Annotated in this window: 42 protein-coding genes, 1 pseudogene and 1 riboswitch; of the genes and pseudogenes, 26 read left to right on the top strand and 17 right to left on the bottom strand. The window is 55.2% G+C overall.

What is annotated here, in order from left to right:
* The first annotated feature begins 392 nt into the window (after nt 1-392).
* Nucleotides 393-4,361: an S-layer homology domain-containing protein gene (locus B5D52_RS14390; RefSeq protein WP_051113187.1), complete on the top strand. Its 3,969-nt coding sequence runs from the start codon at nt 393-395 to the stop codon at nt 4,359-4,361.
* 166 nt (nt 4,362-4,527) lie between these two features.
* Entirely contained in the window at nt 4,528-6,078 is a 1,551-nt protein-coding gene (locus B5D52_RS14385) for a zinc-ribbon domain-containing protein (RefSeq protein WP_016148521.1), read from the top strand.
* A gap of 257 nt (nt 6,079-6,335) precedes the next feature.
* Here B5D52_RS14385 and B5D52_RS14380 read toward each other — a convergent pair whose 3' ends face one another.
* Complete coding sequence (locus B5D52_RS14380; RefSeq protein ID WP_016148520.1) at nt 6,336-7,712, bottom strand: sodium-dependent transporter; 1,377 nt, start codon at nt 7,710-7,712, stop codon at nt 6,336-6,338.
* A gap of 394 nt (nt 7,713-8,106) precedes the next feature.
* On the opposite strand from B5D52_RS14380, the gene B5D52_RS14375 reads away from it, so the two are divergent.
* From B5D52_RS14375 to B5D52_RS14365, 3 genes are all read left to right on the top strand, one after another.
* Nucleotides 8,107-8,826, top strand: coding sequence for a hypothetical protein (locus B5D52_RS14375; RefSeq protein ID WP_016148519.1), 720 nt, complete (start codon nt 8,107-8,109; stop codon nt 8,824-8,826).
* The gene (locus tag B5D52_RS14370) at nt 8,823-9,539 is read left to right on the top strand and encodes a queuosine precursor transporter (protein ID WP_016148518.1); all 717 of its coding nucleotides are present in this window, start codon (nt 8,823-8,825) and stop codon (nt 9,537-9,539) included. Before B5D52_RS14375 ends, B5D52_RS14370 begins: the two co-directional genes overlap by 4 nt.
* A 248-nt stretch (nt 9,540-9,787) precedes the next feature.
* On the top strand, nt 9,788-10,762 hold the full coding sequence (locus B5D52_RS14365) for a LacI family DNA-binding transcriptional regulator (RefSeq protein WP_016148517.1): 975 nt from the start codon (nt 9,788-9,790) through the stop codon (nt 10,760-10,762).
* 44 nt (nt 10,763-10,806) lie between these two features.
* On the opposite strand, the gene B5D52_RS14360 is transcribed toward B5D52_RS14365, so the two are convergent.
* The 3 genes from B5D52_RS14360 to B5D52_RS14350 all read right to left on the bottom strand — a co-directional run bounded on the left by B5D52_RS14360 (nt 10,807) and on the right by B5D52_RS14350 (nt 13,968).
* Nucleotides 10,807-11,565, bottom strand: coding sequence for an acyl-CoA dehydratase activase (locus tag B5D52_RS14360; protein WP_016148516.1), 759 nt, complete (start codon nt 11,563-11,565; stop codon nt 10,807-10,809).
* Nucleotide 11,566: 1 nt separating this feature from the next.
* Nucleotides 11,567-12,718 (bottom strand): double-cubane-cluster-containing anaerobic reductase, encoded by a 1,152-nt coding sequence (locus tag B5D52_RS14355; protein WP_016148515.1) that lies wholly within the window; start codon nt 12,716-12,718, stop codon nt 11,567-11,569.
* 242 nt (nt 12,719-12,960) lie between these two features.
* Entirely contained in the window at nt 12,961-13,968 is a 1,008-nt protein-coding gene (locus tag B5D52_RS14350) for a LacI family DNA-binding transcriptional regulator (protein WP_016148514.1), read from the bottom strand.
* A gap of 153 nt (nt 13,969-14,121) precedes the next feature.
* On the opposite strand from B5D52_RS14350, the gene B5D52_RS14345 reads away from it, so the two are divergent.
* Nucleotides 14,122-15,006, top strand: coding sequence for a fumarylacetoacetate hydrolase family protein (locus tag B5D52_RS14345; protein ID WP_016148513.1), 885 nt, complete (start codon nt 14,122-14,124; stop codon nt 15,004-15,006).
* A 69-nt stretch (nt 15,007-15,075) separates the two neighbouring features.
* Here B5D52_RS14345 and B5D52_RS14340 read toward each other — a convergent pair whose 3' ends face one another.
* The 5 genes from B5D52_RS14340 to B5D52_RS14320 form a co-directional block, all read right to left on the bottom strand.
* Nucleotides 15,076-17,034: an alginate lyase family protein gene (locus tag B5D52_RS14340; protein WP_016148512.1), complete on the bottom strand. Its 1,959-nt coding sequence runs from the start codon at nt 17,032-17,034 to the stop codon at nt 15,076-15,078.
* Between the two features lie 69 nt (nt 17,035-17,103).
* Complete coding sequence (locus tag B5D52_RS14335; protein ID WP_016148511.1) at nt 17,104-17,934, bottom strand: PTS system mannose/fructose/sorbose family transporter subunit IID; 831 nt, start codon at nt 17,932-17,934, stop codon at nt 17,104-17,106.
* On the bottom strand, nt 17,921-18,715 hold the full coding sequence (locus tag B5D52_RS14330) for a PTS mannose/fructose/sorbose/N-acetylgalactosamine transporter subunit IIC (RefSeq protein ID WP_016148510.1): 795 nt from the start codon (nt 18,713-18,715) through the stop codon (nt 17,921-17,923). Before B5D52_RS14330 ends, B5D52_RS14335 begins: the two co-directional genes overlap by 14 nt.
* Before the next feature lie 78 nt (nt 18,716-18,793).
* On the bottom strand, nt 18,794-19,285 hold the full coding sequence (locus tag B5D52_RS14325; RefSeq protein ID WP_016148509.1) for a PTS sugar transporter subunit IIB: 492 nt from the start codon (nt 19,283-19,285) through the stop codon (nt 18,794-18,796).
* 61 nt (nt 19,286-19,346) lie between these two features.
* Nucleotides 19,347-20,537, bottom strand: coding sequence for a glycoside hydrolase family 88 protein (locus B5D52_RS14320; protein WP_016148508.1), 1,191 nt, complete (start codon nt 20,535-20,537; stop codon nt 19,347-19,349).
* A 326-nt stretch (nt 20,538-20,863) separates the two neighbouring features.
* Here B5D52_RS14320 and eda point away from each other — a divergent pair, with 326 nt between their 5' ends.
* From eda to B5D52_RS14290, 6 genes are all read left to right on the top strand, one after another.
* Nucleotides 20,864-21,841, top strand: a complete 978-nt coding sequence (gene eda, locus B5D52_RS14315) for a bifunctional 4-hydroxy-2-oxoglutarate aldolase/2-dehydro-3-deoxy-phosphogluconate aldolase (protein WP_016148507.1) — start codon at nt 20,864-20,866, stop codon at nt 21,839-21,841.
* 51 nt (nt 21,842-21,892) lie between these two features.
* Entirely contained in the window at nt 21,893-22,693 is an 801-nt protein-coding gene (locus B5D52_RS14310; protein ID WP_016148506.1) for a gluconate 5-dehydrogenase, read from the top strand.
* Nucleotides 22,694-22,724: 31 nt separating this feature from the next.
* Nucleotides 22,725-23,357 carry an RpiB/LacA/LacB family sugar-phosphate isomerase gene (locus tag B5D52_RS14305; protein WP_016148505.1) on the top strand — a complete coding sequence of 211 codons (633 nt, stop codon included), beginning with the start codon at nt 22,725-22,727 and terminating at the stop codon, nt 23,355-23,357.
* Nucleotides 23,358-23,780: 423 nt separating this feature from the next.
* Complete coding sequence (locus B5D52_RS14300; protein ID WP_016148504.1) at nt 23,781-24,038, top strand: HPr family phosphocarrier protein; 258 nt, start codon at nt 23,781-23,783, stop codon at nt 24,036-24,038.
* The gene (gene licT / locus B5D52_RS14295; RefSeq protein WP_016148503.1) at nt 24,035-24,922 is read left to right on the top strand and encodes a BglG family transcription antiterminator LicT; all 888 of its coding nucleotides are present in this window, start codon (nt 24,035-24,037) and stop codon (nt 24,920-24,922) included. The genes B5D52_RS14300 and licT overlap by 4 nt, the downstream gene beginning before the upstream one ends.
* Before the next feature lie 4 nt (nt 24,923-24,926).
* Nucleotides 24,927-27,017 (top strand): PTS sugar transporter subunit IIABC, encoded by a 2,091-nt coding sequence (locus B5D52_RS14290; RefSeq protein ID WP_016148502.1) that lies wholly within the window; start codon nt 24,927-24,929, stop codon nt 27,015-27,017.
* A 134-nt stretch (nt 27,018-27,151) separates the two neighbouring features.
* Here B5D52_RS14290 and B5D52_RS14285 read toward each other — a convergent pair whose 3' ends face one another.
* The 8 genes from B5D52_RS14285 to B5D52_RS14250 all read right to left on the bottom strand — a co-directional run bounded on the left by B5D52_RS14285 (nt 27,152) and on the right by B5D52_RS14250 (nt 33,964).
* Nucleotides 27,152-28,138, bottom strand: a complete 987-nt coding sequence (locus B5D52_RS14285; RefSeq protein WP_016148501.1) for a Gfo/Idh/MocA family protein — start codon at nt 28,136-28,138, stop codon at nt 27,152-27,154.
* Between the two features lie 111 nt (nt 28,139-28,249).
* Nucleotides 28,250-29,101 carry an energy-coupling factor ABC transporter ATP-binding protein gene (locus tag B5D52_RS14280; protein ID WP_016148500.1) on the bottom strand — a complete coding sequence of 284 codons (852 nt, stop codon included), beginning with the start codon at nt 29,099-29,101 and terminating at the stop codon, nt 28,250-28,252.
* The gene (gene cbiQ / locus B5D52_RS14275) at nt 29,098-29,874 is read right to left on the bottom strand and encodes a cobalt ECF transporter T component CbiQ (protein ID WP_016148499.1); all 777 of its coding nucleotides are present in this window, start codon (nt 29,872-29,874) and stop codon (nt 29,098-29,100) included. The genes B5D52_RS14280 and cbiQ overlap by 4 nt, the downstream gene beginning before the upstream one ends.
* A gap of 23 nt (nt 29,875-29,897) precedes the next feature.
* Entirely contained in the window at nt 29,898-30,209 is a 312-nt protein-coding gene (locus B5D52_RS14270; RefSeq protein ID WP_370814889.1) for an energy-coupling factor ABC transporter substrate-binding protein, read from the bottom strand.
* Nucleotides 30,202-30,963 (bottom strand): energy-coupling factor ABC transporter permease, encoded by a 762-nt coding sequence (locus B5D52_RS14265; protein WP_016148497.1) that lies wholly within the window; start codon nt 30,961-30,963, stop codon nt 30,202-30,204. The genes B5D52_RS14270 and B5D52_RS14265 overlap by 8 nt, the downstream gene beginning before the upstream one ends.
* A gap of 176 nt (nt 30,964-31,139) precedes the next feature.
* Nucleotides 31,140-31,322: riboswitch (cobalamin riboswitch) on the bottom strand.
* 135 nt (nt 31,323-31,457) lie between these two features.
* Nucleotides 31,458-32,036 carry a cytidylate kinase-like family protein gene (locus tag B5D52_RS14260; RefSeq protein ID WP_016148496.1) on the bottom strand — a complete coding sequence of 193 codons (579 nt, stop codon included), beginning with the start codon at nt 32,034-32,036 and terminating at the stop codon, nt 31,458-31,460.
* A 35-nt stretch (nt 32,037-32,071) separates the two neighbouring features.
* Complete coding sequence (locus tag B5D52_RS14255) at nt 32,072-33,445, bottom strand: MATE family efflux transporter (RefSeq protein ID WP_016148495.1); 1,374 nt, start codon at nt 33,443-33,445, stop codon at nt 32,072-32,074.
* 135 nt (nt 33,446-33,580) lie between these two features.
* Nucleotides 33,581-33,964, bottom strand: a complete 384-nt coding sequence (locus B5D52_RS14250; RefSeq protein WP_242825655.1) for a MarR family winged helix-turn-helix transcriptional regulator — start codon at nt 33,962-33,964, stop codon at nt 33,581-33,583.
* Between the two features lie 258 nt (nt 33,965-34,222).
* Between B5D52_RS14250 and B5D52_RS14245 the strand changes: the two genes are divergently transcribed.
* From B5D52_RS14245 to B5D52_RS14180, 14 genes and pseudogenes are all read left to right on the top strand, one after another.
* Nucleotides 34,223-34,618, top strand: coding sequence for a Fur family transcriptional regulator (locus tag B5D52_RS14245; protein WP_040332877.1), 396 nt, complete (start codon nt 34,223-34,225; stop codon nt 34,616-34,618).
* A 20-nt stretch (nt 34,619-34,638) separates the two neighbouring features.
* Nucleotides 34,639-34,935 carry a hypothetical protein gene (locus B5D52_RS14240; RefSeq protein ID WP_016148492.1) on the top strand — a complete coding sequence of 99 codons (297 nt, stop codon included), beginning with the start codon at nt 34,639-34,641 and terminating at the stop codon, nt 34,933-34,935.
* A 124-nt stretch (nt 34,936-35,059) separates the two neighbouring features.
* On the top strand, nt 35,060-36,121 hold the full coding sequence (locus tag B5D52_RS14235; RefSeq protein WP_016148491.1) for a metal ABC transporter substrate-binding protein: 1,062 nt from the start codon (nt 35,060-35,062) through the stop codon (nt 36,119-36,121).
* Between the two features lie 12 nt (nt 36,122-36,133).
* Nucleotides 36,134-36,835, top strand: a complete 702-nt coding sequence (locus B5D52_RS14230) for a metal ABC transporter ATP-binding protein (RefSeq protein ID WP_016148490.1) — start codon at nt 36,134-36,136, stop codon at nt 36,833-36,835.
* Nucleotides 36,828-37,682, top strand: coding sequence for a metal ABC transporter permease (locus B5D52_RS14225; RefSeq protein WP_016148489.1), 855 nt, complete (start codon nt 36,828-36,830; stop codon nt 37,680-37,682). Before B5D52_RS14230 ends, B5D52_RS14225 begins: the two co-directional genes overlap by 8 nt.
* Nucleotides 37,679-38,287 carry a hypothetical protein gene (locus B5D52_RS14220; RefSeq protein WP_016148488.1) on the top strand — a complete coding sequence of 203 codons (609 nt, stop codon included), beginning with the start codon at nt 37,679-37,681 and terminating at the stop codon, nt 38,285-38,287. The genes B5D52_RS14225 and B5D52_RS14220 overlap by 4 nt, the downstream gene beginning before the upstream one ends.
* A 239-nt stretch (nt 38,288-38,526) precedes the next feature.
* Nucleotides 38,527-39,285, top strand: a complete 759-nt coding sequence (locus B5D52_RS14215) for a DeoR/GlpR family DNA-binding transcription regulator (RefSeq protein WP_016148487.1) — start codon at nt 38,527-38,529, stop codon at nt 39,283-39,285.
* 428 nt (nt 39,286-39,713) lie between these two features.
* Nucleotides 39,714-40,517 (top strand): phosphonoacetaldehyde hydrolase, encoded by an 804-nt coding sequence (gene phnX, locus B5D52_RS14210; protein WP_040332975.1) that lies wholly within the window; start codon nt 39,714-39,716, stop codon nt 40,515-40,517.
* Nucleotides 40,514-41,659: a phosphonoacetaldehyde reductase gene (locus tag B5D52_RS14205; protein ID WP_016148485.1), complete on the top strand. Its 1,146-nt coding sequence runs from the start codon at nt 40,514-40,516 to the stop codon at nt 41,657-41,659. Before phnX ends, B5D52_RS14205 begins: the two co-directional genes overlap by 4 nt.
* Nucleotides 41,660-41,661: 2 nt before the next feature.
* Complete coding sequence (locus B5D52_RS14200) at nt 41,662-42,606, top strand: phosphate/phosphite/phosphonate ABC transporter substrate-binding protein (RefSeq protein WP_016148484.1); 945 nt, start codon at nt 41,662-41,664, stop codon at nt 42,604-42,606.
* A gap of 29 nt (nt 42,607-42,635) precedes the next feature.
* Nucleotides 42,636-43,442, top strand: coding sequence for a phosphonate ABC transporter ATP-binding protein (phnC, locus tag B5D52_RS14195; protein WP_016148483.1), 807 nt, complete (start codon nt 42,636-42,638; stop codon nt 43,440-43,442).
* Nucleotides 43,439-44,212, top strand: coding sequence for a phosphonate ABC transporter, permease protein PhnE (gene phnE / locus B5D52_RS14190; RefSeq protein WP_016148482.1), 774 nt, complete (start codon nt 43,439-43,441; stop codon nt 44,210-44,212). Before phnC ends, phnE begins: the two co-directional genes overlap by 4 nt.
* Complete coding sequence (locus tag B5D52_RS14185) at nt 44,209-45,042, top strand: PhnE/PtxC family ABC transporter permease (protein WP_016148481.1); 834 nt, start codon at nt 44,209-44,211, stop codon at nt 45,040-45,042. The genes phnE and B5D52_RS14185 overlap by 4 nt, the downstream gene beginning before the upstream one ends.
* A 502-nt stretch (nt 45,043-45,544) precedes the next feature.
* A pseudogene (locus B5D52_RS14180) lies at nt 45,545-45,996 on the top strand (pyruvate:ferredoxin (flavodoxin) oxidoreductase); the annotation flags it as partial.

Here is a 45,996-nt window from a genome sequence, read left to right as displayed (position 1 = left end):
CAGAGGCAACCACGCCGGAACCCGAATGCACTTGCGAGATCCAGTGCACCGAGGGAACGGTTGCCGATTGCCCGGTATGCAGCGCAGATGGTGCAGACCTTGAAGCGTGCAAGGGTACAGAGCCGACTCTGCCGGCACCTGAATGTATCTGCGATACCAAGTGTGTAGAGGGCACGGTCAATACTGACTGCCCTGTTTGTAGTAGAGATAGTGCAGACCTGAGCAAGTGCACGGGCGAGGAGGTTATTCCTGAGCCTGAGTGTAGCTGCAGCACTCTTTGCATCGAAGGAAATGTCAATGCAGACTGCCCTGTTTGCAGCGCGGATGGTGCAGACCTTGAAGCGTGCAAAGGCGCAGAGCAGACTCAAGAGCCAGTGCTCTTGGGAGACCCAATGGCAGAGATCGGCTCTTATGGTAGCTTGACGCAGGCAATTGCAGAGGCTCCAGATGGTCAAGATACAACGATTCAGCTCACTGGTGATATTAGGGAGTTTACCCAAACCATTGAAATCCCTGCGAATAAAATCATCACCCTGGATCTGAATGGTTATACGATTGCATGCGTCCCTGACGCAGAAATCAGTGCGATTACAGTTGAGGGCACCTTGACGCTGATTGATACCAGTACGGATGGAAACGGAACCATTACAGGCGGTCAGGGTGGCGGCGATGATTCACGGGACAAACCCAACTTTGGCGGCAGTGTTTATGTCTCGTCCGATGCCATATTCAACATGAAAGGCGGCCATATCAGCGGGAACAACTACTCTGACCTCATAGGTGGTTGCGGCGTGTATGTGCATTGGAATGGCACCTTCAATCTGTCTGGCGGCTATATTGAGAACAACATATTAAACAAGCCTTCATCTTCCTATAATTTCGGCGGTGCAGGAGTTTTGGTCCAGGGTGGAACCTTTAACATGACCGACGGAACCATTCAGGAAAATGCAATTGAAAGAACTGGTACTTCTCTGCAGGCATCTGAATTCGGCGCTGGCGTGCTTATTAAGAGTGTAAAAATTGGTGGTACTACATACAGCGCTACATTCAATATGAGCGGCGGTGAAATTACAAATAACCGAGTCAACAATTCAACAGGTGCCGGTGCCGGTGTAGCTGTAGGTTGCATGTATAATGAAGCAGACTCCTCCACATTCACCATGACCGGAGGCCGAATTTCCAATAATACGATTGATGCATTTGGACTGAGTACAAGCGGCGGCGGTGTTTTTTGCGGCGGAAACATGAATATTTCCGATTCTGCTGTGATCAGCGAGAATACCGCAACATCCACCAATTCAGAAGGTTATGGCGGTGGTGTGTATTGTACTCCTTTTGCCGTCCTCAACATGTCAGGCGGCGAAATCACACAGAACACTGCCACACGCAAAAATAGTCCTACGAGTGGAGATGGTGGCGGTATATACATTAGCGGCGACAATAGTAGTTCAACTGGTGGGGCAGAACAATACGCTTTCTTTACCATGACTGATGGAGAAATAACAGAAAACAGCGCCGGCGGATTCGGCGGCGGCGTGTGTTTTGTGAGTCGTGCGAGAAATAATAGTTATTCTGAACCACCAAAACCATATAATTTTATCATATCTGGCGGTGACATCACTGGCAATACCGCGGGTAAAATGGCCGGCGGTATTTATTACAACGGCGACCTGTTCCAACGCACCGGCGGAAAACTTTGTAACAACACGGCTGGTAACGATGGGGACGATATTATAATTGATACAGATGCCTATCCACATTGCATAGAACTTGGGGAGGTCGGAGATGATTGGACTTTAGGCTGTGGTCATTCTGTTGACGGCTGGTATATTGATGGAGACGCAATTCATGGTACCTCCGATATTCAGAGATGGAACGCCACGGTAACAGACGGAACCAACACATCTTATTGCAGACCGAAATCCTCCACCGGATATGTGAAGGGATTCACCAGATTTGCTCAACGTGAAGCCTATGCAATCAAGGCAGCCCATGGCAATCTCGCGGTCAGCTATTTCCCTTTGAAATATGACCAGGCCGGCGAAGGCGAAACCTATCCGATGACCGCAACAAGCCAGAGCTTCAAAGAAAATACCAAAGTTCTTTTGCAATTGGACGGCGGAACATTGGCTTCGCAAACCGGCGGTTCTTATAATAGTGCGGACAACACCTGGACCATTACCATGTCTCAGGCCATTACGGTCGGGCATCCCACAAAGGATGGATACTATTTTACCGGCTGGCAGGTGGTGACAGGTTCTGGTTCTTCAGAGTATGAGCTTGTTTTGGCTCCCCGCTGGATCAGCAAAGATTCACTGGGCACCATTACTGTTCGATTCGATTTGGACGGCGGAACAACAACAGATGGAAAAGAGTTTTTTGAAATCCAAGTTACCCTACCGTATGAAAATACAAGATTGGACAACATCGAAGCCATCGACACTGCAAAGGACACACCGATAACCAAAGCGGAGTTCATTTTTGATGGTTGGCGGCAAGTAACAACCGGAGATGACGTTTATACACAACCCAGTATCAGTATTGAGACGCCTCCAGACGCTGTGGTCGTCTATCAGGCGATTTGGGAAGCAGATACGAAGTATACCATTAACTTTGACAGTCAGGGCGGCACGCCTGTCACTGACAAAATAGGGTTTTATCAGTCGGAGTTAGATGGCGACGAGAATCAAATTGCACTGTACAAAGAACTGCAAGCGTTCAACCGACCCGTACCTACTCGTCCGGGATATAAACTGGACTATTGGTATTTCGACCTGCTGGAGTATTGTGTTGACAACAACTTGATAGAGGAAGACGATAACATCGTAGTTAAAGCCCAGGCTGCACGCACTCAGGCCAAACAGAAGTATGCCGCCGGTCAAATTACGGAAGCCCAGTATTGGGTAGAAATGGAAAAAGCATATTACTACAACATTGATGCCTGGATCGACGCAAATGAACCCCTCCTTAGCGAGGGTTTACAAAACCTGGGTTTAGGCTCGGAGCTTGGATATGGTCTGGGATGTTATTTGGCGTTGCGGAATTTCTTCGAAACAATCCCATCGATTACACTCACCGCAAAATGGACGATCGTTGAGTATACTTTGAGCTATAATCTTATGGACGGAGTTGGTGCAGAAGGAGTAGACTATGCATCTAAGGAATATACTGTAGAAGATGAAGTCGAAGTATTAGCAGCGCCGACAAAGCAAGACTACGTCTTTACTGAATGGAATACAGCCGAAAATGGCTCAGGTACACAGTATCATCCGGGAGATCCGATCGTTGTCTCTGCGGATATTACGCTGTATGCACAATGGAAAAAGGAACAATATCAGCTCACTTATGTATCCAACGGCGGCACAGAATATCCGGCTGAGAACTATGATAAGAATACAGAGGTTACGCTGGATAAGATTCCGACCCGAGATGGATATACATTTCAAGGATGGTACGTGGATGAAAGTTTACAAATAGTGATTAAGGAAATCTATATGGATGATGACAAGACTGTTTACGCCAAGTGGAAGAAAAATTCAAGTGGCGGTGCCCAGCACCCCGAGTACAAGCCAGAAGATAAGCCGGAAGAAGAATCGGAAGAGGAGATCGTCGAAGAAGATGTGCCTCTGGCAGAAACCCCGTGGCTGAACACGGAAGATCACTATGCGTACATCATCGGCTATGCTGAGGATGGAACCGTTCGTCCGCAGTCCAATATCACCCGCGCAGAGGTTGCAACTATCTTCTTCCGTCTGCTGACCGACGAAGCGCGTGACCAGTTCTGGTCGACTTCCAACAACTTCTCGGATGTTACTGCGGATGCCTGGTACAATAATGCTGTGTCGACTATGGTCAATGCTGGCATCATTCAGGGCTACGAGGACGGTACCTTCCGTCCGAACAATAACATCACTCGTGCGGAGTTTGCAGCAATCGCATCGCGCTTCATGTCGTCGGGATACGATGTGGAGAAGGATCTGTTCTCGGATATCGCCAGCCACTGGGCTCGCGAGAGCATCAACGATGCAGCCATGACGCAGTGGATTCACGGATATCCGGACGGCACCTTCCTGCCGAATAAGGCAATCACTCGCGCTGAAGCTGTGACCTTGGTCAACAACGTACTCCAGCGCAAGCCAGACGCAGATCACATGCTGGACAGCATGATTAAGTGGCCGGACAACATGGACACTTCTGCTTGGTACTATGAGGCCATTCAGGAGGCGACCAACTCGCACGACTACGACCTGTTCGAGGGGGCTGAGTACGAGACTTGGACAGCACTTCAGGAGAACCGTGACTGGGCCGCGCTGGAAAAGGATTGGCTTAACGCGCACCGTACCGGTGGCGAAGTCATGTAAAACTAAATGGGGGAACGGAAGCATTATATCATGCTTTGGCGTTCTTAACTTGGAGAGAGGTTGACCTTCGGGTCAGCCTTTTCCTATAACAGCCAAGCATCTCCTAATAACTGGAAAAAGAAAAGAATAGAATAAGTCAAATACTTTTTCCGATGGAGATGATTGTATGAATGATGCACCAAGAGCACCCAGCCGATATCTTACGGACAAGCAGAAGCAGTGGCGGAAAATGCACCCAAAGGAGAAAACCTTGCTGTCCGAATTTCCCGAGTTGGCTGCGCAGTGGAACTATGAGAAAAACGAAGGATTAACCCCAGAAGATGTGGCCCCACACTCCGGTAAAAAGGTTTGGTGGAAATGCAAAGAGGGGCATGAATGGCAGGCAACCGTCAACAGTCGAGCCAATGGGACTGGATGTCCATATTGCGCTGGGAGACAGGTGATTTCGGGCTATAATGATTTGGCAACAAAGGCTCCGGATCTTGCATCTGAATGGCACCCGTCAAAAAACGGTGCGCTGACACCAGAAGATGTGACGTTGTACGCCAACAAGAAGGTTTGGTGGCAGTGTAAAAAAGGACACGAATGGCAGGCAAAGGTAAATAATAGAGCCAACGGAACAGGGTGCCCGTATTGCTCTGGCCAGCGAGTCTTGGTTGGGTATAATGATCTGGAGACAAAAGCCCCTGAGCTTGCGGCACAGTGGGACTGTGAAAAGAACGGTAAGCTGACACCAAGAGATGTAACGCTACATTCCGGTAAGAGAGTTTGGTGGAAATGTTCGAAGTGTGGCTGTGAATGGAAAGCAGCTGTCAGTGATCGTGTGATCGGGACGCAGTGCCCGGTATGCAGTGGGAAAATGATTTTGCCGGAAGCTAATAGTTGGCAGGCGCTTCGACCGGAATTGGCAGAAGAGTGGCACCCAACCTTAAACAGAGATCTTACACCGGATCAGGTAACCATCGGTTCCAAGAAAAAAGTCTGGTGGAAATGCAAAGGGGGGCACGAGTGGCAAGCGTCTATTTGCAATCGTAAAAAGGGATCTGGTTGTCCGTATTGTGCGGGAGAGCGTGTCATTCCGGGAAAAACGGACTTGGCAACATTGTATCCAGATATCGCTGCGGAATGGCATCCAACCAAAAACGGAGCACTGACACCAGATCAGGTCATGCCGGGAGCCAAGCAAAAAGTCTGGTGGCGCTGTGTGAAGGGACATGAATGGGAGGCTGCGGTGTATAGCCGAACAAATGGAGTAGGGTGCCCTTATTGCAGCAGGAAAAAAGTAATGCCTGGGGAAACGGATTTGGCCACCACACATCCGGATTTGAGTTCCGAATGGCATCCGACTAAAAACAGGCCACTGGCTCCGCAGGATGTTTCGGCAGGATCGCACAAACTGGTCTGGTGGCAGTGCGAGCAAGGGCACGAGTGGCAAGCGCAAGTAAAGAGTCGAGTCCGAGGAAATGGATGTCCATACTGTGCTGGGCGGCGTGCCATTCCGGGAGAGACCGATTTGCAGACGCTGTGTCCCGAAGTTGCCAAAAAGTGGAACATGACTAAAAACGCTCCCTTGACCTCGGACAAGGTTAGCCGTTACAGCAATCAGAAAGTGTGGTGGCAGTGTCCGGTATGTGGGCACGAATGGATTGGGCAGATCAATAAGCAGAGTACATCTTACTGTCCGCACTGTGAAGGCTGGGAACAGCGGCCAGTCTGATTAGTGGTAAAAGAAAAGAGCATCTTCTATCCGACTGGGAAAGAAGATGCTCTTGATTTTTATGCAAGCATGTGCATGATAATAAGAGAACAACAAGCTCAAAAGCGAGAAAATCAGCGATTTTCGTTTTTTAGTTCTTCGGAAAACCTATCGTTAAAAATCGAGAAAATCAAGTATTTTTCACTTTGGTTTTGCGGGAAAATATTCTCGTTTCCGAGGAAAAGAGCGTTTTTGATACTTGAGTTCAGATTTGTGCATTATACGGTAATAACGCCGAAGAACTTCAGAATCTCGGTTGCCAGAATCATGAGCAGCATGACCGGAGCGATCCAGCGCACCATGACAACGAACAGCTTCTTGCGGCGGAAGGTACCCGAAGTTTCAACCTCGTCGATGACCATCTTCGGCCCAACGATGTGACCGACCAGAATACAGGTCAGGAATGCAACAATGGGCATCATGATGGAGTTGGAGATAAAGTCGAAGAAGTCCAGGAACGCCATGCCGAGCGGAGCGATTGCTGCGAGCGGGCCGTAACCCAGGCAGGACAGCATACCGAGCAGCAGAACGCCGATGGTAACCAGAATCGCTGCGGGCTTGCGTCCGATCTTGGCCTTGTCGACGATGATGGAAACGATGGTCTCCATCAGGGAGATGGACGAGGTCAGCGCTGCAAGCAGTACGAGCAGGAAGAAGACCGTGCCGATGACGTTGCCGAAGAGCATGGACTCGAAGACCTTGGGCAGAACGCCGAACATCAGACCTGCGCCAGCCGACTCACGGACGAGCGAGGTGTCGCCGCCGCTGAATGCGACCATTGCGGGAATAATCATCATACCGGCGATAATTGCGAAGCCGGTGTCAAAGACCTCGATCTGGGTGACCGAGTGCTCAAGCATGTTGTCCTTCTGCATGTACGAGCCGTAGGTGATCATAATACCCATTGCCAGAGACATGGAGTAGAACAGCTGACCCATTGCAGCCAGAACGGTGTAGATGGAGAAGTCCTCCATGCGGGGCAGCAGGTAGTACTTGAGGCCGTCGATTGCGCCCGGGATGGTCAGCGAGTAGCCTGCGATGATGATGGACAGGATGACCAGAACGGGCATCATAACACGGCTGACCTTCTCGATGCCCTTTTCAACGCCGAACAGAACAACGGTTGCGTTGATGAGCACGTAGATGACAAACCAGGTGACCGGAGTGCCCAGGATACCGGGCAGAGAAACCGCAGTGAAGCTGCCGAAGTAGGAGTCGGAAGCGGTTTCCAGACCGTTGCCGGTCAAAAACTCAGCCAGATACTTCATAACCCAGCCGCCGATGACACAGTAGTACGGCGTGATGATGACCGGGACGAGCGAAGCCAGCCAGCCGAGGAAGCCAAAGCGCTTGTCGAGCGAGCGGTAAGCGCCGATGCAGGACAGACGGGTCTTGCGTCCGATGGCGATCTCAGCGATCATCAGCGTGAAGCCGAAGGTGATGGCCAGAATGATATAGACCAGAAGGAAGGTACCGCCGCCGTACTTTGCGGCGAGGTACGGGAAACGCCACAGGTTTCCGAGACCAACGGCCGAGCCAGCCGCCGCAAGGACAAAGCCGATGCGGCTGGTAAAGCTGCTGCGTTCTTTTTTCATTTACAAACCCCCATACAAAAGAATTCCATAGATCGGTAATGTACTCTATTATTCCATAAAACCTGAAGAATTTCAATCGCTTTTCGCGAAAATTTTAGGTTTTTTAGCGTTTTTACCGAAAAAATTACTTTTATTTATCAAATCCACCGTTCAGACCGCAAAAATTCCATCATTGACAGGAGGTGCGTGCATACGGTATACTGTGAAAGTTCAAAACCACATAAGACAGTTCGTAACCATCCTGTCTCTAAACAAAACTAGGACGTCCATGCGCTGCGGGTACAAAACCTGCGGAGGTCATGGTTTTTTGCTGTCGCGCAGCGGGAGCAAAAAGGGGATGGTGCGCTCTCTTTTGGGGAACGCACTTTTTTATTTCAGGGAGGAAAGCGTAAACATGGAGGACATGATTCGCTACTCGGTCATCACCGAGAAAAACCCGCGCGAGATCGTGCTGCTGCGCGGCTTTGGCTGCGCGTGGAAGAAGTGCACGTTCTGCGACTATCATCTGGACTGCTCGCCCGATGCAGCCGAGAATTTTGCGCTCAACCGTTCGGTGCTGTCCGAGGTCACCGGTCAGTATGCCCGTCTGGAGGTCATCAATTCCGGCTCGTTCTGCGACCTCGACCAGGACACCATGCGCGAGATCGAGCAGGTCTGCGCACAGAAGGGCATCCGCGACCTGCACTTTGAGTGCCACTGGATGCACCGCAAGGAAATTCCGGCGCTGCGCGCACGCTTTGCCGCACTGGGTATTCAAACCCATATTAAGATCGGTGTCGAGACCTTTGACCGCGCTTACCGCGAGGACATTCTGCACAAGGGCATCGGCGTGAGTGACCCGGCTGTGATTTCCGAGCTGTTCGACGAGTGCTGCCTGCTGTTCGGTCTGAACGGTCAGACCGCAGCGTCCATGCGCAACGACGTCGAGACCGGTCTTGCGCACTTTGACCGCGTGTGCATCAATATTATGGTAGAGAATACCACGCCCATTCATCCCGACCCGCAGGTCATCGCGGAATTCTGCCGGGAGATTGCGCCGCTGTATCAGGACAACCCGCGTGTAGATATCCTGATGGAAAACACCGACTTTGGCGTAGGAGGCAGTGCACAATGACGAATGAAATTTTGCTGATCGTATCGCTGGTCGTACTGTACGGCAGCGTATTGCTGTTTTACCGTCTGTTTGGCCGTACCGGCCTGTACTGCGTGACCGTCTTTGCCACTATCGCGGCCAACATCGAGGTTTTGCTGCTGGTCAAGGCGTTCGGCATGGAAATGACGCTGGGCAACATTCTGTTTGCCATGACCTTCCTTGTCACCGATATTTTGTCCGAGAACGACGGCAAGAAGGCGGCCAACCGTGCGGTTGCCGTGGGTGTCGCGACCAGTCTGCTGTTTTTGCTGGTGTCGCAGTCCTGGCTGCTGTACATGCCGAGCACGAGCGACTGGGCAAGACCGGCATTTGAGCAGATTTTCTCCAACACGCCGCGCATGCTGCTGGCGTCTCTGGTCGTTTACGCCATCGCGCAGGTATTCGACGTGTGGCTGTACCACGCATGGTGGAAGCTCAGCACGCGCAAGAGCGGCGACAGCCACCGTTTCCTGTGGCTGCGCAACAACGGTTCGACCTTAGTCTCCCAGCTGCTCAACTCGGTGCTGTACACCGCATTGGCATTCTGGGGCACCTACGACGTGCCCACGCTCATCAGCATCGTGCTGTCGAGCTATGTCATCTTCATCGTCACCTCGCTGGCAGACACGCCAATCGTCTACCTTGCGAGACGGATGAAGGAGCAGGGACAGATTCCCGAATCTCCCGTACTTTGAGACCGGTTTTGTTTCTCGAACCGCATCGAACATGCAAAACAAAGCAAGATCGACCGAAGGCAGGGTGCAAACCCTGCCTTTTTCCTTGGAATCGCCCGGCAGGGGATGAAATTTTTTGTAATAGCGGATGGCAAAATATGGTATAAAAGGCATTGACAGCCAAAAGATGAAACAGTACAATGGAAAAAAGAGCACTTTCCGGTTGGAACAGAGGGAAAAAGAGAGATTTCAAGGAAGGTGGAGAGAGTATGGCGGCTACGATTGCTGATGTGGCGAATTTGGCGGGATGTTCGATCACGACGGTGTCCCGTGCGTTCAGCGTGCCCGAAAAAGTGCGTCCGCAGACCCGGGAACGGATTTTGCAGGCGGCCGAGACGCTGCGCTATTCTCCCAATGCGATCGCCCGAGCGATGGTGCATCAGCGCAATCATAACCTTGCTTTTGTGGTAGACCCTTGGCAGTATCCGATCATGGATGCGTTTTACGCCGAGATCGCCGGAGCGGTGCAGCTCGAGGCCGAGCAGCGGGGATATTGCGTCTATACGACCGCGTCCGACCGCCGCGAACTGTTTATGAAAAAACGGGTGGACGGGGTCATTCTGGCCGGACGCGCGGACGAGGGATTGCTGTCCGACTTGCGCGGACAAGGCATCCCGGCTGTGCAGATCAACGACCGACCGGTCAGTGACGACGTGCCGTCGATCACGACAGACCATTATCAGGGTGCGTGTCAGGCGCTCGAGCACCTGATTGCACAGGGACATACCCGGGTGGGCTTGGTGACCGATCGCCGCCTGGCGCGGCTGACCGACAGCCGCAGGGCATACGAGGACGTGCTGCATCGCCACGGCCTGCCGTTTCATCCCGCGTATATCTGTCCGGTCGAACCGCACATCGAGACCGCACGGCAGGCGGTCGATCGCATGTTGGCGCAGTCCGACGCACCGACCGCATTGTTCTGTATGAATGACTGTCTGGCAGTGGGCGCCATGAAAGCCGCGGTGAGGCGCGGACTGCGCGTGCCCGATGAGCTGGCCATCATCGGTTATGACGGCAGCAGCCTGTGCCGTGCGACCGAACCCGAGCTGTCCAGCGTCCGGGTGGACGGCAGCGGCATGGGGCGGCGCGGTGCGCACATGCTGATCGATTTGATCGAGGGTCGGCTGCTGTCCGAAAGCCGCGTGGTCATGCAGCCCGAACTGACCTTGCGCGGAACGACCTAAAAAGAAAAGCCATCCAGGTGCGATGCCCGGATGGCTTTTTTGCGTTATTTCATGCGCTCGGCGAGCAGGGACGCGCCCAGCGCACCGGCGAAATGACCGTCGGGGAGTGCCCGAACGGTGCGGCCTAACTTGTCTGACAGACGGGAGATAAAGTAGGGACTGTGACACAGACCGCCGGTCAGATAGATGTCGGGCAGGAGCGCCTGACGGGAGCACAGAGTCGCGACCTTGGACGCGACCGAGTCGACCACACCGGCTGCAATGTCAGCGCGGGGCTTGCCCTCACCGATGCAGCTGATGACCTCGGACTCGGCAAACACCGTACACAGCGCACTGATGGCCAGCGGCGTGCCCTGCGCCGCCAGTGCAAACAGCTCTTCCAGACCGACGCACAGACGGTTTGCCATGATCTCCAAAAATTTGCCCGTACCGGCTGCACACTTGTCGTTCATCAGGAAATCCGAGACCATACCGCCCTCGATGCGGATGACCTTGGTGTCCTGACCGCCCACATCAATGATCGTGCAGTCCGGGCTGCCGTGCGCCGCACCCGCGCGTGCGTGGCAGGTGATCTCGGTGACCATCTTGTCGGCAAAGGGCACGTTGCCGCGTCCGTAGCCGGTGGCGACCGTGCGGCTGTGATCGGGAGACAGACACACCCCGCCTGCGGTCAGCCGCTCACGGATGTTGTCCGCAGTCTCGCGGCTGCTCCAGCCGGTCGGCAGGATGAACTGCTGCGGATGCGCACCGCGCACGACCACCTTGGCCGCGGTCGAGCCGATGTCAATGCCAATGTAGTCCATATCAGCCCAGCATCTCCAGGAATGCGCCCAGACGGGTGGCGATCTGTCCCTTGTCCGCCTGCGAGTAGTCGGTTTCCAGACACAGATATGCCTTGCCCTTCTGCTCGGTCACATAGCGCTTGACCTCGTACGCCTCAATATTATAGGTATGGCAGGCCTGCAGGATGATCTCGATGACGCCGTCGACCTCGTACTGGTCGATCATGTCGCCAATGTCGGTCAGACGCTGCGGGTTGGGGCTCATGACCGAACAGGTGATATCCAGATACTTTTCAGCCAGCGCGTCCATGACCGGCTTGGTCTCGTCGACCTTGCGCAGCTTGTCGCGCAGACCGTTGCACGCGTCGAAGCAGACCACGTCTGCACCCATCTCCTCGACCGCCTTGATGATCTTGTCACGCACACCGGTGTTGGGGCAGCCGGTGACCAGCAGACGGGGACGGCGGCTCTCGGTGCCCTTGACGTTCTTTTCCCAGCTTTCCAGTACCTCGCGGGTGCGGGCTTCGATCTCATTGCAGCGCTCTTCCAGATCGAAGGAGAAGGCCGAAGCGTCCAGACGGGTGCCGATCTCGTAGCCCGACAGTGCAGCCGGGTTGAGCTTGCCCAGCTCCATAAAGCGCAGCATCACGTCGCGCTCGTGATTCTTGCGGCGGATGGCCTCACGGATGGCCTCGTCGGTGATCTCGATGCCGTAAAATTCTTCGAGCTGACGGCGCAGACGTACCATTTCGGCCTTCCAGCTCTCCAGCGCATGCGGTGCAACCTTGCTCGGCGGCAGCTGCATGACATAGGTCGGCTTGATCTCGTCGAGCAGCTCGAACATCTTGCGCTTGCCGTCGCAGGTGGTCTCACCGATGATGAAGTCGGAGAAATAGAAGTACGGACAGGTGTCGGTCAGCGCAAAGCCATAGCTCGCCTTGATGAGCGGACACAGATTGCGGGGCAGATGGGCCTCGGCTGCCGGGATGGGCTCCTCGGTGAACGCGCACAGACCGATCGGAATGGCGCCGGCTGCGTAGATGAGCTCGGTCGGGACGAACGAGCAGAACACGCCGACGACGCGCTGCCCCTGATCTTTGAGCGCCTTCATGCGCAGAAAGCCCGCCTTGCGTGCTTCGGGATAGGTTTCAAAATTTTTCGGTAAAGCAATCATGGATAAACCCCTCTCGCTCACGGATGGTGTGAGCCTTCTCGTTATTCTTTTAACAGTATAACGTATAGAACGGAGACTTGTAAATACGATTTTTCCATTTGACCAAATTCCGGCTTTTTTCACAAAATAGCCGTGCGATTTCTTACCAGTCTCACAAAGACCGGGGAGAATGGGGAAAATTGCATAAAAAATGCACCGACATTGCCTTTGTCGGTGCGTTTTTGCAGGTGATAGAGAAATTTTTATACCCGTCCGGTCGAGCCGCGCCACACGGCTTCACAGGACAGGGTGGTCTTGGGCGGGGTGTCAAACCGTCCGCGAATGTGGTCGATGAGCAGCGCGGCTGCGGTTGCACCTTCCTGGAAGGCGGGCTGGACGATGGTGGACACGGTCGGAACGGTCAGGTCGGCCCAATCGTCGTTGTCAAAGCCCAGAATGCCCAGCTTGTGCGGCACAAGACCGTGCAGCGGCTTGAGTGCGGTGAACACATTGGGCAGCAGCCAGCAGTTGGGGACGAAGATCAGCGTGCGCGGGGTCAGATCGTGGGCGTTGACCGCGGCGAGGATGTCCTCGGTTGGGGTCTGGGTGTCGATGATGTGCACATGGCAGGGGATGTTCTTTTGCGCGAGCGCATCCAGACAGCCCTGATAGCGTTCCTGACGGGAGGTCAGTACGTGCGGCGTGGCCGAGAACATAATGACCTGCTCGTAACCCTGATCGACACAGGACGAGATTGCGTCAAAGGTGGCCTGATAGTTGTTGGTGACGACCCACAGGGGCAGACCTTCGGGATTACTGTCGATGCAGACGACCGGGATACCGGCGCGCTTGAGTTTTTCGATGGATTCCTGCGGGTTGCCGTTGGGCTGCAGGATCAGACCGTCGACGTGCATGTCGATCATGCGGTCGATGTGCAGGCGTTCGGCATCCTCGTCGTAGTCGCTCGTGCCAATGAGGATTTGGTAGCCGCCGGTGCGGCAGACCTGGGCGATGCCCTTGACCAGACGATTGGAAAAATGGTGGGTGATATCGCCGATGAGCACACCGAGCAGACAGGAATGCTTGGCGGTCATCAGGCGTGCGGTGGTACTGGGACGGTAGTCGTATTTTTCAACGACCGCGGCGATGCGATTCCAAGTGCTTGCGGACATTTTTTCGCGTTTTCCGTTGAGAAAAAACGAAACGGTGGTCTTGGAGACCTGCGCTTCGTCCGCGACTTCCTGTATGGTCATTTTATGTTTAGATGACATAGAAATGCTCCTCTTCCCCATGGTTAAGTTCAGTATAACATATTCCGGACGGAAATACAAATTTTACAAATAAAATCGGTTGACAAGTTTAAAAAAGTTGTTATGATGAATATATAAACCGTTTTGCTAACACTGTTAAGGAGGTCTGCGATTATGAGACTGTATACCTATCGGGAACGCCCGGATGGAGATGACCGCATCGGCGTGGGTTTTGGCTCGGACAGCCTGTATGCCCTCGAAGATTTTGGCCTGACGTTTGCCGATATGAACGACCTGATCTGCAACATTACACCCGAGCAGATGGGCAAGCTGCGCAAGGCACCCGAGGGTGCAAAACCCATCGCGCTCGACAGCCTGGTACGCCGTGCGCCCATTCCGTACCCCATGCAGGACGTTATCTGCCTGGGCATCAACTACGACGCACATCACGAGGAGGCTGGACGCTTCAATCAGGAAGCTTTCGGTGATCGTCCCAAGGCGATTTACTTCTCCAAGCGCGTCAGCGAGGCCAACTGCGACGGCGGTAAGATTCCGCGCTACGAAGGTCTGGTGAACAGCCTGGACTACGAGGTCGAGCTGGGTGTGATTCTGGGTAAGGATGCCTTTCAGGTTCCGGCTGAGCATGCTCAGGACTACATTTTCGGTTATACCATCATCAATGACGTGTCGGCGCGTGACCTGCAGACCGGTCACAAGCAGTGGTACTTCGGCAAGTCGCTCGATGGCTTTACGCCCATGGGCCCGTGCATCGTGACCGCAGACGAGATCGCATATCCGCCGGTACTGGGCATTCGCTGCTCGGTCAACGGAGAGATGCGCCAGAACGGTTCGACCGGCGACTTCATCACGACGATTGCACAGGTGCTTGCCGAGCTGACGCGCGGCATGACGCTCAAGGCTGGTACGATCATTGCGACCGGTACCCCGGCTGGCGTCGGTATGGGCATGCAGCCGCCCTGCTTCTTAAAGTCGGGCGATGTTGTGACCTGCGAGATCGACGGCATTGGTACGCTGACCAACGTGGTAGACGATCACTAAGTCAATAGGGATAAAAAATCCTGTGAGCGGATTGCCGCTCACAGGATTTTTTTGCGCGCAGACAGGGGATTATGCTTTGAGAATGGTCAGCTGCTTGTGGCCGTCCTTTTCGTGGATGACCACGCACTTTGCGTGGTAGGGCATGTCCTCGCAGGACAGTACCTTTTTGCCGCGGTAGATTTCCTTGCTGTACACCGCGACCGTGTAGCTCTCGGTCGGGGACAGGATGAACTTACGCGCCTGCGCAAAGTCGGGTGCAGTCGGCTCGGTCAGGTTCTGGAAGACCGGTGCGTCCTGTACCGTGATGCCGTCACCGCACAGTGTGGTAATCAGGGTTGCGCTGTCGGTGAATGCGGTCTTGCTGTGCACGACCATGTGCGGCTGCTGCTCATTGTAGCGCAGCGAGCACGGCTCACTCGTGTACGACACCGTACCCGGACAGGTCAGGGTGAGTGCAGTGTGCGGGGTGGTGACCCGGTGGTGATCGCCTGCCGGGGATACGGTCACGGCAGGGTCAAAGTGCAGGCGGCTGTGTGCCTCGTGCGCACCGTCGCACTTGACCTCGTCCACGATCATCCAGATGGCCGGGTCGATGACGATGACCTTGCGCACCCACACCTGCAAGGGGTCGTGTCCGAGCATAGCACCCTCGAAATAGTGCAGGTTACCTGCGTGACGGACGTAGTTTTTGAGCGGCAGGCCGAAATCGGCATAGCCCCAGCTGTCCGACGGCACACAGTACGCCTTGTCGTCGATCATCACGCCGTTGTGCGCCGCCATGCCCTTGAGCTGGACACGCAGCGGATGGTCTTCGCGGTAGGTGAAACGACCGCTGTCGATCAGTACCGGGTCGCCCTGATAGCAGGCCGATAGGTGCAGGTTGTCGCTGTGACCGTGACCGCTGCCCAGCGAACCGTTGGTGAACATGGTGAAGCTTGCGTCCTTGTCCCAGCTGCTGCGCAGCGTGTACATACCGCTGTCCTCGCCGTCGTAGTGCAGGGACTGCGGTGCGGAGGCGGGCAAAGTTGCGTAGCGCTGCGCGGCGGGTACGCCGAGGACATACAGACTCTCGGGGTCAAGCTCGTCCAGACCGACAAAGCGGAAGGTCGGATCGTCAAACAGCAGGGAGGCACGGCTGAGAACATCGCGTGCGCACACGCGGTCGCTGTCGCCAAAGGTTTCGATCTCGCCCGAGGGCATGAGCTGTCCGGCCAGTGCCTTTGCCAGCGCGTACACTTGTTGCTTGACCGCAGACGGGCAAGGCTGGAGATGCAGACCCATGTAGTGTACCGCCTTCATGCCGTAGTTGAGTACCTCGATATGGTACATGGTGGACTGCTCCCAGTGCATGCCGTCGGGATAGACCTGAATGGAGAATTGCAGGGTCATTTCATTGAGCGCCCACTGATAGAGCGGGTCGGTCTGGAAGTCCGCACGCAGGAAGGGCAGAACGGATACGATGGCACAGGTCTGGATGCTGCCCCAGTTGCTGGTCTTGTACTTGGGCAGGTAATTTTCCTTGAGATACTGCATCTGCGCAAGCATGCTGTCTGTGATGCGGGTCAGCTCGTCCTCGGTCAGCGCGTGCAGCATGGACAGGTAGGGCAGCGCCTCCATCCAGTTCATCACGCGGATGCCGGTGTCCAGCGTGCGGGTGGACGGCTCGGACACGATGGTCGGATGGGCTGCAATCCAGTTTAAGATGTATTCCTTGGCCTTGTCTGCATAGCCGATCTCACCGGTCAGCAGGGAGGCGAGCAGCAGATGGTCGAGGTAGTCCATGCGGTTGAGCATAAAGCACCACTCGGGGTCATCGTTCTGATGGTTGTTCCAGTCGATGACCGGCAGGGTGTAGGGCGTCAGGCAGCGCTCCATGTCCCAGGTCTTATTGAAGGTGAAGGTCTGGTGCATGAGCTCATCGGCGTGCGCGATGATTTCCTTTGCCGCGTCCGGACGGATGAAGCGTGCGGTCTGTGCGAGCTTTTTGTGCTCTGCGAGGAAGTTCAGGGACTGTTGTACGAAATTCATGGAATATCGCTCCTTCTGATAGGGGGTAAGCAAAAGGGAGTTGCGCTTTGGCAACTCCCTTGATTTTGTTTAGGCCAGAATGCCCAGTACGCTCAGCAGAACGCCGAGAACGACGGTGATCAGAACCAGCCAGTAGGTGGTAATGTGCTTTTTCTTAATTAAGTAGTACATCAGCATGGTGTACAGGATGGGGAGCAGAGCGGGAGCGATCTTGTCCAGCATGCCCTGGATATCCATGACCGACTGTTTGACACCTTCCTGCACTTCACCGGCGGCGAAGGTCAGGCCAACCTTGATCTTAACGAAGGTCGCGGCCAGACCGGCGATAACGGTAACACCGATCATGCCGGCTGCGTCGGAGATTGCGCCCATCTTTTCGCTGAGCTTATCGATCATGCTGGTACCGAGCTTCTTACCGTAGCTGCCCATGATGAGCTTGATGCCGACGAGAACGAAGTTCATCGCGAACAGGAAGCCGAGGGGTGCGAAGCCCAGGCCGTCCATTGCCATGGAAGCGAAGATGGTGGAGAACAGCGGAGCCAGGCAGAACTGGGAGAGCGAGTCACCGATGCCGGCGAGCGGGCCCATCAGCGCCATCTTGATGCCGCGGATCTCGCTGTACTTCATGCCGCTCTCAGCCATCGCCAGATGGATGGAGGTGATGAAGGGCAGCAGGTTGGGGTTGGTGTTGTAGAACTCAGAGTTGTCCTTGAGTTCCTCGGCCAGACGCTCGGGGTCGTCGCCGTACAGCTTCTTGAAGGCCGGGAACATGGTCAGCGCGTAGCCCAGACCCTGATAGTTACTGTAGTTAAAACCGTTCTGCAGGAAATATGCACGCAGAGTGGTTTTGGTATAGTCCTTGTTTGTCAGCTTCTTCTCGGTATTGTTAGATCCAGTCATCGTGTTCTACCTCCTGCGCCTCGCCAGCCGATGCGGCTACGGCAGCGGTCTTGCTAGCTTCGTTATAGTGCTTGATTGCGAATACTGCGCCAACCAGTGCGATACCGATGATCGGCATGGAGAAATAAGCTGCGCAGATGTATCCCAGCAGAGCGAAGGGAATGAATTCCTTCTTGAGCATAACGCTCATGATCATGGCAAAGCCGATTGCGGGCAGCATACCGCCGGCAACGGTCAGACCGTCGAGCAGCCACTGCGGGATCATTTCGACCAGCTTGCTCAGGGTGTCCATGCTGAACGCGCCGAGGAAGCCGAGTGCGAAGCCGGCAACGCCGAACAGGATGATGGTCATGTTGGCACTGCGGCGGAAGCCGTTGAAGTCATGCTTTTCCAGTGCATGTGCGGCACTTTCCGGAGCGCCGGCACGAACGGTGTAGATCGCAGTCTGCAGGAACTGGATTGCAACCGCGAAGGGGATGGAGATGGGGAGTGCACTCTCGGGAGTGACGGTGGACATGGTAATAGCCATCAGGGTGCCGATGATGCCAGGGCCGATCGGGTTCGGAGGCACGGTGCCGCCGGCGCCAACGCCGAAGCCCATGAATGCCAGCTCACCGATTGCACCGCACTGCAGCGCAGTCGGGATGTCGCCCAGGATGACGCCGACGCCAAAGCTCAGGACGATACATCTGTTGGTGTAGATGCCCCACAAGTTACCCATGTAACAGAACGCAGTCCACAGACCGATCAGCACGGCCTGCAAGATGGAAATCTCAACCATAGTGGTAAATCCTTTCTATCGATCGGACTTCGAAAGAAATCCTTTCATCTTTCTACTTTTTGTTTCTTCTTTTGATCCTTAGAGGTAATCCTTGATGTTGACCTGTACCGCGCCATCGGTGCCGCTCGGAGTGGTCTGGGTGTCAAACTCGATGCCGTACTTCTCGACCATCTCGCGCAGAGCAGCCTTGTCCTCAGCGCCCAGGAAGATGGAGCGGGTGACCTTTTCCTTGCCCTCAGCATTGTGGATGTTGCCGATGTTGATCTTCTTGATCGGTACGTTGCCCTGAACCAGACGCAGTGCATCGGCGCAGTCCTTGACGATCAGGAAGATGGTCTGTGCGGGATTTGCCTTGTAGATGATGTCGATGACCTTCTGGACGGGATAGAAGCGGATGGCCAGATCCTTGGGCAGGACAGCCTTCATCAGCGACTGTGCCATCGGGTCCTGTGCCGCCTGATCGTTTGCCACGATGACGGTGTTCATGCCAAGGGACTTAATCCACATCTGGCCCTGACCGTGAATCAGGCGCTCGTCGATGCGCGTCATAACAATGTTGGGAGTGCTCATAGTAAATCCTCTCTTTCTAATGTTTCCTTCACACTATATCAGCTTGAAAAGCAAGCTTTATTTACCAGTAAGGATGCCAGTCCTTAATGCAGCGCATCAGCGCTTCCATGTAGAAGTAGTCGCCCCAGATGTTGCCCTCGTCAACACCCTTGCCCGAATGCCAGCTGTAAACGCCGTGATACAGGATGGGGGAACCGGGCTCACAGGTCTCGGAAGTGTAGCCCTTAATGAGTGCGCGCAGGATGTTGGCAGCAGCGCCGCGGTAGACTGCCTTGTCGGCAGCGTCCTCGGGCAGCTGACGATCCATCTCCATCATACCACAAACTGCAATCGCTGCGGCACTGGAATCGCGCGGCTGCTTGTCCGCGTCGGTGAAGATGAGATCCCAGTAGCATACGTGATCTTCGGGCAGACGGTTGAGGAAATAGTTGGTCATGCCGCGGTACAGATCAGCGTACTCGAGCTGATGGGTGTAGCGCACGTTGAGCGGGATGCCGTAGATGCCCCACGCCTGACCGCGTGCCCACGCGCTGTCATCGTTGTAGCCCTGACGGGTTGCACCGTGATCGGGGCCGCCGGTCTCGGGATTCATATAGAAGGTATGGAATGCGCTTGCGTCGTCACGGATGACGTACTTGCAGCTGGTCTCGAAGTGCTTCTGCGCGATCTCAGCATAATGCGGGTCGCCGGTGATCTGGCTGACGCGGTAGAGCAGGGGGATGTTCAGCATGCAGTCGATGATGAAGCGGTAATGCTCGGGACTGTTGAACGGGCCCCATGCCTGAAGGAACTGACCCTTTTCCTGCCAGCGAGTGAGCAGCTGGTCAGCAGCCAGGATAGCGGCACGCTTTGCCTTTTCGCTTCCGGTCAGCTGGTAGCCGCCGACGCAGGAGAGCGAGTAGAGGAAGCCGAGGTCGTGGTGGTCGAGTTCGATCTTGTTCTCGACACGGTGCAGGAAGCTGTCCACATTGCGCTCAGCCAGCGCACGGAACTTTTCGTCGCCGGTGTACTCGTAGCACAGCCACAGCATGCCGGTCCAGAAACCATCGGTCCATTCGATGTTTTCAATAATCGGATACTTCAGTTCCTTGGTTGCCGACCACGGAAACTTATCCTGAAAGTAATCCATGTTTGCTTCTACCTGTTTCACACACGCTTCAAACGCGGCGATGGCTTCGTCTCTTGTAATCGGAGGGGTTTCAAGGAAGTCCTGGCGCAGGTCGATCGGTTCAATATTCACCTGTCGAATCATAGATATAACACCTTTCTCCAAAGATCATAGGCTTCATGGCGGCGGGTGGAACCGCTCAGGAAGTAAACCGCTTTACTAGATGAACATAATTATAGCGGCTGATGGGGGCAAAGTCAATTGTTACTATTGCAAAAAACCGAGGGTGAAATTTTGTGCACTAGTTTGAAAACGGGGTTTAAAAGCGGGAAAATAAAAAAATTTTTAAAAAGATAGAAGTTTTTTATTGACAAAACCGGTTTACTACACTATACTCATGGTGAACCGATTTACTAGCAGCAAAAGAGCCAAACCAAAAGGCAAGCATATCAAAGAAAGAAGCGAGCGCTATGAATACGTTCATCTCAGAAATTTCCGGCATCGGCATGGTGCCGATCCTCAAGGCCGGCGAACCGGCGGACGCAGTTTCCCTCGCGTGTGTATTAAGGAAGCGCGGCGTTGATGCCATGCTCCTGACTGGCGAAACCGCGTGCGACGCCATCCGGGAAATCCATAAGGAATATCCCGATTTCCTGGTCGGTGCAGGAAATATTACAGAAAAAGAACAGGTGAAACAAGTGGTACAAGCGGGCGCCAAATGGATTGCATGCGCGGGCATCCAGGAAAATTTGGTGCGCTGGTGCCGGGACAACGGGGTCGAGATCGTGCCGGGCGTGAGCACGGCCAGCGAGATCGAGACCGCGATCGCGTGCGGACTGACCTGCGTGCAGTTCTTCCCCGCACAGGCATCGGGCGGTACTGCAGCGCTGCGCGCCTTTGCCCAGGCGTATCCCCAGATGCGCTTTCTCGTATCGGGTGGAATTGACCGCGATAACCTGCATGAATTCCTCGGCGAGCCCAACGTGCTGGCCGCTGTGGGTGACTTCATCGTATCCGAGAGCAGCCTGAGCGACAAAAACTGGGAGCAGGCAGAGACCGAGATTGCATCTGCGGTCAAGCATCTGCTTGGTTTTGAGCTGATTCACTTGGGTGTCAACCAGGATTCCTGCGAAGAAGCAGTGCAGACCGCGCAGACCCTGTGCAATCTGTTCCATTTTACCTACTACAAAAAGCCCAAGTCTCATTTTGCCGGCCGTGGATTTGAGATTCTCAACCAGAAAGGCCGCGGTAAAAACGGTCACATCGGCATTTACACTCCGTACCCGGAAAAGGCCATGCGCTATCTGGGCAAGCAGGGCGTGCGATTTGTCGAGGAGAGCATTACGCGCAATAAAAAGACAAAAGCCATCAACTTCGTCTATCTGGATTTGGAGATCGCCGGTTTCGGTGTACACCTGATCAATCCGGATGTCAAGATGAAGGTCTGATTTTGACAAGGCTGTTCACCCGATCATTTTGGAAAAAAGGAGAAAACGATTATGTTTGAAATGTCTAAGTTTTCGCTCGAAGGCAAGATCGCGCTGATCACCGGCGCATCGTACGGCATCGGCTTTGCAATCGCAACCGCATACGCAAAGGCCGGCGCTACGATCGTCTTTAATGATATCAACGAAGCTCTGGTCGAGAAGGGCATGGAAGCTTACAAGGCTGAGGGCATCGAGGCACACGGCTACGTATGCGACGTCACCAACGAGGACGCAGTAAACGAGCTGGTTGCAAAGGTTGAGAAGGAAGTCGGCACCATCGACATCCTGGTCAACAACGCTGGTATCATCAAGCGTATCCCCATGCTCGAGATGAGCGCGAAGGACTTCCGTCAGGTCATCGACATCGACCTCAACGGTCCCTTCATCGTCTCCAAGGCTGTTATCCCGGGCATGATCAAGAAGGGTCATGGTAAGATCATCAACATCTGCTCCATGATGTCCGAGCTCGGCCGTGAGACCGTCAGCGCATACGCAGCAGCAAAGGGCGGCCTGAAGATGCTGACCCGCAACATCTGCAGCGAGTTCGGTGAGCATAACATCCAGTGCAACGGCATTGGCCCCGGCTACATCGCAACTCCTCAGACCGCTCCGCTGCGTGAGATCCAGCCCGACGGTTCCCGCCATCCGTTTGACCAGTTCATTATCGCTAAGACTCCGGCTGCTCGCTGGGGCACTCCGGACGACCTGATGGGCCCGGCTGTCTTCCTCGCAAGCGACGCGAGCGACTTTGTCAACGGTCATGTTCTGTACGTTGACGGCGGTATCCTGGCTTACATCGGCAAGCAGCCGTAAGCAAAACGACAACAGAAAGGGAAATACAGTCATGAAGATTGCACTGATTAACGAGAATTCTCAGGCTGCGAAGAACGCGCAGATCTATGAGATCCTGAAGGAAGAGGCCGAGAAGGCTGGCCACACCGTAGACAACTACGGTATGTATGCAGCAGACGACGAGACCCAGCTGACCTACGTTAAGAACGGCCTGCTGGCAAGCATCCTGCTGTCGAGCGGCGCGGCTGACTTTGTTGTCACCGGCTGCGGCACCGGCCAAGGCGCAATGCTGGCTTGCAACTCCTTCCCGAACGTACTGTGCGGCCACGTGACGGGCCCGCTGGACGCATACCTGTTCGGTCAGGTAAACGACGGCAACTGCATCGCAATGCCGTTTGCACAGGGCTTCGGCTGGGGCGCAGAGATCAACCTGCGTGACACCTTCGCTAAGCTGTTCTCCGAGCCGTTCGGCGGCGGTTACCCCAAGGAGCGCCGCGAGCCCGAGCAGAGAAATAAGAAGATCCTCGACGAGGTCAAGAAGGTTACCCATAAGCCCATCATGACCATCCTCAAGGAGATCGACCAGCAGTTCCTCAAGGAGACCATCTCCGGCGCACACTTCGCAGAGTACTTCTACCCGAACTGCAAGGACGAGGAGATTGCATCTTACCTCAAGTCGCTCTAAGTCATTTTTTGCGTCAATCAACAAAAAACCATCATAAAAACCACCCAAACCCGCTTTATCGGCACATCATCACCTGTGCGGAGAAGCACTTCTCACACCAAAAGGCACCCGGCTTTCCCCTTTGCCGGGTGTCTTTTTGTCTGCCTGTTTCGGTAAAAATGTCGAAACACGTCCGGGGTTTCCTCAACAAACTGTCTAAAATTTAACGAATTGGATTGGTTAAGTTCACAAAAAAATTCAAAATTACAAAAAATCGATTGACAACGGCATACGAGTCAAGTATGCTAAGTACAGAAATTAAACATCGGCTTGTGACTGGTGATGCAGGCAAGACCAAACGACTGGATATGTGGCAATTTTATATCCGGATGTTTGGTCTTTTTTATTTTTCTGCACAAAATGCAGTGAGAAAGGAAGATGCACATGAAAAAGTTGGAGCACCAGATCGCCGATCCGATCGGCATTCATGCCCGACCTGCCGAGCGTTTGGCACAGGCAGCAGGTGCTTTTCAGAGTAAAATCGTGATTGCAGCCCACGGGGACGAGACCGAAGCCATTTACCCGCTGAGTGTGCTGGGCATGAACATCCGGCACGGGGACACGGTCACGGTGACGATTGAAGGGCCGGATGAAGTGCAGGCCGCACAGGCCATCGCCGATGTGCTGAAGGAGTGCTTATGACAATACCTGGTCGTCCCGACGGACAGCCCTATCGCATCTGTCGGGTCATCGGCAATAACTACGTGCTGGCGCACGACGATGGGGGACGGGAGATCATCCTGCGGGGACTTGGCATCGGGTTTAAAAAACACCCGGGCGACCTGGTTCCGGCGCGCAATGTGGAGCGTATTTACGCCATGCGCAGCCCGGAACACTCCAGCCGTCTGAGCAAATTGTTATCCGATGTCCCGCCCGAGTTTCTCGATGTCAGTACCGAGATCATCGAGACTGCGGAAAAACAGCTGGGCCGTCGCCTGAGTGAAAACGTTTATATTACCCTGACCGATCATATCTGTTTTGCCGTCGAGCGCATGCGCAACGGCATCACCTATCCCAATCAGCTTTTGTGGGAGATTACCAATTTCTATCCCGCAGAGTATGCCCTGGGAGAGCAGGCGCTTGATATCATCGAGCGTCGACTGGGCTTCCGGCTGGCGCGGGACGAGGCGGGATTTATCGCCCTGCACCTGGTCAATGCCGAGATTGACGGCAGAATGTCCGATATGGTTCGGATCACCCAATTCATTCGCACGATCATCGAGATCGTCGAGTCTTATTATGATTGCAAGCTGGACGAGCAGTCGCTCGATTATGGACGGTTCATCACCCACCTGAAATTCCTCGGTCAGCGCATGACCCAAAACCGCTACACACCCGAGGATGACAACGAGTTCCAGTCCATGGTCGCACGGCGCTACCGGAGTGATTACGAGTGTGCCTTGCAGATTCGAGAGCATCTTCAAGAGAGCTTCGACATCTGCCTGCCGCCCGAGGAGATCACCTTCCTGACCGTCCATCTGCACCGACTTGGTTTATCCATGGGGTTTACAAAAAAGGAGGAGTAAGCAAATGAAAGACAAGATCTTTGGCGTATTGCAGCGTGTTGGACGCTCGTTCATGCTGCCCATCGCCATTCTGCCGGTTGCCGGTCTGTTTTTAGGCATCGGCGGATCGTTCACCAATGAGACCATGCTCGAAGCCTACGGGCTGATGGGCATCATGGGCCCGGGTACCTTCATCAATGCCATCTTGCAGGTACTCAACGCGGCAGGCTCGATCGTATTCAGCAACCTGCCCATTATCTTCGCCATGGGCGCGGCCATCGGTATGGCCAAGCAGGAGAAGGAAGTCGCAGCACTGTCGGCAGCGATTGCATTCTTCGTCATGCATGCGACCATCGGCGCGATGATTACCGACTTCGGCGCACCTGACTTGTCCGGTGCAACTGCAAGCGTCGTCGGCATCAACTCGCTGCAGATGGGCGTGTTCGGCGGTATTCTGGTCGGTCTCGGCGTTGCCGCCCTGCACAATAAGTATTACAAGATTCAGCTGCCGCAGGTACTGTCCTTCTTCAGCGGCACCCGCTTTGTCCCGATTATCTCGGCTGCGGTTTATCTGGTTGTCGGTATCGCGATGTACTACATCTGGCCGGTTATCCAGACCGGTATCAACGCTCTGGGCGGTTTCGTTCTGGCATCGGGCTACGCAGGCACCTGGCTGTACGGCTTCATCGAGCGTGCGCTCATCCCGTTCGGCCTGCACCATGTATTCTACATCCCGTTCTGGCAGACCGCGCTCGGCGGCACGGCAATGGTCGGCGGCCAGCTGGTCGAGGGTGCACAGAACATCTTCTTTGCCGAGCTGGCAACCCCGGGCATCCAGCACTTCTCGGTTGAGGCAACTCGCTTCATGGCTGGTAAGTTCCCGCTCATGATCTTCGGCCTGCCCGGTGCAGCGCTGGCGCTCTACCGCTGCGCAAAGCCGGAAAACCGTAAGGTTGTCGGCGGCCTGCTGCTGTCGGCTGCACTGACCTCCATGCTGACCGGTATTACCGAGCCGCTGGAGTTTACCTTCCTGTTCGTCGCTCCCGCAATGTACGTTGTACACTGTGTCTTCGCAGGCGCATCCTATATGATCATGCACATCCTGAACGTCGGCGTTGGCCTGACTTTCTCGGGCGGCCTGATCGACCTGACTCTGTTCGGCATCATGCAGGGCAATGAGAAGACCAGCTGGCTGTGGATTCCGGTCGTCGGTGTCGTCTACTTCGTTCTGTACTACTTCGTATTCTCGTTCATGATCAAGAAGTTCAACTATATGACCCCGGGTCGCGACGACAGCGAGATCAAGCTGTACACCCGTAAGGACGTCAACGCACGCAAGGAGGCCGAGGGTCAGAACGGCGGCGACGATGAACTGTCCCGTCAGATCATGCTGGGTCTGGGCGGCAAGGCCAACATCTCGGACGTTGACTGCTGCATCACCCGCTTGCGCTGCACCGTACACGAAGCAGCCAAGGTCGATCAGCAGATGCTCAAGGATACCGGCGCATCGGGTGTCATCTGCAAGGGCACCGGCGTGCAGGTCGTCTACGGCCCGCGCGTATCGGTCATCAAGTCCGATCTCGAGGCTTATCTGGCATCGCCCGCAAGCAACCTCGCAGAGTCCGCTCCGGCAGCACCGGCGGCAGAGACCGCACAGACCGGCGCTGCAACCATCGTCGCATCCCCGCTGACCGGTAACGTCATTCCGCTCGAGCAGATCGAGGACGGCGTATTCTCCGAGAAGATGGTCGGCGAGGGCTTCGCAGTGGAGCCGACCGACAATAAGGTCTACGCACCGGCAGACTGCACGGTCAGCACGGTATTTGGCACCAAGCATGCGGTCGGTCTGGTACTGGACGGCGGCGTTGAGCTGCTCATCCACATGGGCATCGACACCGTACAGCTGGGCGGCGCACCGTTTGAAATCGCCATCAAGGACGGCGACAAGCTCAAGAAGGGCGACCTGATCGGCTCGTTTGACGCACAGGCGATCATCGATGCAGGTTACCGCACGGTCACCCCGGTCATCGTCACCAACTCCGACTCTTACCAGTCCTTCGATCTTCTCAAGACCGGTACGGTCGAGGCTGGCGAGGCAGTTCTGGAAGTTAAGTAACGCCCAAATCATAAGATTTCCCCAATCTTCATTTTTCGAGCCAGGGATGCACGCTGTGTGTCCCTGGCTCCTTGTTATTTGGGGAGAAAACAAAAAGAGGACAGACCAAACGGTCTGTCCTCTCTGTTTTTGGATTAAAACGAGTCACAGGGGAAGCGCACTCCGGCGCACCGGCGTGCATCCTCGAGGATCTGGGCAGATTCCAGACTGTACGCCATGAGCGTGTCATGGTATGCCCAGTCCTGTTCGTTTAAGATACGGGCGAAAGCCTGAAATTCGGGTACCATGCGGTAGGGCGGATTGTTCTCCTCGTGTACCTCACGTTGTCCGTCGTGGTAGTCGATCGTGTACCCGGTCATGCAGCTGACCGGCCCTTCGATGGACAGTACACCGCGCTCGCCCTCGATGACCGAGGTCTGACGGGAAGCGCAGTCCTTAGCGCCGACGCACACGGCTTGGAAGGTCGGATAGCGGCACAGCGCAATGCCGCTTGTGTCAATGCCGCGGGCGATGTTGGCCGCGTACTGTACCGCGGCAGGCTTTCCGAACAGGCCGACCAGCGCGTGGATGTTGTAGACATTGATGTCCATGAGCGCACCGCCCGACTGTGCCGGGTCAAAGGCAGGCTGGACAATGCCTTGCAGGAAGGCATCATAGCGAGAAGAGTATTGACTGTAATTGAGGCTGACAATCTTGATGGGGCCGAGCTTGGCAAGGTCACGCCGCATGGCCTGATAGGCGGGCAGGTGATAGAGGGTCATGGCCTCGAGCAGCATGACGCGGTTCTTTTTTGCCACGTCGATCAGCGTGCGCAGCTCGTCCACGTTGGAGGTCATGGGCTTTTCGCAGATGACGTGTTTGCCGTGCTCGAGTGCCCGCCCCGCAAAAGAGAAGTGCAGATGATTGGGCAGGGCGACATAGATCACGTCGACCTCGCTTTGCAGCATCTCGTCGTAGTCGGTCACACATCGGCCAATGTGGTACTGTGCGGCCAGCCGCTCGGCGCGTTCCACGCTGCGCGGTGTGCTCAGAATGGACACCGCTTCGAAGTCCAGTTCGGCCAGATGGGGCAGAAATTCCTGTACAATTTTTCCAGTTCCCAGAATACCCAGGCGTAACATGATACATCACATCCAATTCTTGGTGTATAGCAAAAGTATAGCACATCGCCCGGCGTTTGTCAGGACGAAAAAAAGCCGCACGGCGGGTATGCCATGCGGCTGTGTGCGCAGTTATTTATGCATCGCGTCTGTTAAGTAGTTTTCCAGCGTGTCCAGATCACGCGGACAGGGCAGGTCAGGGGATAACACACCCTTGTTGCACAGACGCTCGAACAGGGAGAGCACGGTGGGCGGGTGCAGATTGGTCTTGTGCAGCGCGTCGTGATCAGAGAATACCACGTCGGGCGCACCGTGCAGCAGTACCTTGCCCTCGTGGAACAGGATGACCTCGTCCGCCCAAGCGTACGCGTAATCGACATCGTGGGTGGCCATGATGACCGTGATGCCGGCTTCGGTCATCTGCGCGACGATGCGGTTGACCATCTGGGTGTGCTTGGGATCAAGGGCGGCAGAGGGTTCGTCGAGAATGATGATCTCGGGATGCATGACCAGAATGTCCGCGATGGAGACGAGCTTTTTTTGTCCGCCGCTCAGCGCGTGAGTCGGTTTGTCGCGGAACGGGGTGATTTCCAGCGCACCGATGACCGCCTCGACCTCGTCTCTGGCCTGCTGCTCAGACACGCCGAGGTTTAAGATACCGAACGAGATCTCCTGGTAGACGCTGGCCGAAAAGAGCTGGTTGTCGGGGTCCTGGAAGACGATGCCGACCTTGCTGCGCAGCGCGAGCAGGCTTTTTTTATCGTAGGCGACCGGCTGGCCGTGAAAGTACAGCGTGCCGCGCTGGGGCTTGCAGATGCCGGTGCAGCACAGGGAAAAGGTGGACTTTCCGCTGCCGTTTGCGCCCATCAGGGCGATTTTCTGTCCGCGGTGGATGTCGACGGACAGGCCGGACAGCGCATAGGACGCGCCGTCGTCGTAGGAAAAGAAGAGATCCTGTGCTTTTAAGATGACGTCAGTGTTCATATCAAATATTTACTCCAGATGGCCAGCGCGATGAGTGCGCTGTCAAACAGCACGATGGCCGCAATGACCGATTTTTTGGGCGGATGGTTTTCGGACAGCACGCGGATGGTGTCGTCATAACAGCGGGCTTCCATGGCGGTGTACAGCCGGTTGGAACGTGTGACCGCGCGCAGCATGAGTGCCGAACCGAGCAGACCGAAGGATTTGAGTGCAGTTTTGTAGTCCCGGTTACCCAGACGGCAGTGCTGAGAAGTCGTGATGGCCGAGGCCGTGTCCAAGAGCACGAAGATGAAGCGGTAGATGAGCAGCATGAGCTCGATGAGCAGCTTGGGACAGTGCAGACGGCGCAGGACTTCCAGAATGTCGGTCATGGGCGTAGTGAAGGACAGGAAATACAGACAGGACACCGCGGACAGCGCGGTCAAAATGAGCTGCACGGCATAGTGCAGGGAGGACATGCTGGTGGTCAGGTACCAGCCTCCGAGCGGAATGGCAAAGAGGTCCATGGGCGTGCGGCTGATATGAAAGAGGATAGCGGCGGTGCTCAGAAAGAGAAATGCCAGCGGGATGGTCAGAAATTTGAGGTAACGCAAAACAGGGACTCCTCCCTTTGCGACGGTCAGAGTCCCTGTAACGGCTAAGACGATTCCCGCCACTGCAATGGAACGACTCACCACGCAGATCAGCAGGGTGAGCACTGCAAAGGCGAATTTTTCTCCGGCATTCTCATATCTAAGCTTCGATTGATAACAAAGCTTATCTATGACGATCATGCGAATTTCCTTTCATAGGAGGGTTATTTTTGCTGTTTCATCCATTTTTTGCGCTCGACCAGACGGCCCATCACGAAGGCGATCACGCCCACGCCGATGCCGGTCTGAATGCAGAAAAACAGGCTTTCGACCTCTCCGGGCAGCTCGCGACCGATGGCAGCTTCCAAGATGGGGGTCGCCCAGGGCTCGTAGGAGGAGTTGACCTGTTCGACAACCTGACTGCCCGCATCGTCCGAGCCGCCGAACTCCGCATCCTTGAGGACGAAGAGCGGAACCAGGGCAATCAGACAGATGGCCAGAATGATGGCGATGACACTCTTTTTCATATCACTCAGCCTCCCGTAAATATCCGATGGCGCGCAGTTCGGGCGCGGCGTACGATTCCAGACCCATGACGATCAGCACGGTGACCAGACCTTCGATGATGGCGAGGGGAAGCTGGGTCGGTGCAAAGACCAGCAGGAACTTGCCGAATGCGCCGAGGATGGTGGTGTCGGCGTGGTGCGCGAGCGCCAGCTGACCGGCGGTGATGCAGTAGGTGAACAGATCACCAAGGGCTGCGGCCAAAAAGACGCTGACCTTTTTGCTGACATTGCACTTTTTGCACAGCGAGTACACACCGAACGATACGAACGGGCCTGCAATGGCCATCGAGAAGGTGTTCGCGCCCAGCGTCGTCAGACCGCCGTGCGCGAGCAGCAGCGCCTGAAAGAGCAGGACGATCAGACCGAGGATGGAGACCGCGGTGGGGCCGAAGAGGATGGCGCCCAGACCGGTGCCGGTCATGTGCGAGCAGCTGCCCGAGACCGAGGGGATCTTCAGCGAAGAAATGACAAAGATGAATGCGCCGGACATGGCCAGCAGGGTGATGAGGTTTCTGCGCTCGCGCAGGGTTTTCTGAATGGACAGCAAACCGGCGATCAGGAAGGGGACACATAAGATGCCCCAGCCGATGCAGTAAGCGGCGGGCAGGTAGCCTTCCATGATGTGCATGGCCTGACCGATCGGTGCGATGCCGACCGCGAGGGCAAGCGCACCGGAAAGCGCGATCATGCGTTTTTCTGTGCGGGTGAAGTGGGATTTGCTCATTTTTTTTTCTGTTCGCTCCTTTCTGGCTTGGACACGTACCGCGTACGGTACAAAAAAACCTGTCAGATCACTGACAGGCCATCAGGAGAACAAGAGGTTTCATTCGCGCAAGCGTGGTAGAATTGAGCGCTTGTGAGCCAACCTGTTCTTACACATGGCCATCGTTCGTAACCTGTGTAAATCGCATATACAAGGCAGGTCTTCTGACTTGGGCGTCACAGATGCATTTCGCCTTCCCAGTTTCCCAGTGACATGATAAAATGCAGCTCTTCCCTTACAGCGGCGGGACCGTGTGAGATTTTCACTCAGCTTTCCTATTCTCCTGCAATATGCAGGCACCATTGTATATTCAATTCTACTTCAAAGTATATCCCGCCGGTCAGGGCTTGTCAATAAGTTGGCATGGGATTGGGGGAGATAAAATTGTATGAAAAAAGTGTTTATATAGACAAACCCCGTCCGGAAAAAGACCCGGACGGGGCAGGAGGAAACAGTCAGTATAGACTTGCGATGATGTCTACGCAGCGGTCGATGCCGAGCGTGCCGCTGTTGAGCGTAATGTCGTAGTTTTGCGCGTGTCCCCATTTCATATCGGTATAGAACCGATGGTAGGCCGCACGGCGCTTATCCTTGTCGCGCAGACGCTGTTCGGGCGAGGATTCGCGCTCGCCGTACACCTTGACGATGCGCTCGGCGCGGAATTTCATGTCGGCATGGATAAAGACTTTGAGACAGTCGGCGGTGTCGCGCAGGATGTAGTCGGCGCAGCGGCCAACGATGACGCAGGGTTCTTTTTCGGCTAGATCGGTGATGATCTTGTACTGGATTTTCCACAGATAATCCTCGTTGGTGGGACCGAAAGCACGGTTCCAGAGCGCAGAGGACAGACGACCGCCGGGCGCATACTCACCGGCATCCTTGATGTAGTTTTCGTTGAAGCCGCTCTGGGCAGCGATCTGTCCAATGAGCTCGTTGTCGTAGCAGGGAATGCCCAATTTTTCCGCGGTCTTTTTGCCGATCGTTCGGCCACCGCTGCCAAATTCACGGCTGATGGTGATGACTCGGTTTTTCATATCAAACACACTCCTTTTCCGGTTGCTTGCAGCAATCAAGCGGCCATTTTTTTGAGTTTTTTCATTTCATAGACGATCATAGCCAGCGCGAGGATGAAGGCCAGGGCATCGGCGGTCGGACCGGCCCAGAGTACACCGACAACACCCATCGCCTTGGGCAGCAGGGCGACCGGAACGAGAAACACGATCTGTCGGGACAGCGTGACGACGGCCGACTTGATGGGCTTGCCGATTGCCTGCAAGTAGATGGCGGCGACGGTCTGGAAGCCGTTGAGCGGGCAGAGCATGAGGAAGATGCGGAAGCACTTGACCGCAAATTCGTTGTACAGACCTTCCTCAGAACCGAAGATCGAGACCACGCTCATCGGTGCGAACTGGAAGATAAAGAAGGCGATGATGGCGATAATCTCGGCAGCAGCAATGGCGACTTCAAAGGCGCGTTTGACGCGGTGGAAGTTTTTGCAGCCGTAGTTGAAGCCGATGACCGGCTGCGCACCGATTGCGATGCCGACCAGAATGGACAGCATAATCTGGTTGACCTTCATGACGATGCCCATGGCGGTCAGCGGAATCTCGGAGCCGTAAACCGAAGCCGCACCGTAGACGGCGAGCAGGTTGTTGAAGAGTGCCATCACGATGGTAATTGCAATCTGGGTGATGAAGCTGCTGACACCCAGACTGAGGACGCTCAGACAGACGCGCTTGTGCAGACGCAGCGCCGAGCGGTCGAAGTGGAAGGTCTTGAAGCGGGGAAGGTAGAAGATGGAGACGAGAAAGGAGATAATCTGACCCAGAATGGTCGCGATGGCCGCGCCGCGCACACCCATATCAAAGATAAAGATGAAGATGGGGTCAAAGACGGTGTTGATGATGGCGCCGAGCAGCATGGAGACCATGGCGAATTTCGGGCTGCCGTCCGCACGAATCATGGCGTTGAGTGCGGTCGAGATCATGGTGAAGGGCAGACCGATGGCAATGACATAGCCGTACTCCAGCGCGGCCGGACGCAGCACGTCGGTTGCACCGAACAGGGTCAGGATGGGGTTCATAAAGACGATGGTGATGACCAGCATGGCGATACCGGCAATGGTAATCATGACGGCTGCATTTCCCACACCCTTTTTGACGCTGTCCAGATCACCTTCGCCCAGTTTCAGGCTCAGGTAAGCAGCACCGCCGTCACCGATGAGTACGGCAAGCGCGAGGGCAATGATGGTGATGGGGAAGACGACGTTTGTCGCACCGTTGCCCAGATATCCGACACCCCAGCCAATAAAAATCTGGTCGACGATGTTGTAGAGTGCGTTTACCACCAGCGAAATGACACAGGGGATGGCGAATTTGGCAATCAGCCGACCCACCGGTTCGGTTGCAAACGCACTTTTGTCCTGATGCGAAGCGTGTTCCATTTGTAAAGACTCTCCTTTTCGTATGATTGCATATTAAGTAACTGGTTACGTATTTGCTTAAAAAATCAGACTGCGAGCCTACAGAACATGTTTGGCCCACAGTCTGGGGTCAAAAATATCGATAATCGGGTGATTTTACGAGGATTCCAGGTCGATATTGTTCAAAATCATGCCGATGGTCTGTGTCAGCATCTCTTTTTGTTCCTCGGTGAAATTTGCACACAGCTCGGACAGGACCTCGGCATCGTGCGCGAGAATGACCTCGTGAATACCGGCCGATTGGTCGGTGCAGGTGATTTTTTTGTACCTGCGGTCTTTGCTGCTGGGGACACAGCGGACAAATCCCTTGCTCTCCAATCGCTGCAGTAGTTTGGTCATGGCCGGGTGGGTCACGTGCTCAATGCGTTCCAGATCGATCTGGTGGATTTCGGTTTGTCCTGCGGCTTCCAGACGGCTGATCGAGCCCAATACGCGAAGCTGCACCGATGTCAAACCCATCGAGGAGGCTTTTTCATCCATTTTTTTGCGGAATGCCCGATTGATGATTGCAATTTTCAGGCCGAAAGGCATCATGCCCGACATCACTCCATTTCTCACAAATAGGTAACCTATTACCTAGTATAGAAGCTTTGGTATGGTTTGTCAAGCGAGGGACGGTTTTAGGGACAGGGGAAGCACATGGGTTTTTGTGGAAATCTGAGTTAGCCATTGACAACTTTCTTTGCTGCCGGTATAATAATTTGCGAAACTGTCGCAAATTCGAGATGGGGTGAAATCTTGCCGCGATACAGTACCAGGCAGCGCGAGGCGCTGCTCGCCTTTTTGAATGCACACGGCCACGAGCTGTTGTCAGCCAGCCAGATCGCTGACGGCCTGCGCGCACAGCAGGTCAGCATTAGTGCGGTCTACCGCAATCTGGCCGACCTCGAGCGCGAGGGCAAGGTGCGCAAGCACACGCAGAACGGCTCGCGTACGACCCTGTACCAGTATGTCGTCGCCGATTGCTGCCGGGGACGGCTGCATCTGTGCTGCACCGTGTGCGGCCGAACCGTGCATCTGGAAGACCAGCTGGCGCAAAAGATGATGCGCCACTTTGAGGAGTATGCCGGCTTTACCATTATCCCGGCGGACACCGTGATTCGCGGTGTTTGCAGCCGGTGCAAGAAAGATTGAACGAACAGGAGGGGACAGCCATGAAAAAGTATAAGAGACTGTTTGCGGCACTGCTGGTTTTGGCAGTGGCCATTGTCATGCTGTCCTCGGCGGTCTACATTGCCGTGCAGGCAGACCATGACTGTACGGGCCCAGACTGCCAGATCTGTTATCACATTGCAAGCTGTCAGCAGACGCTCAAGCAGGCGGCATTGACCGGAAGCGCAGCCGCGGCTGCCGCTGCCGTGATCTATGTCCTGTATGGCGGACTGCTATGCGCGGCGAGGCTGTTTGCCTCGTGTACACTGGTCTCACTGAAGGTAAAACTATCCAATTAAATACGGGGATGTGTATAGGGGTAAAGTCTGCTCATTTGGGGTAGGCTTTTGCGGTGCTGCCGTTACCCTGGTATTTTTATACCCATTTTTCCCTTTTTACCATAATTTTGGAGGTTTTACTGGTATGAAAAAAATCATTGCTGCCGCCACGGCTCTGCTCGTCGCGGCAGGTATGTTCACTGGATGCGGCACGAGCGAGAAGCCGACCGCCCAGGATAACAAGCTCAAGATCGTTACGACCATTTTCCCCGAGTATGACTGGACACGCGAGATCCTGGGCGACCAGAGCGAGCGGGCGGAGGTCACCATGCTGCTCGACAACGGTGTCGATCTGCATAGCTACCAGCCCACGGCGGACGATCTGATCAAGATTGCCGAGTGCGATCTGTTTATCTACGTCGGCGGCGAGTCGGACGGCTGGGTCGAGAGTGCGCTGGCGAGCACGTCCAACCCGGATCGCAAGGTCATCAACCTCATTGACACGCTGGGCGACAGCGTAAAGCTTGAGGAAGTGGTCGAAGGCATGCAGGAGACCGAACATGACCATGACCACGAGGAAGGCGAAGAGCATGACCATGACGACGATCATGCGCACGATGCGGACGAGGAACACAGCGACGCGGATGACCATGATCACGACCATGAAGCCGAGACCGACGAACACGTTTGGCTGTCGCTGAGAAATGCGCAGGCTGTATGTCAGGCGATCGCCGAAAAGCTCGGAGAGATCGACCCCGAACACGAGCAGACCTATCTTGACAACGAGATGGCGTATATCGACAAGCTGGCTGCGCTGGATGCCAAGTATCAGGCAGCCGTGGACGCGGCGAATAAGAAGACGCTGGTCTTTGGCGACCGCTTTCCGTTCCGCTACCTGACCGAGGACTATGGACTGAACTATTATGCGGCCTTTGTGGGCTGTTCGGCAGAGACCGAGGCCAGCTTTGAGACCATCCGTTTTCTGGCGGAAAAGACCGATGCGCTGGGACTTGGCCACGTGCTGACCATTGAAAATCCCAACCATAAGATCGCCGAGACTGTTGTCGCCAACACGACCGGCAAAAACCAGCAGGTACTGTCGATGAATTCCATGCAGTCGGTCACGTCCAAGGATGTTGCCGAGGGCGCGACCTACCTGTCCATCATGGAACACAATCTGGAAGTGCTGACGCAGGCACTGCAGTAAGGAGAGAACCAAATGCCCCAGCTTACTTGTGAAAATCTGACCGTCGGGTATGACGGCAAAAAGGTGCGGGAGGATGTGTCGTTCGCGGTCGAGCGCGGCGACTATCTGTGCATCGTCGGTGAAAACGGCTCCGGCAAAACAACTCTTATGAAGACGATTCTCGGCTTGCAGTCTCCCATCAGCGGAAAGATTCTCATGGGTGAGGGGCTCAAACCGACCGAGATCGGCTATCTGCCTCAGCAGACCGAGGTGCAGAAGGATTTCCCGGCATCGGTGCGTGAGATCGTGCGCTCGGGCTGTCAGAGCCGGTGCGGCCTGCGGCCGTTTTACACCAGAACAGAAAAGCAGATGGCACAGGAGGCGATGTGTAAAATGCGCATTGACGACCTGGCCGGACGCTGCTACCGTGAACTGTCCGGCGGTCAGCAGCAGCGCGTCCTGTTGGCACGCGCCCTGTGCGCCACGCAGAAAATGCTGCTGCTCGACGAGCCGGTGTCCGGTCTGGACCCGGCGGCGACCGCCGAGATGTACCGCCTGATCGAACAGCTCAACCGCGAGGACGGCATCACCATTTTAATGATCTCGCACGATGTCGGCGCGGCGGTCAAGGCCGCAAGCCACGTCCTGCACATCGGAGAGACCACCTTTTTCGGCACCAAGGCGCAGTATCTGCACCACATCGCACAGGAGGGAGGAGACAACACCCATGTATGAGATCGTGCAAAAACTCGGCCAGTACTGGCAGTATCCCTTTGTCCGTTACGCCCTGATTGCCGGTGTACTCATCGCGCTGTGTTCCTCGCTGCTCGGTGTGATTCTGGTACTCAAGCGCTTTTCCTACATCGGGGATGGCCTGTCGCACATCGCGTTTGGCGCGATGGCGGTCGCGGCCGTGATGAACCTGACCAATAACATGCCGCTCGTGCTGCTCGTGACCATTTTGTGCGCGGTGTTGCTGCTGCGCGGCGGACAGAACGCCAAAATCAAGGGCGATGCAGCGCTGGCCATGATCTCGGTCGGCTCGCTGGCCATCGGCTACCTGATTATGAACCTGTTTTCTACTTCGGCCAATATTTCGGGCGATGTATGCAGCACGCTGTTCGGCTCGACCTCGATTTTGACCCTGTCGGCGTACGATGTTTGGGCATGTGTCATCCTGTCCATCATCGTTGTCGTCGCCTTCATCGTGCTGTACCACAAGATCTTCGCCGTGACCTTCGACGAGACCTTCGCCAAGGCGACCGGCATGAAGGTGGAGGCGTACAACCTGTTTCTCGCCGTGCTGACCGCGGTCATCATCGTGCTGGCCATGAATCTGGTGGGCTCGCTGCTGATCTCCGCGCTGGTCATCTTCCCGGCGGTGTCGGCAATGCGTGTTTTTCGCAGCTTCAAGGCGGTCATGCTGTGTGCGGCGGTCATCTCGGTCATCTGCGCGGTGCTGGGGATTTTGACGTCCATCCTCGCAGGTACACCGGTCGGCTCGACCATCGTTGTGGTCAATATCGTCATGCTGATCGTCTTTGCCGTGTTGGGCAAGGTCTCGGAAGGTGCACGCGCATGAGAAAGGTGATCTATGCCCTTGCACTGTGCCTGGTGGCCGCTGCACTGAGCGGCTGCGCGGGCGGACAGCAGCCGCCCAAGACCGCAGGGTCGGTGCAGGCGATTTTGGATGCAGCCGAGAAGGACACGACTTCGGATACCGCGAGCAAACCGGAGACCACGACAGACGCACCGGCATCGGACGCGCCTGCGCCGTCGTCTAACACGGATACGACGGGCGATGTGCTGCCGCAGACCCAGCCCAAGCCCGAAAACATCGGCAAGACCGTCGACCTGACCACCATGAGCAGTACCATGGTCTACGCCGAGGTGTTCAGCATGACGCGGTTTCCCGAGGACTATCTGGGCAAGACCATCACGATGCGCGGACAGTTCACCGTGTACGGCAACACCAAGAGCGGAACGCCGTATTTTGCGGTCGTCATTGCCGACGCGACGGCGTGCTGCTCGCAGGGCATCGAGTTTGTCCTTGCCGGGGAACACACCTACCCGGACGATTACCCAAAGGAGGGCGACGAGATCACCGTTACCGGACAGTATCAGTCGTATGAAGAGAGCGGCGGCGTGTATTATCACCTCGCGGATGCCGAGATCGTATCCGAATAAAAATAGTGCAATCGAAAAGCCGAGCCCGTCACAGGACTCGGCTTTTGTGTCGGTGGCCTTATGCGGCTGTGAGCAGCCTGCGCAATTTTGCCGCAACTTGCCGCAAAATACCGCATTGAAAAGTTTGCCTGCATGATGTAAGATAAGAATAGCTTGTTTGCGGCACCGAGATGCATTCAATCTGGAAGGATGGCATTTTGGAAAGCTGTTTGCACCGGATATGGGAGGACATACCAGCAATGCTTTATAATGAACGTGCGGAGCTGATTTTACAGCAGATTCAGCTGCAATCGACCGTAAAAGTCAATGAGCTCAGCCAGCTGCTTCAGGTATCAGTGGACACGGTGCGCCGTGATTTGAAGTTGATGGAGCAAAATGGACTGATTAAATGTGTGCGAGGCGGAGCGTGTTTGCCCGAATCGCTGGCCTCGATCTCCAATTTTACCGGCAGAGAGGTCATCCATAGCGATCTCAAGCGCGAAGCGGCACGCAAAGCCCTTGCGTATATCGAGCCGGAGAGCGTGGTTGCGCTCAATTCGGGTACGACCAACACCATTTTGGCGCAGGAAATGGCGTCCATGAATGAAAAATTCACGGTTGTGACCAACAATCACGCGGCGGTCAATATCTTGATGCAGAATCCAAACATCCGCCTGATCGCGGTGGGGGGAATGATCGACGCGCAGGAACAGTCGACCTACGGAACGGTCTGCGAGCAGGAATTTGCGCAGTATTACCCGGATATCGCCTTTTTGTCCATCAATGCAATCAACTATAAGAATGGGTATACCGATTTCCGCCTCAATGAAATCGGCATCATCCAGACGCTTGCACGGGTGGCAAAACAGACCATTGCGGTCATGGATTCGAGCAAACTGGGCAAGTGTTCTAAAAGAAAGGCGCTCGAACCCGATCAGGTAGATATTTTAATCATGGACGATCAGGTTCCGCAGAAGACACGCGAAAAATATGCCCAGAAAGGCATCATCATTCAATAATATTGTCATGTGAAGAGAGCAGTGCAAACCGGAAATTACCCGGTCTGCACTGCTTTTTTTCATGCGTTTTACAAACTCTTTTCGCAGCTGCAAAATGCCGTTTTTTGCGGCAAAGTGGAGCGGCAACTGGAGAATTCCCCAAAAACCGAACCGTGGGACGGGACATGCATGAGCAGTTTGGTCAGATAAAGCGAAGAAATGTACGCATGATCTGGTGCGGAGAATAGCGGAAAGCGATGGAAAATCCGGTATTTGACGGGGAAAAGACGGCAAGACTGGGTGGCACTTCTTTTAGGTTTTACATATTGTTTGCTGGAGGCTGCTTGTTTGTGCGGCGGCATGGTGGGTATAATCAGCTTGTAAACAGCAAATACAAGCAGTAAACAGCAAAATGACGCAAAACAAGAAATTAGGAGTGTTACATGGATATGGGTAAGACGATTCAGATGGTCGTGTTTGACTGGGCAGGAACGACGGTGGATTACGGTTCCAGTGCACCGGCAGAGGTTTTCAATCGCGTGTTCCGCGCAGGTGGGATGTGCTTTAGCAAGGAGGAGATCAACCGCCCGATGGGCATGGAGAAGAAGGCGCACATTCGCGAGATGCTTTCCTCCAAGATCGGCACCGAGCAGTGGGAGAAGATTCACGGCCGTGCATGGACGGATGCCGATGTCGAGCATCTGTACCAGACCTTTGAAGGGGAGCTGTTCCAGGTCGTGACCGCGTACAGCACGCCCATTCCGGGTGTGGTAGAGACCGTGATGACGCTGCGTGAGCAGGGCATCAAGATCGGTTCGACCACCGGCTACACTTCGCAGATGATGGAACAGGTCATCCCGCGTGCGGCAGAGCTTGGCTATCAGGCCGACTGTGTGGTCACGCCCGACGTGACTGGCGCAAGCCGTCCGACCCCGTTTATGCTGTTCGAGTGCATGCGCCGCTTGAACGTGTACCCGCCGCAGGCTGTAGTTAAGGTAGGCGACACCGTGGTTGATATTCTGGAGGGCAAGAACGCGGGCACCTGGACGGTTGGCATTCTGACCGGTTCCAATCTGCTCGGACTGACCCAGCAGGAATATGAGGACATGGCAGCGGACGAGCTGGAGCGCCGCAAGCAGCAGGCAGCCGAGCGTTACCGCGAAGCGGGTGCAGACTTTGTCATCGACTCCATCTGTGAGCTTCCCGCGGTGATTGCAGAGATCAACCACCGTATGGAGGAGGCACAGGCATGAACCAGTACTATAATCCGGTTCGCACCATCCAGGGCGTGGGCTGTGTCGAGGAGATCGGAGCGCTGCTGCGGTCGCAGGTACCGGAGGGCGCGCAGATTCTGCTGCTGGTCTGGAATGAATCGGTATTTGAGCTGCCGGCATTTGCCGCACTGGACGATATCTACAGCGTACATAAGGTATGTTTCAATGAATCTAACCCGACGGTCGAGCAGCTGTTTGACCTGTTCTGCCAGACCCGGGACTGCATCCCTGCATTTGTGATTGCGGTCGGCGGCGGCAGTATTATGGATGTCGGCAAGGCATTGTGCTGCCTGTACGGCAAGGAAATTTCCGACACCGACGCGCTGCGCCGCATCATTTCCAATAAGGAATACGGCAAACCGGCAGCGCGGTGGATTGGCGTACCGACCACGGCGGGCACGGGCAGCGAGACGACCTGCTGGGCGACCATCTGGGACCCGACCAAGGATTGCAAGCGCTCGATCGAGAGCCGGGACAATTACGCCTGGGCGGCGCTGGTCGATCCCGACCTCGCAGCGGGCATGCCGATCGGTCTTGCGGTCTCGTCCGCACTGGATGCCATGGCACACGCCGTCGAGAGCTACTGGGCGCGTGCGACCAACTGCGTATCGCGTGCGCTGGCATTGCAGGCCGTGCGCACCATCATGGGCGCGATGGATGACCTGCTGGACGGTAAGGCACAGGCACATGACGCGATGGCACAGGGCAGCATGCTGGCCGGTCTGGCATTCAGCAACACCAAGACGACTGCCTGCCACTCGATTTCCTATCCGCTGACCATGCACTATCACATTCCGCACGGTGCGGCAGTCAGCCTGCTGCTGGCGCCCATGCTCGCGGTCAATGCAGCAAAGATCACCGACCTGTCCGCTCTGCTCGATGCCTTGCAGGTGCGCAGCGCAGACGAACTCGAAGACCGCATCCGCGGCTATCTGGCACGTGCCGGTCTGCCGGTGTCGCTGGAAGCTTGGGGTGTGCGCTGGGAAGATCTGCACCATCTGGCTGCACTCGGCCTGACACCCGGCCGCGCAGATAACAACCCGGTCGAGATCAATCCGGAGATGATTGAAACCATTTTGGAGAAGGTATATCCGACCTACGAGATGAGCAAAGGAGCATAACCATGAATTACAGAAAGATGATGAGCCTGCTGGCAGCTTCCGCCTTGACTCTTTCCGCCCTGACCGGCTGCGGCGCAGCCAATGCAGACAGTTCCGAGACCGCACAGGCATCGGCTGGCGGCGAGGACGGCGTGTTCACGATCGCTTACGCACCCAACGAGTCCACCGCTGAGAGCGCGGACGCACGCAACGGTCTGGCAGAGGATCTCAGCGCGGTGCTGGGCTGTGAAGTCGAGGAAATTCAGGCGAGTGACTACAATGCCATCATTGAGGCGCTGCGCACGGGCAGTGCAGACATGGCGTATATGGGCTCGCAGGCGCTGGCACTGGGCGTCGAGCGTACCGATCTGGAACCCATCGTCATGAAGGCCGAGGACGGTGACCCGGAGAAGGCGATTTATCACTCTGTACTGATTGCAAGCAGCTCGAACGATGAAATCAACTCGATTGAGGACATCAAGGGCAAGACCATGGCCTTTGTCGATCCCGATTCCACCTCGGGCAATCTGGTACCCACCGCGGAGATCATCAAGGCATTCCCGGACGACAACCTCAATTCGGACATGCTGCACACCAACGGTGACTTCTTCGAGGCAGTCAGCTTCTCGGGCTCGCATCAGGCTGGCTTGCAGGCGGTCATCAAGGGCGACGTAGATGTTGTCCCGATCTCCGATCAGATTCTGGCATCTGAGATTGCAAACGGCAATGCAGCCGAGGATGATGTCAAGATCATTTACGAGTCGGGTGCGATTCCGGCCGAGGCTATAGTTGTAGCCGAGCACGTCGACGAGGCAACCCGTCAGACGCTGACCGACTTCCTGACCAGCTACGACAACGAGCAGTATTTCACCGATGTCATCAAGGTACCGGGCGCACGCTTTGTCGAGTGTGATATGAGCGACTACGAGGACATCATCGAGCTCAACAAGATCATCAACGAATTTTAATTAAGGATATGGGGCGCAGGAGGCAGAACATGGAACCCATTTTGAAGTTTGAACAGGTATCAAAGCACTATCCCAACGGTGTGCATGCCCTCAAAAATGTATCGTTCGAGGTGCACGAGGGAGAATTTATCTCGGTCATCGGGCCGTCCGGCTCGGGAAAATCCACGCTCCTGCGTGCCATCAACCGTCTGATTCCGATCAGCGCCGGAACCGTCAGCCTGGAGGGCGAGGCGGTTTCCGGTCAGCACGGTCGGGGTCTGCGCAGACTGCGCCGCAAGGTAGGCATGATCTTCCAGAATTATAATCTGGTATACAGCCTGTCGGTGCTGCAAAACGTACTGCATGGACGACTGGGCTATATGAGCGGACTCAAGGGCATTTTCGGCATGTACAGTGAGCAGGATAAGCGCGAAGCGCTCGATCTGCTGACCGAGCTGGGCATGGACCAGTTCAGTTATAACCGCGCGTCCGACCTGTCGGGCGGTCAGAAGCAGCGCGTCGGCATTGCCCGCGCCATCATGCAGAATCCGCGCCTGCTGCTGTGCGACGAGCCCATCGCATCGCTTGACCCGTCGAGTGCGAAGACCATCATGGACTTGCTGCGCGACCTGTCGCAGCGGCGCAATATCGCCTGCATTGTCAACCTGCATCAGCTGGACGTGGCGATGAAGTATTCGACCCGCATCATCGGCCTGTGCAAGGGTGAGATTGTCTTTGACGGCCCTCCGGCAGCGCTGGACGAGGCGACGATTGAAAAGATTTACGGCACATCGCGCGAGAACCTGATGATTGGAGGGAAGTTGGATGACGCGAAAAATACCGCTGATTGCGCGTGATCTCAAAAAAACTGTACACCGGTTTCCTGATTCTGTGTGTTGTGCTGTTTGCGGTCTGCACGGTGCTGACCGACTTTAGCCCCATGACGCTGTTTGCCAACAGCGACGCGTTCTGGGAGTTCATCACCGAGGACTTTCTGCCTCCGGCGCTGCCCAAGGCCAGCCGTATTCCGGGTGTGTTTGAGAGTGTGCTGGTGACGCTGGCGCTTGCCATGTCGGCGACCACGGTTGCAGCCATTCTGGCATTTGTGGTTTCGCTGTTCGGCAGCGAAAAAGTCTCGCCGTTCCCGCGCTTTGCCAAGATCGTCCGCGGATTTGCCACCTTCCTGCGCAACATTCCCGCACTGGTCTGGGCGTTTATCCTGTTTTCCTCGCTGGGCATCGGCACCGGTGTCGGCTTTGTCGCCCTGTGCATCACAAGCTTTGCGTTTATGGTGCGTGCCTTTGTCGAGACCATGGAGGACGTGTCCCAGGACTGCGTCGAGAGCTTGCAGGCGGTCGGCGCGAGTTTCCCGCAGCGCGTCGCGCAGGCGATTCTGCCGTCCTGCCTAAGTGGATTTCTGTCCTGGTTCCTGTACTGCGTGGAGGTCAATATCCGTGCATCCACCATTGTCGGCATGGTTGGCGGCGGTGGTGTCGGCCTGACCCTGTTTTCCTACATCAAGAGCTTTCAGTATGACATTGCGCTGAGTATCATTCTGCTTATCGCCGTGATGGTCATTGCGGTCGATCGTGTGACCAGTAAGCTCCGAAAGGAGATTTTGAAATGAGTGAAAACCATAACGAGTGCATTTCGTTTCCGGCATCCAGACAGGGACGGCACAAGATTCCGGTCAAGTGCCGTCAGCGTAACCGCTTTATTCCGGCATTCCTGATCGGAGTTGCGGTGCTCTCGGTGCTCAGTCTGATTTATCTGGACATCGATTGGCCCAAGCTGTTCTCGCGTGTGCCCGATATCGGCGTAGTGTTCTGGCAGCTGGCGCATCTGGACGTGAGCCGGATGGATTTGGTACTGTCCTCTCTGGTGGAGACCATTTCCATCGCCGTGCTGTCCCTGCTGTACAGCTTGCTGCTCGGTATTGTGTTCGGTATGTTGGCTGCGCGCAATGTCTTCCATGTTCCCATGCTGTCCACATTGACCCAGTCCTTTTTCACCTTCCTGCGTGCCGTTCCCACACCTGTATGGGTACTGCTCATGCTGGTCTGCCTGGGCATGGGCCCGGAAGCCGGCGTTGCCGGTCTGTGTGTCCATACCACGGCATTTTTCACCAAATCCTTTGCCCAGAGCTTTGAGAGCATCCCGGATGAGACCATCGAAGCGCTGGAAGCCACCGGAACCGGTCGCCTGAGCATCTTTTTCAATGCCGTGCTTCCGGCATCGCTGTCCCAGATTGTAGCCTGGGCGGGCATGCGTCTGGAGACCAACTTTTCCGAGTGTGCCATTTTGGGCATGGTCGGCGCAGGCGGCATCGGCTATGTCATTTCCAACAGCCTGCAAGGGTATGACTACGGCACGGCAGGCATTGCAATTCTGCTGGTATTCCTGGTTGCGTACAGCATCGAGCGGGTGTTTGTACGAATCAAGAAGAAATTTTACTAAGCGTTCCCCGTTCTATCTTTACGATAGATCTCTTCTCTCTGCATGGGGCTGACCTTCGGGTCAGCCTCTTTTTTATTGCGTCTAGATCATAGGAGGGGAGTGCTTCAAAATTTTTATTCTGATTTTTTGACAACAGGTTGCAAAGAAGTACCGGCAAGAAACCAACAGATTTCCAGCATAGACGCAAAAGTTTTTCGAATACAGCCGTTTGCCGTGCCTGTCTGGCAAAATGTATCTTTTACCGTCGTTTTGGTCAAGAAAAAATTGTGAAAATTGTCGCAAATGAAAATTGACAGATGGGGAACAGAGTGCTATAATCTAGATACTGGTTCTGAATTAAGAATATTGTTCGAAATTCAGAACAAACAAGAGACGGACGTGAGAGCGAAATTGACGATTGCCCGTGTGTGCGATTTCGCGTGAAAATGCCCGTGTGTGTAACATTGCAAATGTTTTATATAAGGATGAAATTATTTAATTGATACAGGAGATGAGAGATCCTATGAAGAAAAAGTATGCCGTAATGGACGGTAACACGGCTGCCGCCCATGTGGCCTATGCCTTCACTGAGGTCGCGGCGATTTACCCGATCACGCCGTCCTCGCCGATGGCAGAAAAGGTGGATGAGTGGTCTGCGAAGGGCAAGAAGAACCTGTTTGGTTCGACCGTAGACGTCATCCAGATGCAGTCCGAGGCTGGCGCAGCAGGTACCTGCCACGGTTCTCTGCAGGCAGGCGCACTGACGACGACCTTTACCTCGTCTCAGGGTCTGATGCTGATGATCCCGGCGATGTACGCAATGGGCGGCCAGTTCCTGCCCAACGTCATGCACATCGCATCGCGCGTTGTCACCTCGAACCATCACTCCATCTTCGGCGATCATACCGACTTTATGACCTGCCGTATGACCGGCTATGCAATGCTGATGTCGTCCTCGCCCCAAGAGGCAATGGA

It is taken from the genome of Butyricicoccus pullicaecorum DSM 23266 (genome assembly GCF_900167005.1).
In the GTDB taxonomy this organism is placed as follows: Bacteria; Bacillota; Clostridia; order Oscillospirales; family Butyricicoccaceae; genus Butyricicoccus; species Butyricicoccus pullicaecorum.
The sequence above is the reverse complement of the archived record's forward strand: the minus strand, read 5'-3'. Positions and strand labels throughout refer to the sequence as shown.

Bases quoted from the DNA above. Each gene is read 5' to 3' on its own strand.
- B5D52_RS14225 (WP_016148489.1), top strand. From the start codon at position 36,828: ATGTATGAGATCGTGCAAAAACTCGGCCAGTACTGGCAGTATCCCTTT.
- B5D52_RS14300 (WP_016148504.1), top strand. From the start codon at position 23,781: ATGAAAAAGTTGGAGCACCAGATCGCCGATCCGATCGGCATTCATGCC.
- B5D52_RS14335 (WP_016148511.1), bottom strand. From the start codon at position 17,934: ATGACTGGATCTAACAATACCGAGAAGAAGCTGACAAACAAGGACTAT.
- B5D52_RS14185 (WP_016148481.1), top strand. From the start codon at position 44,209: ATGAGTGAAAACCATAACGAGTGCATTTCGTTTCCGGCATCCAGACAG.
- B5D52_RS14250 (WP_242825655.1), bottom strand. From the start codon at position 33,964: ATGGATGAAAAAGCCTCCTCGATGGGTTTGACATCGGTGCAGCTTCGC.
- B5D52_RS14325 (WP_016148509.1), bottom strand. From the start codon at position 19,285: ATGAGCACTCCCAACATTGTTATGACGCGCATCGACGAGCGCCTGATT.
- B5D52_RS14260 (WP_016148496.1), bottom strand. From the start codon at position 32,036: ATGAAAAACCGAGTCATCACCATCAGCCGTGAATTTGGCAGCGGTGGC.
- B5D52_RS14380 (WP_016148520.1), bottom strand. From the start codon at position 7,712: ATGAAAAAAGAACGCAGCAGCTTTACCAGCCGCATCGGCTTTGTCCTT.
- B5D52_RS14365 (WP_016148517.1), top strand. From the start codon at position 9,788: ATGGCGGCTACGATTGCTGATGTGGCGAATTTGGCGGGATGTTCGATC.
- B5D52_RS14340 (WP_016148512.1), bottom strand. From the start codon at position 17,034: ATGAATTTCGTACAACAGTCCCTGAACTTCCTCGCAGAGCACAAAAAG.
- B5D52_RS14240 (WP_016148492.1), top strand. From the start codon at position 34,639: ATGAAAAAGTATAAGAGACTGTTTGCGGCACTGCTGGTTTTGGCAGTG.
- B5D52_RS14255 (WP_016148495.1), bottom strand. From the start codon at position 33,445: ATGGAACACGCTTCGCATCAGGACAAAAGTGCGTTTGCAACCGAACCG.
- B5D52_RS14265 (WP_016148497.1), bottom strand. From the start codon at position 30,963: ATGAGCAAATCCCACTTCACCCGCACAGAAAAACGCATGATCGCGCTT.
- cbiQ (WP_016148499.1), bottom strand. From the start codon at position 29,874: ATGATCGTCATAGATAAGCTTTGTTATCAATCGAAGCTTAGATATGAG.
- licT (WP_016148503.1), top strand. From the start codon at position 24,035: ATGACAATACCTGGTCGTCCCGACGGACAGCCCTATCGCATCTGTCGG.
- B5D52_RS14355 (WP_016148515.1), bottom strand. From the start codon at position 12,718: ATGATTGCTTTACCGAAAAATTTTGAAACCTATCCCGAAGCACGCAAG.
- B5D52_RS14375 (WP_016148519.1), top strand. From the start codon at position 8,107: ATGGAGGACATGATTCGCTACTCGGTCATCACCGAGAAAAACCCGCGC.
- B5D52_RS14215 (WP_016148487.1), top strand. From the start codon at position 38,527: ATGCTTTATAATGAACGTGCGGAGCTGATTTTACAGCAGATTCAGCTG.
- B5D52_RS14235 (WP_016148491.1), top strand. From the start codon at position 35,060: ATGAAAAAAATCATTGCTGCCGCCACGGCTCTGCTCGTCGCGGCAGGT.
- phnX (WP_040332975.1), top strand. From the start codon at position 39,714: ATGGGTAAGACGATTCAGATGGTCGTGTTTGACTGGGCAGGAACGACG.
- B5D52_RS14205 (WP_016148485.1), top strand. From the start codon at position 40,514: ATGAACCAGTACTATAATCCGGTTCGCACCATCCAGGGCGTGGGCTGT.
- B5D52_RS14320 (WP_016148508.1), bottom strand. From the start codon at position 20,537: ATGATTCGACAGGTGAATATTGAACCGATCGACCTGCGCCAGGACTTC.
- B5D52_RS14280 (WP_016148500.1), bottom strand. From the start codon at position 29,101: ATGAACACTGACGTCATCTTAAAAGCACAGGATCTCTTCTTTTCCTAC.
- B5D52_RS14285 (WP_016148501.1), bottom strand. From the start codon at position 28,138: ATGTTACGCCTGGGTATTCTGGGAACTGGAAAAATTGTACAGGAATTT.
- B5D52_RS14330 (WP_016148510.1), bottom strand. From the start codon at position 18,715: ATGGTTGAGATTTCCATCTTGCAGGCCGTGCTGATCGGTCTGTGGACT.
- B5D52_RS14305 (WP_016148505.1), top strand. From the start codon at position 22,725: ATGAAGATTGCACTGATTAACGAGAATTCTCAGGCTGCGAAGAACGCG.
- B5D52_RS14200 (WP_016148484.1), top strand. From the start codon at position 41,662: ATGAATTACAGAAAGATGATGAGCCTGCTGGCAGCTTCCGCCTTGACT.
- B5D52_RS14370 (WP_016148518.1), top strand. From the start codon at position 8,823: ATGACGAATGAAATTTTGCTGATCGTATCGCTGGTCGTACTGTACGGC.
- B5D52_RS14350 (WP_016148514.1), bottom strand. From the start codon at position 13,968: ATGTCATCTAAACATAAAATGACCATACAGGAAGTCGCGGACGAAGCG.
- B5D52_RS14360 (WP_016148516.1), bottom strand. From the start codon at position 11,565: ATGGACTACATTGGCATTGACATCGGCTCGACCGCGGCCAAGGTGGTC.
- B5D52_RS14220 (WP_016148488.1), top strand. From the start codon at position 37,679: ATGAGAAAGGTGATCTATGCCCTTGCACTGTGCCTGGTGGCCGCTGCA.
- B5D52_RS14345 (WP_016148513.1), top strand. From the start codon at position 14,122: ATGAGACTGTATACCTATCGGGAACGCCCGGATGGAGATGACCGCATC.
- B5D52_RS14290 (WP_016148502.1), top strand. From the start codon at position 24,927: ATGAAAGACAAGATCTTTGGCGTATTGCAGCGTGTTGGACGCTCGTTC.
- phnC (WP_016148483.1), top strand. From the start codon at position 42,636: ATGGAACCCATTTTGAAGTTTGAACAGGTATCAAAGCACTATCCCAAC.
- B5D52_RS14230 (WP_016148490.1), top strand. From the start codon at position 36,134: ATGCCCCAGCTTACTTGTGAAAATCTGACCGTCGGGTATGACGGCAAA.
- B5D52_RS14310 (WP_016148506.1), top strand. From the start codon at position 21,893: ATGTTTGAAATGTCTAAGTTTTCGCTCGAAGGCAAGATCGCGCTGATC.
- B5D52_RS14390 (WP_051113187.1), top strand. From the start codon at position 393: ATGGCAGAGATCGGCTCTTATGGTAGCTTGACGCAGGCAATTGCAGAG.
- B5D52_RS14385 (WP_016148521.1), top strand. From the start codon at position 4,528: ATGAATGATGCACCAAGAGCACCCAGCCGATATCTTACGGACAAGCAG.
- eda (WP_016148507.1), top strand. From the start codon at position 20,864: ATGAATACGTTCATCTCAGAAATTTCCGGCATCGGCATGGTGCCGATC.